The organism is Rathayibacter agropyri, assembly GCF_013249015.1.
Lineage (GTDB): Bacteria > Actinomycetota > Actinomycetes > Actinomycetales > Microbacteriaceae > Rathayibacter > Rathayibacter agropyri.
The window spans coordinates 111,320-167,171 of record NZ_JABRPL010000004.1 but is presented as its reverse complement, the minus strand read 5'-3'; the positions used below and the strand labels follow the sequence as shown (position 1 = coordinate 167,171).

The following is a 55,852-nucleotide window of genomic DNA, read 5'->3' as shown; positions in this document are numbered from 1 at the left end:
GCGCGCACCTCCTCGGGCGTGTCGGCGACAATGCCCGGGAGCACGGGGACGCCGTACTTCTCGAACAGATCACGGGCCTGGTATTCGAAGAGATCCACGCTGCATTCCCATTCCGCGCCGAGCGCGCTTGAATTTCGAGTCAAGGTGGCCCGGACGTCGCCGGAGTCTCGGCACTGTCCCTGGGCCGCGCCGAGTCTACTCCGCGAGCACTCCGCGCTGTCCTCCCACCACTCCGCGCCCGCCGCCGTCCCGCCGCGTAGCGTGGAGTGCATGCCGCCCGTCCGCCCCTCTTGCTCGCGGTCCCGACCCGATGTGTTCCGCGAGGGCGTCTTCCTCCTCGCGGGGGCGCGGGCTATCCTCCTGCAGATCGCATATCCGGCCGTGGGGTACGGAGTCGCCGACCACTCCGACTTTGTGCACCGCGCAGTGAACCGCCTGCACGGCACGCTCTCCTACCTCTACGTGCTGCACTACGGCACGCCGGACGACGTGCGCGCCGTGCGCCGCCGGGTAAACCGCGCCCACGTCCCCGTCCACGGGCCGGGCTATACGGCCTTCGACCCGGAGCTCCAGCGCTGGGTCGCCGCCACGCTCACACAGTCGATGCTGCAGCTTTACGAGGGCGCGTTCGGCGCTCTGGACCCGGAGCAGGCCGACGACATCGTGCGCCGCTCAGTCGTGGTCGGCACGGCGCTGCAAATGCCCGAGGAACTGTGGCCCGACTCCCGCGCCGCCTTCGATGCCTACTGGGAAGAACAACTCGCCCGCCTCAAGGTGACCCCACAGGCACGCCGGGTCGCCCGGGACCTCCTCGGTCAGAGCATCGCGGCCTGGTACCTGCGCCCGTTCGGCCCCTACCTCCGGTTGCTCACGGCTGGCCTGCTTCCCGCCCAGCTGCGCGCACCATTCGGCTTCCGCTGGGACGACCGGCAGGAGCGACGGTTCGACCGGACACTCCAGCGCACCTTCGCCGTCTACCGTCTCCTCCCTGCTGTGATCCGCACGGCGCCGTGCCGCTACTACCTGGCGCGGGTGCGCCGAGGCTGATCAGAATCCGGGAGTGACGACCCAGCCCGCATAGGCCGCCAGCTCAAGGCCGAGCGCCTGCGCGGCCGCCCGTGCCTCGTCGATGCCGCGCTCGTCGCGCACATCCACCGAGACCGGCACGCTGTCACCGAAGCCCGCGATCTCGACGCGGGCGCTCGTCGGACCGCTATACAGCGGCACGTACGCATCGGCGGTCCTTGCGCCGACCACTCGCGACCCCGTCGCCTCCGCGATCACCGCGAGCGCGAACGGAGCCGTCACCACCGCATCCGTGTACAGCACGGCCTCGCCGCTCATCCGCGCCTCATTCCTCCTGCAGGACACCGCATCCTCGGGAACACCCCGCAGCATCCCGACTGTAGAGAGGCGACGGACCGACCGCACCCCCTTCCCCGAGCCTTTCGGATGCGCACTCCCCCGCCGTGATGCGCTGGCAGTCGACTGCCCACCTCCGCGAGATGCCTCTTCGGTACGCCCCCGTCCCCGCCCGTCGCGTACTCAAGAAGCATCTCGCGGAGGTGGCGGGGGACGGAGCGGGGATGGGTGGCGCGCGTCAGGGCAGGAGGATCCAGATGGCGGACGCCAGCGCGGCGCCGGCCGCGGCTCCCGCGATCACCTGTGCGGGAGTGTGCGCGCCGAGGCGGACCCGCGACCAGAGCACGCAGAGCACGATCGGCACGGTGACCGCGAGCGACAGCGGTCCGTAGGCGATCAGCACGACGACCGCGCAGGTCGCGACGACCGCGGCGTGCCCCGAGAGCTTCCAGACGAGGTTCACGACCCCCACGGCGGCCACGACCGCGACGGTCACCACGCCGAAGGTCGTCACCGCGGCCGGGGCGCCGAGAGCGGCCAGCAGCACCAGCCCGACGACGATGGAGACGAGCGCGAGCCCGATCGGCAGCGCCCGCTCGCGGCGGTCCGGCACGTGATGATCGCCGTGGATTCGCCCGCTGCGCATCAGAATGCGGATGACCAGGTACGGCAGCACGCCGATGAAGAGCGCGGCGAGAGCACCCCATGCCATACCGAGCAGCGGCGGATCGGCCACCCGGGCACCGACGACGACCGGCACCACGACCGCGAGGACCGCCGGCGAGAACGCCTCGGTCGCGACGTGCGCCGCCGCGGAGCTACCCGCCATCCGGCTAGAGCTTCTCGATCGGCGCGACCTTGATGAGCAGCTTCTTCGCGCCGACCTGATCGAAGAGGACGTGCGCGACGCGCTTGCTGCCCTCGCCGGTGACCGCGTTCACGCGGCCCTCGCCAAAGTCGGTGTGCCGGATCCGATCCCCCGCGATCAACTCGAGGTCGCCGTTGTCGCGCACCATGCCCGTGATCCGGTTCGGGAACTCGCCCTTCGCCTTCGGGGCCGCGGCCAGAGCCTCGCGGAATTCGGTGTTGGAGCGCGAGCGCCCAAATCCGGGACGCTGTGCGTTCAGCGCACGCGGTTGGGTGCCGCCGCGCGACGTCGCCGCTCCGGGCGACTGCCGCCACTGGATCAGCTCACCGGGGATCTCCTGCAGGAACCGGCTCGGCATCGCGACTGACGTCTCGCCGTACTGCGCCCGCGTCATCGCCAGCGACAAGTAGAGACGCTTGCGTGCGCGTGTGATGCCCACGTAGAAAAGTCGCCGCTCCTCCGCCGGACCGCCGGGTTCATTGGCCGAAATACGGTGCGGGAGCAGGTCCTCCTCGATGCCGGTGAGGAACACCGCGTCGTACTCGAGGCCCTTCGCGGTGTGCAGGGTCATCAGCGAGACGGTGCCCGAGTCGTCTTCCAGGTCGTCCGCCGCGGCGACGAGCGAGACCTCGGTGAGGAAGTCGACCAGCCCGCCGTCGGGGTTGTTCCGCGCGAACTCCTTCGTGACGGCAATCAGCTCATCCACGTTCTCGGCGCGCGCCTCATCCTGTGGGTCGCGGCTGGAGCGGAGCATCTCGAGATACCCGCTACGGGTGAGCAGCGCGGTCAGCACCTCGTGCACCTTCGCCTCGCCGCCCTCTCGGCCCGGATCGAGCAGGAGCGCGCACTCATCGAGCAGGGTCGCGAGATCGACGATCGCCTTCGTCACCTTGGGACCCATGCCGAGCGACCCGGCGTTGCGCATCGACTCGCGGAGGGTAACCCCGTTGGTGTCAGCGAACGACTGCAGCTGCGCCTGGGTCGCCGGACCGATGCCGCGCTTGGGCGTGTTCATAATGCGGCGCAGTGCCAGCACGTCGGCCGGGTTGGCGACCGCGATCAGGTACGCCAGCGCGTCCTTGATCTCGGCGCGCTCGTAGAACTTCGTGCCACCGAGAATCCGGTAGGGCAGCGCCGAGCGGATGAAGATTTCCTCGAGTGCGCGCGTCTGCGCATTAGTTCGATAAAACACGGCGATCTGGTCGTAGCCGGTGCCCGCCGCGTGGAGCCGCGCGATCTCGTCCACGACGAACTGCGCCTCGTCATGCCCCGAGTACCCCGTGTAGCCGACGATCTTCTCGCCGTCACCGCTGGAGGACCAGAGGTTCTTCGCACGGCGGTCGAAATTGTTCGATATGACGGCGTTGGCCGCCGACAGGATGTTCTGCGTGGAGCGGTAGTTCTGCTCGAGCAGGATCACGCGACAGCCCGGGAAGTCGCGCTCGAACTCAACGATGTTACGGATATCGGCGCCGCGGAACGCGTAGATCGACTGGTCGGAGTCGCCGACGACGGTGAGCGAGGCCCCCGGGATCGAGCCGTCGGCAGTGACCGGTCCGCGGTAGGGCCGGTCGAAGTGGGCGGCCGTCACCGTCGCGGGGGGAACTGGCCGGGTCAGCTCGTGGATCAGCGAGTACTGCGCGTGATTCGTGTCCTGGTACTCATCGACGAGTACATGGCGGAACCGCCGCTGGTACTTCGCCGCGACGTGCGGGAACGCCCGGAAGAGGTAAACCGTTTGCGCAATGAGGTCGTCGAAGTCAAAGGCGTTCGCCCCCTCGAGCGCACGGGAGTAGGCACGGAAGACCTGGAGGAACATCTCCTCGTTGGGGTCGCTCAGGTTGGCGGTCCTGGCGTAGGAGTCGACGTCGGCGAGCTCGTTCTTGAGCTTCGAGATCTTCGCGGAGGCGCTCGCGACGGTGATGCCGAGGGAGTCGGCCTCGAGGTCCTTCACGATGCGCTTGAGCAGTGCGCGCTGGTCGCCGGAGTCGTAGATCGTGAACGACCCGGTCATCCCGAAGTTCTCGGCCTCGCGGCGCAGGATCCGCACGCACGCCGAGTGGAACGTCGAGATCCACATCCCCTCGGCGTTCTGCCCCACTAGCTTTTCGACGCGCTCGCGCATCTCGGCCGCGGCCTTGTTCGTGAAAGTGATGGCGAGGATCTGGCTCGGCCACGCCTCGCCGTTGCCCAGGAGGCTCGCGATGCGCCGGGTGAGCACGCTCGTCTTACCCGACCCCGCGCCCGCGACGATCAGGAGCGCGTCGCCCCGGTACTCGACCGCCTCGCGCTGCTGCGGGTTGAGGCCCGCGACCAGCTGCTCGTGCGCGGAGTCGTTGCGGGGCGCGTCGCCGGAGCCGCCGGGGGTACCGACGATGACCGGGGTGGCGCGGGAGTCGCTCGGATTGAAGAGAAAGCTCATGTCCCTCCGAGTGTAAGTCGACCCTCCGACACCGGGCGCTGACTCATGCCGCACGCTGCCGCGGGACGGCCGCCGCCAGCGATCCTCCGACATCGAGACCGCGCCACGCCAGCGAGAAGCCGAGCACGGCGAGAGTCGAAGTCGACATCGCCAACAGCTGGAGCAGCACGAAGGCGGCGAGGTCCTTCGTGTCATCGGGGTAGTACTGGATCCCCTGCACGGCGAGCGCAGCCAGCAGCACAACGACGACGATCGAGCACGTCAACAGGAGCCGCCTCGTACCACGGTGGGGGGTCCGCTTCGGTGCGCGTCCCACCTGGGCCCGAGCCGTCAGCCACGCGCAGGCAACGGAGGCGGACGCTAGCGCCACGAGGTCGGCGCCGAGGACGTCACTCGCGCGGTGCCAGGACGCCGCCATCGTCAGGTTGCCGACGAGCACCACGACCACCCCGCCGAGGGCGAGGACAACCGTCCGGCCGCGCCCGGGAACCACCATCGCCAGCGCGAAGACCACCGAGACCGCGGCGGCCGTATGTCCGCTCGGGAAGCTGCCGCCCGTGTACCAGGAGTCTGCAATGACCAGTTCGGGACGCTCGAGCACGACGTTCTTCAACACTTGCGTGAGCGCGGCCGTCATGACAATCGAGCCCACGGAGGCGATGGCGAGAGCCGGGCGCCTCCGGATCAGAGCGATCAGCGCGACGAGCAGGGCGCCGAGGAGCATCGAGATCGGGGTGAACTCGGCGAGCGTACCGGCCGCGGCACCGGTCGCGCGGCCGAACACCTGGTCGGCTCCACGGAGACCCGAGTTCTCGACACCCTGCCCCTGCGGCGTCAGCACGGCGAGCCCGTAGACAACGGCGACGCCGAGCGCCGCGAGGAGCGCGGTGATGAACCAGCGGCGGGTGATGCGGGTGCGGGTGCTCATCGTGCGCCTCCTCTCGTCGGCGATCTTGGGGCTCAGCGATGTGGGGCGTCAACGATGTCGGAGCTCAGCGGCTTGGGGGGCACAGCGGTGCAGGTGTGGCTAGTCGCGAGCAGAAGGCGGGGCGGGGCGGGAGCGCCGAGTGATCTGCCCATGATGGCATCGGAGGCTCCACTCCGGCTCCGCGCGCGCCGAGCGTCAGCCGATGCGCAGCCTCGCCGGCGCGCTCATCCCCGCACCCGGCGCTCGGAATCGACCGCACGCGCCTCGACGGCGAGATCCGGCTGATCCGCGAAGACGCCGTCGATTCCCGTCTGCAGAATGAGGGCGAACTCCTCCTGCCAGGCGCCGTACTCGGCAGGGTCCTTGCCGCGACGGTGGACTTTGTCCAAGAAGCGGTTCTCCGCGCGGAGGGTCCAGCAGTAGGCCTCCAGCCCGACGGCGTGCGCATCGGCGACGAGAGAGTTCGTCCCGACAACGCGGCCCGCAGCGTCCCGGCGGAACAGCATGCTCTTGTCGACGCTGATCCCATGGACCGTGCCGGCGAGGTTGCGCAGTCCCGAGGGAGTGGTGAAGGCGGAGTAGGGAGTCGCGTGGACGCCATGCGCCGCAACGAGGTCAGGGGGCGCGCCCCGGGACTCGAGGAGGTAGACCCGGCGGGTGCCGACCCCGCTCACGGCGAGGCGTTCGAGGACCGTCTTCTCGAAGCTCTCGATCGTTAGGCGCGGATCCCGTTCCCCCCAGCCCGCGGCGGTGAGCTCCTGGCGTAGCAGCACGTCGAGCGAGAGCCCGAGGCCGTCGAAGTAGGTCGCGTGCTTGAGTTCAACGACGAGTTCCGGCGGCGCGTCAGGAGCGTCCTCGGCCGCCCGGTCGAGCAGAGCGAGGAGCTCGCTGAAGCGCAGGAGCGGGAACTGGCCGTCAAAGGTGGCGCTCGCAGGCCGGACGGCAGGCAGCCGCTCCCGAGCGTGCAGGAGCGACAGCTCATCCCAGGTGAAGTCCTCAGTGAACCAACCGGTGATCTCGCGCCCATCGATCCGCTTGGTGCAGCGCCGCTCAGCAAATTCGGGGTGGCGCTCGATGTCCGTCGTCCCCGAGATCTCGTTCTCATGCCTCAGCACGAGCACGCCGTCCCGGGTGGCGACGAGGTCGGGCTCGAGCGCGTCTGCCCCCAGGGCGATCGCCAGCTCATAGGCGGATCGAGTGTGCTCGGGGCGGTAGCCGCTTGCTCCGCGGTGACCGATAACGAGCGGAGTGCGACGCGCTGGCATGCCGTGATCCTATGGGCGCCAGGCTACGGTTCCCGGCACGCCGGTTGTGCGTCGAGTCGAGATCAGCTCGGAGTGAACAGCCAGACTCTGAGAGGCGCTCTCAGATAGTGTGGGTGCATTGTCGATGGTCTTCCAGGACTCTTGACATCTCCCGCACCCACAGCGACTCAGATCCGCAGGCTCCCTCGGAGACCAGCGCACCTGAGAGAAGAGGAACCATGGCAAGCAATAATCCGGCGTTCGGACGCCCGGAGTTCAGCAACCGCGGTTACGCCGGCCGCGTGCAGGACCTCCCGGATGTCTCCCCCGACACGCTCGACCAGATGTACAACCGTCCGGCCGCCAGCTCGGTCGAGACCGATCGGATGACCATCGAGGACACCCTCGCGAAGACGGCTCTCGCCTTCGTGGTGCTCCTCGCGGGTGCCACCGTCGGCTGGTTCGTTCCGGCACTGATGCTGCCGGCCGTGCTCGTCGCCCTGGTGCTCGGCATCGTCAACGCTTTCAAGAAGGTGCCGTCTCCCGCCCTGATCCTCGGCTATGCGGCGACCCAGGGCATCGGCGTGGGCGCGATCTCGCGCTTCTTCGAGAGCGCCTACGAAGGTGCGGTCGTCCAGGCCCTCCTGGCCACGGTCGTCGTGATCGGCGTCACTCTGACGCTGTTCATGAACGGCAAGATCCGCACCTCCCCGAAGCTGAACAAGATCTTCTTCATCGGGATGATCAGCTATGCGGTCTTCTCGCTGGTGAACCTGGGCCTCGGCCTGTTCGGCGTCGGCGGCGGATTTGGTCTGCGGACCGGCTTCATCGGCATCGTGATCGGCCTCATCGCCATCGCTCTTGCGACCTACTCACTCGTGATGGACTTCGAGTTCATCCAGCAGGGCGTACGCAACCGCGCCCCGCGCATCTACGGCTGGACCGGCGCCTACGGCATCCTGGTCACCGTGGTCTGGATGTACCTCGAGCTCCTGCGCCTCATTGCGATCTTCCGCCAGTAGCAGGGCCTCTGTTCGCGGACGGGCGCTCGACCTCAGGGTCGGGCGCCCGTCCGCGTTCCTGGCGCAATCGAAGGAGCGCCTGGCACGATGAGCGGGTGGCTGCCGCTCGCGACTCCCGTCTTCCCGGCCTCGACGTCGCGCGAGGTCTTGCCGTACTCGGGATGCTCGCCGCCCACCTCGCTCCGATCGAACGCGAGATGCTCTGGGACGGCCGCAGTGCGGTACTTTTCGCCGTACTCGCTGGCGTCTCGATAGGACTCATGACCGGGGGTGCGGGCCGATCGGCGAGGCCGTGGCGCGACACCGCGTCCATCCTGCTGCGCGCACTCCTCCTCCTCGCTCTCGGCCTGGCCCTGAACCTGCTCGGGACGCCGATCGCGGTGATCCTGCCGCACTACAGCCTGATGTTCGCGGCGACGGCGCTGCTGCTGTTCCTGCCGAGAGCGGTCCTCGCCGTGCTGGTCGCGCTCATCGCGATCGCGGGTCCGATCCTCGTCGATGAGCTCACGATCTCGGGGAACAGGTGGCTCGCGACGCTCCCACCCGAGGAGTCCGTGCTGGCCGCCCTGCCGGTGACCTGGCTGACCCAGTACTACCCTGTCGCGTCGTGGCTGGCCTACGTGGTGCTGGGGCTGCTGATCGCGCGGTGCAGCATCCGCTCGGTGACCACTGCACGATGGCTCGTGATCGGCGGGGCTGCTGCGGTAGTGCTCGGGTACGGCGGCGGCCTGATCCTCGGTGGGCCCGAGTCGGTTGAAGCGCACGCCAGCACCACCCCCGAGCTGGTCGGGTCGGGCGGATTCGCGGCCGTCGTTCTCGGCGCGTCGATGGCGCTCACTGAGCAGCTGCCGCTCCTGCGCAGGGTTACCGCTCCGCTCGCCGCGGTGGGCGCCATGCCGCTGACGATCTACTCAGTGCAGCTCGTGGCCCTGGCCGTGTACTTGGTGCCCTACGAACCGTTCGATTTCGAGGCGTGGCGTAGCTGGCCCCTCGTCACGGCCTTCGTCGTCGGCTCTGTCGGGTTCGCTCTGGGGTGGCGGCGGCTGGTCGGGCAGGGACCGCTGGAGTGGCTGGTCGCGCGTGCCTCACTGCGGCCGCGTCGGCAGCTCGCCCGGCCGGCGCTGGGTTAGGGTGGCCGGGTGATTCCGCGTCGCGAGGCCGCTCAGCGCCTCGACATTCCCGTCGAGATGGCGGTGCGGCACGGTCTGCCCGAGAAGCTTTCGGAGGAGGAGTGTGTCGCTCTCGAGCAGGATCCGCCTCCGTGGCTGGTTCAGTCGCGCGAGAACCGCACGGGGCGACGACCGGTATGGGTGACCCTCGCATGCGCCGTCTGCGGCCGTTCTGAGGCCGCCCGCCCCAAGAAGTGGTGGCCGGACTTCACATTTCTGGCGTGCGAGGACCATTCCGCGGACGCATGGCCACCCCATCCCGAGGGCCACCGCCGCGACGAATACGACGGCATCGGCACCCGCTTCATCGGCGTCGTCGACGCCCCCGCCTAACCCGCCCTGCCGGACGGAAACCCCCGTGCGATCTGCAGGACATCCCTGCCTCCCCACGCGTCCCCCCCAAGCTGCCGAGCCCGCTTCCTCCCCTCATCCCTGCACACCGCACACCCCCGTCATGCAACGACGCCCCCTACACATGCCGCGGGCCTCCGCGCGGTCAGCTGCAAGGCGGAGAAGGGAGCGATACCGGAGGTATCGTGACCGACGACAACGCCGCAGATGACCGTGCGGAGGCCCGCGGCGTTACTCCCACTCGATGGTGGCGGGGGGTTTGGAGGTCACGTCGAGGACGACGCGGTTCACTCCGCTGACCTCGTTGGTGATGCGGTTGGAGATGCGGGCGAGGAGGTCGTAGGGCAGCCGGGTCCAGTCGGCGGTCATCGCGTCCTCAGAGGAGACGGGGCGCAACACGATCGGGTGGCCGTAGGTGCGTCCGTCGCCCTGGACGCCGACAGAGCGGACGTCGGCGAGCAGCACGACGGGGCACTGCCAGATCTCGCTGTCCAGACCGGCGGCGGTGAGTTCAGCGCGGACGATGGCGTCGGCGTCTTGGAGCAGGTCGAGCCGCTCCTGGGTGACCTCGCCGATGATGCGGATGCCGAGGCCCGGGCCGGGGAAGGGCTGGCGGCCGACGATGGTCTCGGGGAGGCCGAGTTCGCGGCCAATGGCGCGGACCTCATCCTTGAAGAGGGTGCGCAGCGGTTCGACAAGCGCAAACTGGAGGTCTTCGGGGAGGCCGCCGACGTTGTGGTGCGATTTGATGTTGGCGGTGCCAGTGCCTCCGCCGGATTCGACCACGTCGGGGTAAAGGGTGCCCTGCACGAGAAAGTCGATCGACTCCCCTTCGCCCTTCGCTTCGAGCACGAGGGCTTCGGCGGCCGCCTCGAAGGTGCGGATGAATTCGCGGCCGATGATCTTGCGCTTCAGCTCCGGGTCGCTCACGCCGGCCAGTGCGTCGAGGAATTGCTCGCGGGCGTCGACGGTCACGAGGCGGACGCCGGTGGCGGCCACGTAGTCCTCCTCGACCTGGCGGCGCTCGTCCTTGCGGAGCAGGCCGTGATCGACGAACACGCAGGTCAGCTGGTCGCCGATCGCCCGGTGCACGATGGCGGCGGCGACGGCGGAGTCGACTCCGCCGGAGAGGCCGCAGATGACGCGGCCGGAGCCGATCTGCTCGCGGATGACGGCGACCTGGTCGTCGATCACGTTCGACGAGTTCCAGTCGGCGGGAATGCCGGCGGCGCGGTGCAGAAAGTTCTCGATGACGGCCTGGCCGTGCGCGGAGTGCTTGACCTCGGGGTGCCACTGCACCCCGTAGAGGCGGCGCGCGTCGTTGCCGAACGCAGCGACCGGGGTGGAGGTGGTGGAGGCCAGCACCTCGAAACCGTCAGGGGCCTTCGCGACCGAGTCGCCGTGGCTCATCCACACCGTCTGATCGGTCGGCTGCTCGCCGAGGAGGACTCCGCCGTCGGTCGAGAGCGCGGCGTCCGTCGCTCCGTACTCGCGAAGGCCGGTGTTGGCGACCTCGCCGCCGAGGGTTTTCGCCATCACCTGGAAGCCGTAGCAGATGCCCAGGACGGGAACGCCGAGGTCGAAGATGGCGGGGTCGAGCTGGGGAGCGCCCTCCTCGTACACGCTGGAGGGCCCTCCGGAGAGGATGATGCCGACCGGAGATTTGGCCGCAATCTCGGCCGCCGTCGCGTTCGACGGCACGATCTCGGAGTAGACGTTCGCCTCGCGAACGCGGCGGGCGATGAGCTGGGCGTACTGGGCGCCGAAGTCGACGACGAGGACGGGCTGCGCGGCGAGATGCGGCTGGGGAGCGGTGGGCTGCTCGCTAATGGGGGGCCTCCACGGAGTCGGTCGGGGTCTTCGGGTTGGCGCCGGCGGTGCGGCGCTCGAGGTACTGCTCGACCTCGCGGGCGATGCGAGTCTCGACGAAGAAGGAGAGGGTAGGAACGACTCCGCCGAGCGCGATGAGTACGAAGCGCGCGAACGGCCAGCGCATCAGGCTCCACAGGCGGAAGTCGGCGAAGAGGTAGACGACGTAGAACCAGCCGTGCGCGATCAGGATGCCGGTGGACACGTTCGCACCGGTGCCGCTCGAGCGGTACTCGCCTCCCGGCGCTTCGTACATCGGTGCGAAGTGCAGCACGCCCTGCTGGCCGAACGCGAACAGCTCCAGGTGGAACACATACTTCAGCAGCATTTCGGCGCAGAGCAAAAGCAGCATCACGCCGGTGATGATCGAGGTCACCCGGTAGAAGCGCAGGGCGCTCCTGATCGCAGGGAACTGCGCAGGCTTGGGCTCGAGGGGCATGGCGACCAGTTTACGGTGCGGGGGCGGGGGCCTCGGCCCGGTTGTTCCGCGCCCGCTCCTCGGCGTCAAGTGCCTCCTCGGCCTCGCGCTCCCACGCATCGCGGACGAGCCGGAACCACAGGTAGAGCGCGAATCCGGCGAACACGACCCATTCGATCGCATAGAACACATTCAGCCAGTTGAGCGATACGTCGCTCACCCGGGCCGGGGAGTCAATGGCCTCGAGGCCGTCGATCGGCTGGTCGACGACGACATAGCCCTGGTAGACGTCCTGCGGAGGATCCGGCCAGCGGTTAATGAGGGCCGGGATGGACAGCGCGGTGAGGGTCATCGGATCGAGTCCCGCCGCGGGCACTTCGGCTGCCTCATTCGCGACAAGACGACCGGTGAAGGCGATGGGGGTCCGCTCCTCGCCGCTGTTCACGCGATCGGCAACCGTCTGCGCCTGCTCCCGGTCGGCCGTCCAGCCGTAGGCGAGAACCAGGTCGGCGTCGATGGTGCGGGTGCGAGCGATGACCCACCAGCCCGGCCGCTCCCCGTTGAGGCGTCCGCCGAGGATCTCAGCGCCCCCGGCGACGACGCTTGAGCTGCCCTCGACGCGCTGACCGTCGGCGGTCGCGGTGATCGAGCGCGAGGGAGCCGCAACGTCCTCGAGCGCCAGCGTCGTCTCCGATACTCCGGAATTGGGCACCGCTGCGTCGACGGCACGGCCGATCTGCCACTGGCCGAGCGCCGCGAACAGTCCGGCGATCACGAGGGCGAGCAGGAGCGCCGCGATCCAGCGCGGGCGCCTGGCCACCTGCCACACCGTGCTCTGCGTCATTCGTCCCTCGTCCACGCTCATCCCGTGGGGTATCTCCCGGGCCCCAGGAAGCCTAACCCGCGAGTGTCGGAACCCCGCTGGGTCAGTAGTCCGGCTCCCGTGGGCGCCTCGGGCGGCCGTCACGCGCCCCGTCCGACTGCTGCATCGCCTGGTCGATCAGGGCCTGTCGCATCGGATCGGGGAATTCATCGTCGAGCTCGTCGTGCTCGGGCGACCTCCGGGGCAGCTCCGTCGGCTCCTCGGCCGCCGAGGCCCCGGGAGCCACCATCGCTGCCTCGACCAGAGCGAAGTTCTCCTCGGTCATCGCCGGGCGGACCGGAGCGGGGCGGTGCCGGCGACGCGAGAGGAATGCCCCGATGGTCTCGGAGCGCGAGGCCAGGATCGGGCCAACGATCGCCATGATGAGAACGTACAGACCGGCGAAAGGCTGGATCCGCTCGTCAAGACCCGCCGAGAGCGAGAGCGTCGCCAGGATCAGCGCGAACTCGCCGCGGTTATGCAGGATAAACGCCGCGTTCAGGCCGGCTCTCGGCCCGAGCTTGTTCAGCCAGGCGACGAACTGGCCTGCGCCGAGGTTGAGCACGATCGTCATCATGGAGGCGATCAGCACCGGGACGACGACGCTCGGGAACGCTCCAGGATCGAGCCCCAGCCCAAAGTTGACGAAGAAGAATGCGCCGAACACATCCCGCAGCGGAATAGCGATGTGCTCCACCCGCGAGCGGAAGCGGGTCGCTCCGATGACCAGTCCGATGAGGAAGGCCCCGATCGCGTCCGTCACTCCGAGGACTTCGCCGATCCCGCCGAAGAGGATCGCGAGTCCGAAGAACAGGATCGTGAACAATTCGTCGTCACGCGTGCGGAAGAACCTCGAGACCACGCGGCCACCCCAGCGGGCGATCGCGAACATGACCACGAGGAACGCGAAGGCGATGAGCAGCTTGAGGATGACCGGCCACGGCTCCGTCTCCCCCGAGAGGACGACGGACACGATCGCCAAGTAGACCGCGATAAAGATGTCCTCGACCACGGTCACGCCGAGGATCATCGGCGTCTCGGGGTTCGCCAGCCGCTTCAGCTCGATCAACAGCTTGGTGACGATCGCGCTCGAACTCGTGGCCGTGATGCCGGCGATGATGAGCGCTTCCCGGCTACCCCAGCCGAGCAGGAAGCCGAACCCCAACCCGACGACCATGTTGACCGCGATGTAAGAGCCGCCAGAGAGAATCAGTCTCCCGGCGTTGCCGAAGAACTCGTCCTGGTCGAACTCGAGCCCGAGGTTGAACAGGAGCAGGATCAAACCGAAAACGGCCGTCAACTCGATGTAGCTCGACTCGAAGTTGAGGGGGAACAGTGGGAAGTTCGGGCTCGCTAAGAGCCCGACGACCATGTAGATGGGGACGGCCGGGAGCCCGATCGTCCTCCCCAGCCGACCGAGGACGTAGGCGACGACGAACAGGATCCCGAGGACGATGAGGTCTTCGCCGTGGTGCATCCTCAGACTCCGGGCGGGGCGTCGACCGCCTTGGCGAAGCTGCCGGTGCGGAAGAAGGCGAACGCCTTGGCGACCTTCTCGGGGCTGCCCGCGACTACCAGGGTGTCGCCCGGGAAGACGCGGAAGTCGGGGGCCGGAGCGGGGTTTGCCGCGTCCCCGCGGACGACGGCGACGACCGTGAGGCCGACGATCCCGCGGTCGGCAGGCTTGCCGAGCTGCTGGCCGGCGATGTGGTCGTCGTAATCGACAGTGAACCAGTCGATCGAGAGGCCGGGGATCTGGTCGAGAGCGGTAAGCGACTCGGTGATCTGCGTGCCGCCGAGCAGCTCCGCGAGCGTGTGCGCCTCGTCGTCGCTGAGCCGGAGCGAGACCTTCGCACCGTCCTGGTCGCCCTCGGCGAACGTGATCAGGTCGCTGTGACCAGAGCGGTGCGCGATGACGCCGACCTTGCCGCCATCGGCGGTCAGGAACGTGTGCAGAACGCCGACTCCGGGCAGCTTGACCCTGCGAACCTCGACCATGCGTGCTCCATCCACGCCCTGCGGCGCTCCTGACTCGGGACCTCTAGCTTAGGCGCGCCCCCGCAGACCCCGTGCGTCGTTCGCCCGCCGCCCTCCGCCGGCTGGGGAACCCCGACCCGTCGAGGGAGCCCGCTGTCCGCGGCTGCCTCAACTCCGGGGGTTCCCTCGCGCGGTGAATCGTCAACTGGGCTGGTACGGCGCGACGACGACCTCGACGCGCTGGAACTCCTTGAGGTCGGAGTAGCCGGTGGTCGCCATCGAGCGGCGGAGAGCGCCGATCAGGTTGGCGGTGCCGTCGGCTCCGGTGGCGGGGCCGTAGAGGACCTGCTCGAGCGTGCCGACGGTGCCGACCTGGACGCGGCGGCCGCGCGGGAGCTGCGGGTGGTGCGCCTCCGCTCCCCAGTGCCAGCCGCCGCCGGGCGCATCGGTCGCTCGGGCGAGCGCCGAACCCAGCATCACGGCGTCCGCTCCGACGGCGACGGCCTTGACGATGTCGCCCGAGGTGCCGAGGCCACCGTCGGCGATCACGTGCACGTAGCGTCCGCCGGACTCGTCGAGGTAGTCGCGACGAGCACCTGCCACATCGGCGACGGCGGTCGCCATCGGGGCCTGGATGCCGAGGGTCGCGCGGGTAGTGGAGGCGGCGCCGCCCCCGAAGCCGACGAGGACGCCGGCCGCGCCGGTGCGCATCAGGTGCAGGGCCGCCGTATAGGTGGAGGCGCCTCCGACGATGACCGGCACGTCGAGCTCATAGATAAACTTCTTGAGGTTCAGCGGCTCCGTGTCGCGAGAGACATGCTCGGCCGACACCGTGGTGCCGCGGATGACGAAGACGTCAACTCCCGCATCCACGACGGTCTGGTGGAGTTCGGCCGTGCGCTGGGGAGAGAGCGCACCCGCGACGGTGACCCCCGCCGCGCGGATCTCAGCCAGGCGAGCGGTCACCAACTCGGTGCGGATCGGTGCGGAGTAAATCTCCTGCATCCTCTGCGTGGCCCTCTCGGCGGGCAATTCGCGAATTTCCGCCAGCAACGGCTCCGGATCCTCGTAGCGGGTCCAGAGGCCCTCGAGATCAAGCACGCCCAGCGCGCCCAGACGCCCCAGTGTGATCGCGGTCGCCGGCGAAACCACCGAGTCCATGGGAGCGGCGAGGATCGGCGTCGCGAACTGGTACGCGTCGATCGACCACTTCACCGACACGACCTCGGGGTCGCGCGTCCGCCGACTCGGGACGACGGCAATGTCGTCGAAGGCGTACGCACGGCGAGCGCGCTTGGCACGCCCGATCTCGATCTCCATGGCGCTGAGTTTACTGTGGCTCGCTCCTCGCTCCGCTCGTCGCTCGCCCGCGGTCGGCTTCACGACGTGGTGACGTTCCGCAGAGCGTCCTGCGTCCGCGCCACAGCGATCCGCTGGCACGCGGATCGCCGCTTAGCGCTCCTTCCCTACGGTCCGCCGGTACCACTTCGCCCGACGGGATAGCAGAAGCCGTCCGAAAGGATGCAGAAGCGCCGGCGCCCCGCGCCGCTCGCGCTGCGCCCCCAAGGCTCTCCCCCTGAGCGCCGACGCTCGACTCCCGGAGGGAGGCGGCGAGTCGGGATTGCGGCCCCTCCGGCGTGGTGGGCGTATGGGCCGAAGGCCCATCGGGCAGAGGGGCCGCAATCCCGACTCGCCGCCGGCCCCGTCACCACCCCTCAGCGTCGGTAGTTCGGCGCCTCCACCACCATGTGCACGTCATGCGGATGCGACTCCTTCAGCCCCGCCGCCGTGATCCGCACGAACTTCCCGCGCGCCTTCAACTCAGGAATCGTGCGCGCCCCGACGTAGAACATTGACTGCCGGAGGCCGCCGGCCAGCTGGTAAGCGACGTTGGCGAGCGGTCCCCGGTAGGGGACCTGGCCCTCAATGCCTTCGGCGATGAGCTTGTCGTCGCTGGGGACATCGGACTGGAAGTAGCGGTCCTTCGAATAGGAGGTGCGCTCCCCGCGAGTCTGTAGCGCGCCGAGCGAGCCCATGCCGCGGTAGGTCTTGAACTGCTTGCCGTTCTGGAAGACAAGGTCGCCGGGACTCTCCGCGCAGCCGGCGAGCAGCGAGCCGAGCATCACGGTGTCGGCTCCGGCGACGAGGGCCTTGGCGATGTCACCGGAATACTGGAGCCCGCCGTCAGCGATCACGGGGACGCCGGACTCGCGGGCGGCGAGGGAGGCCTCGTAGACGGCGGTGACCTGCGGCACGCCGACGCCGGCGACGACTCGGGTGGTGCAGATCGAGCCCGGTCCGACTCCGACCTTGATCGCGTCGGCGCCCGCGTCGACGAGCGCCTGGGCGCCGGAGCGGGTGGCGACGTTGCCGCCGATGACGTCGACGCCGGAGAACGCGGAGTCGCCCTTGAGTCGGCGGATGATGTCGAGGACGCCCGCGGAGTCGCCGTTGGCCGTGTCAACGACGATCACGTCGACTCCGGCGTCGAGTAGGGCGGTGGCGCGCTGCCAGGCATCCCCGAAAAAGCCGATGGCGGCGCCGACCCGCAGGCGGCCCTCGTCATCCTTCGTCGCGTTCGGGTACTGCTCGGACTTGTCGAAGTCCTTGACCGTGATGAGTCCGGAGAGCTTGCCCTGCGCATCGACAAGCGGCAGCTTTTCGATCTTGTGCTGCGCGAAGAGGGCGATCACCTCGCTGTCGGGGATGCCGACGCGACCGGTGATCAGGCCGGAACTGGTCATTACGTCGCGGACGAGCGTCGTCGCCTTCTCGAACGGGGAAACGAAGCGCATGTCGCGGTTCGTGATGATGCCGACCAGCACGCCGGCGGAGTCCACGACCGGGAGGCCGCTGATGCGGTACTGCCCGCAGAGTTCATCGACCTGAGCGACGGTGGCGTCGGGAGTCGTGGTCACCGGATTAGAGACCATGCCCGATTCGCTTCGCTTGACGCGGTCGACCTGGTCGGCCTGGTCGGCGATCGAAAGGTTGCGGTGCAGCACTCCGATCCCGCCCTGGCGGGCCATCGCGATGGCCATCCGTGACTCGGTGACAGTGTCCATAGCCGCCGAGAGCAGCGGAGTAGCCACGGTGATGCGCGTGGTCAACCGGGAGGTCGTGTCAGCCTCACTCGGGATGACGTCGGTGTGCCCGGGGAGGAGCATGACGTCGTCGTAGGTGAGTCCGAGGAATCCGAAGGGATCCGGCTGGTCCATCAATGCCCCTTAGCAGGTCGAGAGCGGGGGCTCCGGAGGGACAGCGAGTCCGCTCCTGAGCACCGCGGATGTTCGATCTTAAGCGTTCGGCGGGCCGGTCTCTTCCTTGTCGCACGGCCGTCCTCCGGCTCTGACGCACGCTGGAGCGCTCTCTTCTCCCCCATAATGTCGTCACGCGTAAGTGCCGACGGTGAAACACCGCCGACACATGCAGAACGTATGGTCAACCAACGTTGTTTGACGACGGCGATTCGGGCCTGCCCGGAGACGCCACCCGTCTGTGCACCCTGACGAGAGGTTAACGTCTTGCTCACAGCCAGCCGTTCGATGCGCCGCCAGCGCTCGACGACCCTGCATCCGACGGACCGGGAGGTACCCCGTGGATAGGAGACGTTCGAGACTCCGCGACCGCCTGCTTGCGCTCGGTCTTCTCGCCGCATCTCTGACCGGTATCGCGGCCGCCGCCCCCGCAGCCCTCGCGGCCACCGCCACCGATCAGTCGATCATCGCCTGGGTCCGCGTGCAGACGACGAACGAGAACCTGACGGGAGTGACCGTCGAACTCGGCGGCGACGCCTCCGCGACCGTGACCACCGGTGAGGACGGCCGGGCCACGTTCCCCCTGGAGGCCGCGGGCACCTACACGGTGACCATCGATGAGGAGACCCTTCCCGCCGATAAGGGCTACCCGGCCGCCGGTCAAAACCCCAAGCAGGTGAAGATCGTCGCGTCGCAGAACCAGATCGTGAACTTCATCGTCTCGACGGCGAACCCGAAGGGCACCGGGGCGACCATCCCCGTCCCCACCGACTCCGCCGCGCCGACGAGCCCCGCAACCGAGGGCACGACGGGCAATGACGCGACGAACCCCGATGGGACGTCGAACGCCGTCAATCAGCCAGTGTCGGCCGACACCTTCTGGATCATCTTCTGGCCCAAGGTCGTCACCGGTCTGATCTTCGGACTCCTGATCGCCCTCGCGGCGATTGGCGCCTCGTTGATCTACGGCGTGACCGGGTTGAACAACTTCGCCCACGGCGAGCTGGTCACGTTCGGCGCGCTGATGGCCTACCTCTTCTCGGGCGTCTTCGGACTCCCCGCGCTGCTGGCCATCCCGATCGCAGTAATCCTCGGCGGAGCATTCGGCTACGCCCAGGACGGGCTGCTCTGGAAACCGCTGCGGAAGAAGGGCATCCAGCTCATCCCGCTGATGATCGTGACCATCGGGCTCTCACTGGCGCTGCGCTACGTGTTCGTGTTCTTCTTCGGTGCCGACCGGCTCTCGCTCCCCAATAGCACCGCGCCGTTCTTCACCGTGCCGGCGCTCGGGATCAGCCTCAAGTTCACCGACCTCGTCGGCGCCGCCATTGGAGTGATCTGCATCGTCGGAGTCGCCTACGTGCTCACGAAGACGAAGATCGGTAAGGCGATGCGCGCGGTCTCGGACAACCGTGCCCTCGCCTCCGCCTCGGGCATCAACGTCGAGCGCGTCATCCGCGTCGTCTGGGTAATGTCGGGCGCTCTCGCGGCGCTGGCGGGCGTCTACATCGGCTATTACCAATCGCTGCGCTGGGACACCGGAGCGTCGATCCTGCTGCTGATCTTCGCGGCGATCACGCTCGGCGGCCTCGGCTCCGCCTACGGAGCGCTGGTCGGCTCGCTCATCATCGGCCTGATGATGAACATCTCGACGATCTGGATCCCGGAGAACCTCAAGTACGTGGCTCCGCTCATCCTCATGATCATCATCCTTCTGGTCAGGCCGCAGGGAATCCTGGGCCGCAAGGAACGGATCGGCTAGGACACCATGAACCTCAACTTCATCTGGCTGGCGATCGGGCAGATCGTCGATCCCACCGTCGCGGCCTATGCGCTCGCGACCATCGGCCTGGTCATCCACTTCGGATTCACGGGCCTGCTGAACTTCGGACAGGCCGGCTTCATGGCGGTGGGCGGATACGCCTTTGCTATCACCTCGGTCAAGTTCGAGTGGCCGGTCTGGGGCTCCTTCCTCGCGACCATCGTCGCTGCCACGGTCTTCGCCCTCATCCTCGGCATCCCGACGTTGCGCCTGAGGGCGGACTACCTCTCGATCGTGACGATCGCGGCAGCGGAGATCATCCGCCTCTCGGTCAAGACGCCGGAGTTCTCGGCGATCACCGGGGGCTCCGAGGGCATCAACGGCGCGGCGAAGGCATTCAACGACCTCAACCCGCTGCCTAAGGGCCGCTGGGGCATCGGCGTCCTCACCTACAGCCAGGACCAGTGGTGGGTGCGCATTGTCGGCTGGAGCCTCGTGCTCCTCGCCTGCCTGCTGGTGTTCCTCCTGATGCGCAGCCCGTGGGGACGCGTCATCAAGGGTATCCGCGAGGATGAGGACGCCGTGCGCTCGCTCGGCAAGAACGTCTTCTCGTACAAGATCCAGGCGCTGATTCTCGGAGGCGTGCTGGGCGGTCTCGCGGGAGCGCTGTTCATCCTCCCTCGCTCGCTCCAGCCGGACAACTACGGCACCCAGCTCACGTTCTTCCTCTACACGATCATGCTGCTGGGCGGCGCCGCGACGGTCTTCGGACCCGTCGTCGGCTCGATCATCTTCTGGGTCGTCCTCGGTCTGACCGATGGGCTCCTCACGCTCGGGATCGACTCCGGGGTCCTCAACAACGACCTCATCCGCCTCACCACCGTGCAGACCGGACCGATCCGGTTCATCGTGGTGGGGGTGGCTCTCATGCTCCTGGTGATTTTCAGACCTCAGGGCATCTTCGGCAAGAAGAAGGACCTCCACTTTGCCTAACACGACAACGCCGAAAACGCGCGTCTCGGACATTACCGAGGAGAACATCGTCCCCGGGGTCAGAAAGAAGGACCCTATCGTCGTCGCGGACAATGTCAGCCGCCGCTTCGGTGGTCTCACCGCGGTCGACGTCGCGCACGTCGAGATTCCGCGCGGCTCCATCACCGCCCTCATCGGCCCGAACGGAGCCGGCAAGACCACGTTCTTCAACCTGCTGACGGGCTTCGACAAGCCCAACACGGGCACCTGGACCTTCAAGGGCAAGAACCTCGCCAACGTCCCGGCCTTCAAGGTGTCGCGGATGGGCATGGTGCGCACTTTCCAGCTCACCAAGGCACTCGGCGGGATGACGGTACTCGAGAACATGCTCCTCGGCGCCAAGGGGCAAAAGGGCGAGAACATCTTCACCTCGCTCATTCGCCCGCTGTGGTCGAAGGAGGAGGAGTCGATCGAGAAGCGTGCTCTCCGCCTGCTCGAGAAGTTCAAGCTCGATACGAAGAAGGATGACTACGCGTCAAGCCTCTCCGGCGGCCAGAAGAAACTGCTCGAAATGGCCCGCGCGCTGATGTCCGAGCCAGAGCTGGTCATGCTCGACGAGCCGATGGCGGGCGTGAACCCGGCGCTGACGCAGTCGCTCCTGGGCCACATTGTCAACCTCAAAGACGAAGGCATGACCGTGCTGTTCGTCGAGCACGACATGCACATGGTCAACACGATCGCCGACTGGGTGATCGTGATGGCCGAGGGCAGGGTCGTCGCGGAGGGACCCCCCTCGACAGTGATGAACGACCAGGCGGTCATCGACGCCTACCTCGGCGCCCACCACGACACCGACCTCGGCACGATCGAGGGCCAGCTCGAGATCGCCGAGGAGATGGAGTCGGACCTCGTGCGCGAGGACGTCGAGAAGCAGGCCGAGCAGGCCGGCCTGCATCCGCACGAGCACAGCCGCACGACGGCCCACGCGGTGGAGCCGGGGAGGGACGAGAAGTGACCCAGGAAACGCAGACCACGCAGCAGACGCCGAACACGCTCGAAACGCACGATCTGCACGCAGGCTACGTGCCGGGGGTCAACATCCTCAACGGCTCGAACGTGTACGTGAAGCGCGGCGAACTCGTCGGGATCATCGGCCCTAACGGCGCCGGGAAGTCGACGCTCTTGAAGGCGATGTTTGGACTCGTGAACATTCGCCAGGGCACAGTGCTGCTCAACGGCGAGGACATCACCGGGCAGAAGGCCGACAAGCTCGTATCAAAGGGCGTCGGCTTCGTGCCGCAGAACAACAACGTCTTCCCGTCGCTCACTATTGAGGAGAACCTCGAGATGGGCATGTATCAGAAGCCGAAGATGTACCGCCAGCGGCTCGAGTTCGTCACCGAACTCTTTCCCGAGCTGAGCAAACGGCTCAAGCAGCGCTCGGGATCGCTCTCGGGCGGTGAGCGCCAGATGGTGGCAATGTCACGAGCCCTGATGATGGATCCGTCAATGCTCCTGCTCGACGAACCCAGCGCGGGGCTGTCACCGATGCGTCAGGACGAGACCTTCGTCAATGTGCAGCGGATCAACCGCGCGGGCGTTTCCATCATGATCGTCGAGCAGAACGCTCGGCGTGCGCTGCAGATCTGCGACCGCGGCTACGTCCTCGACCAGGGCCGCGATGCCTACGAGGGCGCCGGCCGCGATCTCATGAACGACCCCAAAGTGATCGAGCTTTACCTGGGCACGCTCGCGACGACCAACGAGGTCACCACGAGCACCCCCACCGTCGGCGGCTGAGCACTGCCTCGAAGGGCCCGTCGTCTTCGGACGGCGGGCCCTTCGTCGTTTCCGGTCGACAGCGTCGAAGTCGTGCCTGGAAGCGCGGGGCTGGGGACCGAGCAACTCACGCGCGCCGGTCCTGCTCCTGTGCAGGGAAGGAACAACGAGTCATTCTCCGAAGCAGCACCCCCCTCGCGGGTGACACCCCACATCCTTCGCTGCCGTAGTTTTGGGGACGTAGGTCCTCCCCCTGATGAGGGGAGCAGCCCCCTCGCCTCTTCCCCGGAAGGGTCGCGATCCGTCGCAGATCCACCCCTGTCCGCGGTGCCACGAGCGCCGTGTCGTCCACGTCGAAGGAGCCGTCCATGAAGAGCTACACCCCCGCCCCCGTCGCACTCGGTGCGAGCTTCGGCACCGGAGCAATCGGCGACTACGAGCGTTGGAGCGTCATCGGCGTCTATGCCCAGGTCGTCATCGCCGAGACGTCCAACGGTAAGCGCCGTAACTACAGCCGCTCCTTCGTCACCTATCGCCTGGCCCAGGAGGCTGACCTTATCCGCGCCTCGTAGCGCCCCTGACGCGAAATGTCGCGAGATGCACATTAACGGACGAGATCCTCTGCTGTGGCAGGGGATCTCGTGCATGAGCGGGCTTACGGCACTTTAGAGGGTCGCCTGTGAGGGCTCGCGAGTCACTACTGATCGACGCGATGAGCGTGCGTATCTCGGTCTTTGCCGAGCGACCGGACTTGCGGTAAACGGCGATCACTCATGCTCCAGATTGCCTCCACCGCGACATCCTCTTCGCCCGCGGCGGTACTAGTCTCGCCTTGCCCTGCTGCCTCGATTGTGCGTACGCAGACAGGGTCGTCGACGTTGGTGGAGTTTCGTGGCCGGTTTTCGGAGTTGTTTCGCCAGAACGCGCACACCGGGACGGGGGACGCGGTCTGAACTGTACCGACGACACGCCGGACGCGACCAGCCCGCCGATGGGGGCCTCCTCTCCGAGCCCCGCCGCGGCTTGCGCCCCGGGGTGCCCGCACCGGTCGTAGGATCTCTTCCGCTCACCCAGAAGACAATTCAGTGCCCGCCTCCCGCACACGACACAGGGGCCCGGTCCTACGACCGAGCCCCTCCTGGATCACGGCCGAAGCCGCGTCCCCGCGTGTCAGTTCAGCGAACCCTCGACGGTCTCCTCGAACGAGGTGGTGTTACCCGCTCCGTACTTGTAGATCGAGACGGACGCCTCGCTCGTGTCGCCGTTGTCGTCGAACGAGATCGGACCCGACAGGCCGTCGTAGTCGATGTCCTCTCCGTCGGCGATCAGCTTCGCGCAGTCGGCGAAGGTCGTGCACTTCGTGCCGCCCTCCGAGACCGTCTTGAGGTTGTCACGGATGGTCGCACCGTCGGTCGCCTTGCCCTGGAGCGAGGCGAGAGCGGTCAGGACCGTGGCATCGTACGACTCCGGCGCATAGCTGAACACGGTCAGCGCGTCGTTACCCTGCGACGTCACCAACGCCTGCAGCTTCGACTGGAAGTCGTCGGACGCCTGGACACCGGGGTTGGTGAACTGCGCGCCGGCGATGTTGACGTTGCTGTCGGCCTCGGTAATGACTCCGTAGTTGCCGTCGGTGCCATAGAGCTTCGAGAAGTCAAAGCCCTTCGCCGAAAGCTGCTCCGCGATGGTCTTGATCTCGTCGAACGAGATGACGACCAGCGCGTCAGGGTTCGGAGCGAGGACCGAGGTCAGCGCCGAGTTGAAGTCGGTCGACGCCGGCTCGAAGATCTCCTCGGCCACGACCGCTGCCCCGCCCGCCTCGAGGGTCTCCTTGATGTTCTTCTCGAGGCCGGTGCCGTACGCGTCATTCATGTACAGGATCGACACGTTGGTCTTGCCATCGCCGAGGATCTTGTTGCCGAGGATGCGGCCCTGGAGCACGTCCGAGGGCGCGGTACGCCAGTAGTAGCCGTCGTCCTCATAGGTGGTGAAGTCCGGCGAGGTGTTGGCCGGCGAGATCTGCACGACGCCCGCCTGGGTCACCTGGTCGATGAAGGTCTTCGACACGCCAGAGGACGCCGCGCCAATGATGGCGGACACGTTGTCGGCGATGAGGGACGTCGCTGACTGCGTCGCGATGTCGGTCGTCGTGTCGCCCGAGTCCTTCTGCTCCGCCTCGATCGTGATGCCGGCCTTGGCGTCGTTGATGTCAACGACTGCCGCGTCCACGCCCGCGATCTCGGGCGGACCGAGGACGGCGAGGGTGCCGGTCTGGGGGAGGATCGTGCCGATCTTCAGGGACAGGTCGCCCGAGCCGCTGTCACCGCCCGCTCCGCTGCCGCCCCCACCGGCGCAGCCGGCGAGAACGAGAGCGCTGGCGCCCAGGATGGCGACGCCGCCGAGGGTTGCCCGGAGGGACCGCGCGGGGGCCGAACCGGCCTTCGCGTAAACGCCCATGTTGCTCCTTGAAAGGTATGTGTCAGTGGGAGCGGCGCCGGTGGCAACCGCTCGGCCAACCTAACCTCCGAAGCACCCGTGAACAATACGGGGGTGTTTCCAATACGTTTCGCGACCGGATCGTTACCTTTCCGCCGTCCGGTGGCGGCTGCGCAACGTGTTCCGCGGGTCACACGGACATCCGGCGCCGTCTGCGCTCGGCGGAGATGAGGTCGGCTGAGAAAATAGCCAGGGAGCACCACACCAGCGCGAAGCCGATCCAGCGTTCCAGAGGCATCTCCTCGTGCAGCACGAACGCACCCACCAGGAACTGCAGGAACGGCGTCAGGTACTGCACGAAGCCGACGATCGATAGCGGCAGGCGCCGTGCCGCTCCGGCGAAAAGCAGCAGCGGAACTGCGGTAACGATGCCGGCTGAGGCAAGGATGACCGCGTGCCCCGACCCGTGTGTGGTGAGGGTCAGTCCGACCGTCGAGCCGACCACCGCGAGCTGCACGACGGCGAGCGGGGTCAGCCACAGCGTCTCGAGCGTGAGCCCGCCCACCGCGTCCACTCTGCCCCCGACCCGGCTCTTCACCAGGCCGTAGAAGCCGAACGAGAAGGCGAGGGCGAGCGAGACCCAGGGAAACGCTCCGTACCCCACCGCAATGACCAGCACAGCGATGGCGCTGACACCCATTGCGACCCACTGCGCCGGGCGAAGTCGCTCGCGCAGGACGAGGACGCCCAGCAGCACCGTGACCAGCGGATTCATGAAGTAGCCCAGCGCTGCCTCGATCACGTGCCCCGTCGTGGTGGCGATGACGTAGACCTGCCAGTTGACATAGATCAGCACACCCGCGATCGCCATGACTCCCAGCAACCGCGGCTGGCGCAGCAGCGCGGCGAACGAGTGCCAACCGCGCGTGACGGTGAGCAGGATGACGCAGAACACGAGCGAGAACAGAACGCGGAAGGCGACGATCTCGAATGGCGAGGCCGGCGCCATCGCGATGAAGTAGAGGGGCATCGCGCCCCACAGCAGGTACGCGCCGAAAGCGAACAGCAGGCCCGTCGATGACATCCCGCCCGCGGAGGGAGTCGCCGGCGCCGAGAGCGCCTCCACTCCTTCGCCAACGGGGATGCCCTCGGTCGAGGGCCTGAGGGAATCGGAGGGGGTTCGGGGCGCGGACACCCCTCAGATGCTACGCAGGAGACCGGCGCCCGAACCGGCTCGAGCGGGCGGAATCAGGCCAGTGGCTGCCAGGAGGACCGGCCATGGACGACGAAGGGCCCGGCGACCTGAGTCGCCGGGCCCTTCGAGGAATCCGGACTAGCGGACGACGACCGCGAGGACGTCGCGAGCAGAGAGGACCAGGAGATCCTCACCGCCGAACTTGACTTCGGTTCCGCCGTACTTGGAGTAGATGACCTTGTCGCCGACCGCGACGTCGAGCGGGACGCGGTTGCCGTTGTCATCGATGCGGCCGGGGCCCACGGCGACGACTTCGCCCTCCTGCGGCTTCTCCTTGGCGGTATCGGGGATGACGAGACCGGAAGCGGTCACCTGCTCCGCCTCGACCTGCTTGATGACGATGCGATCTTCGAGCGGCTTGATGGACACCGACACGGTTGACCTCTTTCTTGACGACGAAATGGGCGGAGCGCGGTCATTGGCACACACGCTCCGAGAGTGCTAGATCCATCGTAGGGGCATCGCTGGCACTCGTGCAATCAGAGTGCCAAGTACCGTGGCAAGCGCGTCTCAGACCGTGGCCTAGCATGGCCGGATGCAACGCGCCGAGCTGGTCGAGCTCCTCTCCCCCGAGGGCCTGCGGCTCCTTGACTCCCTCGACGGCTACCGGTCGGATGACCTCGTGCGCGCCGTCGCCCGCCTGCGCTCGGCCGGCCACTCCCCGGAGCTGGTCGCGGCTGTGCTCACTCAGGCACGCCTGCGCCAGAGAGCGGAGGCGAAGTTCGGCGAGTTCGCGCGATCGATGCTGTTCACGGATTCGGGCCTCGAGCAGGCCACCCGTCTGCGGGTCGCCGCCCTGCACGCTGGCCGCTTTGCCTCCGCTGGAGCAACGCGCATCGCCGATCTGGGCAGCGGCATCGGCGGCGATGCTCTCGCGATGGCCGCGATCGACCTGGAGGTCACCGCCGTCGAGGCCGACGAGGTCACAGCCGCGCTCGCCAGCTTCAACCTCGCACCCTTCCCCACCGCGCGAGCTGTCCACGCGGGAGCAGAGTCCTTCGACCTGACCGGCTTCGACGCCGTCTACCTCGACCCGGCCCGGCGGACGGCCGGCCATCGCGAGACCCGGCGACTCGACGATCCTGACGACTACTCCCCCTCGCTCGAGTTCGCGTTCGGCCTCGCCGAGCACCGACCGGTGGGTGTTAAGGTCGGCCCCGGCTTCGACCGCGAGCGCCTGCCAAAGGAGGCGGAGGCGCAGTGGGTCTCGGTCGACGGCGAACTGGTCGAAACAGGTCTCTGGTTCGGCGCGCTAGCACGACCGGGCGTGCGCCGCTCCGCTCTGCTACTCGGTGCCGGAGGGGCGGCCGAACTCACGGCGGCGGCGGACAGCGAGGACGAGGAGGTGGGCGTCCTCGGCGCCTTCGTGCACGAACCAGACGGCTCCGCGATCCGTGCACGCCTGCTGGGAGAGCTGGCGCGCGCGAGCGGCTCCCGGATGCTCTCCCCCGGAATCGCCTACCTCACCGGCGACGAAGCGGCCTCCTCGCCGTTCCTTCGCAGCTTCCGCGTGCTCGCCGAACTCCCGCTCGATGAGCGAACCTTGGCGAAGGAACTGCGCGCGCGGGGCATCGGCGTGCTCGAGATCAAGAAGCGCGGGGTCGATATCGATCCTGCGCGCTTCCGCAGACGACTGGGGCTCGCGGGTAGCCGAGGTGCCGTGCTGATCCTCACCAGGATTCAGGGCAGGCACCGCGCGCTGCTCGCCGAGCGGGTGGAGCGACCCGCCGCGTCGTCAGCCTGACGACGATCGTGATCGCCAGGTAGATCAGCGAAACGACGATCCCCGCGAAGCCGGTGATGATCGCGGTCAGGGCGAAGCCGCGGGCACCCGGCTCGCGGCGGCGACCCAAGAAGCCGAGGACGACCGCGGGAGCCGAGAGGAGGAAGCCGAAGCCCCAGGCGAAGACGGAGATGACCAGGCCGACGATGCCGAGGATCATCCCGACGATGCTCAGGGTGCGCGGCGCGATCGGGGCCGGGGAGTATGCCGAGGCCGGCGCGGTCAGTGGCGGCTGTGGAGTGCCGTAGCTCGGCGGAGTGACACCGGCACTCGGCGTCGCCGCCCGGTATCCGGGTGTGCCGCCTGACGGCCCCGCGGGCGGCGCCGGCGGGACGGGTGGAGCGGGCGGAACGGGTGGAACGGGGACGGACCCCTGCTGCTCGTCGGGGCCGGGCTGAGTGCTGTCGCTCATGGGCCGAGTCTAGCCAGCGCACCGAGGGCGGCGGCCCTCCACCTCACGCCGGTAGGTAGCCACCGTCGCGCAGGTCGGCCACGAAAGCGGTCCAGACAAAGAAGGTGATGACCACGAGGACGATCGCGACGTAGCCGAGGACCAGGCCGGCGACGGCGAACCCTCGGCCGCGCTCCCCCGAGCGAGCGACCTGAGCGACGCCGACATGACCCAGCACGATCGCGGCCGGAGCGAGGCCGAGCAGGCCGCAGACCAGCGCCGCTACTGCGAGTGAGTTCAGCGGCGCTCGGCGCGGTAGCGGGACAGCAGAGAGGTCGGCTGGAGCCGTCGGCGGCGGGTAGGCCGCCGACGGCTCGCCGAGCGGAGGGGCGAACGGCACGGACGTCGGTCCGGTCTGTGGTGCACTGTGCAGTCCGTGCGCAGTCTCGTCGGTCACGGTGTCCCTCCTGATGGGGTGTGGAAGCCCCCGGTCATCGAGGCGATCAGGAGCCCTGCGGAGGCGCCGTGGCCGCGACGACGACGAAGCCAATGATGACGATGATGTAGGCGATAATCGCGACAAAGCCGATGATGACCGCGGCGAGAGCGAGGCCGCGCCCCTTCTCTCCCGTGCGCTTGATCTGCGACAGGGCGATGAAGCCGAGCACGATGCCCACGATGGCGACAAAGAACGAACCGACGAAGCCGACGATCGCCAGGACGTTGTAGCGGTCAGAAGTGGAGGTGTACGGAGTGGGCGTGTACGAAGTGGTCATGGAATCCCCCTGATCAAAAATAAATGGTCGGGGTTAAGAGTGGCAGCGGGACGATCCGCCTGTCAAAATGCGGGGTGCCGCATGCTCCACCCGCCAGTCTCGATCAGCGCATCTGAATCTGCGTCACCGGCAGCGTGGAGTCGGCGCCAAAGCCGAGCCCCGACGGCGGCTGTCCTGCCTCGATGAGCTGAGCCGCCAGAGCAGCGATCATGGCGCCATTGTCGGTGCAGAGCGAGAGTGCAGGGATTCGCAGCGCGACTCCGGCCGCCGCGCAGCGCTCCTCCGCGAGCGCACGCACCCGCGCGTTCGCGACCACTCCGCCACCCAGCAGGAGGCTCGGGACGGTGCGGTCCCGGCAGGCGGCGAGCGCCTTAGTGAGGAGAACGTCGGCGACCGCCTCACGGAAGCTGGCGGCGACATCGGCGACCGGCACCTCCTCGCCCGCGTCCTGCTTCTTCTCGACCCAGCGCGCGACGGCCGTCTTCAGTCCCGAGAACGAGAAGTCGTAACGGTGCCTCTCCAGATCTTTTGGGAGGGTCAGCCCACGCGGGAAGCGGATTGCGCGCGGATCGCCGTCGGCCGCGACCCGATCGATCTGCGGGCCGCCGGGGTAAGGCAGGCCGAGCACGCGCGCCACCTTGTCGAAAGCCTCCCCCGCGGCGTCGTCGATCGTCTCGCCGAGGAGCTCGACATCCGAGACCAGGTCGCGCACGTGCAGGAGCGAGGTGTGTCCGCCCGAGACCAGCAGCGCGATCGTGGGCACCTCGACCGGGCTGCCCTCGCTCCCATCGGCGCGAAGCACGTCGGCGCCGACGTGGCCGACGAGGTGGTTCACCGCATAGAGCGGCAGTCCGAGCGAGACGGCGAGCGCCTTCGCGGCGCCGACGCCGACCATCAGAGCGCCCGAGAGACCGGGTCCGCAGGTCACGGCGATGGCGTCCAGGTCGCCGAGCGCGACTCCGGCCTCGGCGAGCGCAGCGTGCAGGGTGGGCTCGAGCGCCTCCAGATGCGCGCGGGCGGCGACCTCGGGGACGACACCGCCGTAGCGCGCGTGCTCCTCCATCGAGGAGGCAATGGTGTTCGCCAGCAGCGTCGTGCCGCGGACGATCCCGATGCCGGTCTCGTCGCAGCTGGTCTCGATGCCGAGGACGAGGGGGCCGGCGTTCACGGTGTCTCCTGGGTCGGGACGAGGGGCAGGCGCATCACGATCGCGTCCACTCCATCGGGCTGGTAGTAGGCGGGGCGGACCCCGATCTCCTCGAAGCCCTCCGAACGGTAGAGGGTCTGCGCGGCGAGGTTGTCGGCGCGCACCTCGAGAAAGACCTCGCGGGCGCCGCACTCGGCGGCGGCCTCAAGCAGCGCACACAGCAGGCGACGGCCGAGGCCGGTGCGGCGCACGGAGGCGACGACCGCGATCGTCTGCACGTCACCCTCGTGTGCCCCCACCGGGCAGAGCAGGCCAGCGTAGCCGACGAGCGCCCCCTCCTGTTCGGCGACCAGATAGCGGGTGTGTCGGCTCCGGATCTCCTCCGCCATCGTCCCTCGCGACCAAGCATCGCCCGCAAACTCCGACTCCTCGATCGCCATAATCGCATCGAGGTCGCCGGCTGCCGCCTCGCGCAGCCTCGCGTCACTCACGCGGTGACTCGCTTGGGGCCGGCCGACAGCGTGACGTCGGGCGAGCGGAGGTAGAGCGGCTCGTCGTCCGCTCCGATGCGGCCAGCGGCGCGCAGCCGGGACGCGACGACTCCGAGCTCGGCCGCGGACACCGAGGCTGCCTCCAGACGCGGGAGTTCGGGGTGCGGAAGGGAGGCGGGCTTGTCGAGGCCAGGGCCGGAGGCGCGCACCGGGACGCCCTGCTCGTCGAGGCCGTCGTAAGCGCTCCAGTACAACTCGCGGCGGCGGGCATCGGTGACGACGAGGAAGCCCTTCGGCTGACCGTGACGCAGCGCCCCGAGGGCGATCGCGTCGTGCGAAACGACGGGGAAGGTCGTGATGCCGCGGCCGAGCGCGAAGGCCCGGGCGGCAGCGATGCCGACCCGCAGCCCGGTGAACGGCCCGGGACCCATGCCGACCGCGACCGCCTCAATGTCGGCCGGCGCCGAGCCGGCCGCGTCGAGCGCCTCCTGGATCAGCCGACCGACGACCTCGGCGTGACGCATGGTGTCGGTCTCGGTGCGCTCGGAGCGCACCTTGCCCGCGGCGTCGACGACGGCGACGGAGGTTCCGGAGGAGGTGTCTATCGCGAGGAGCACCCGTCCAGGGTACCGGCGGGGTCAGCTCCAGCCGGTGCCGTGGAAGCGGACGGTGCGCGGCTCCACCGGCTCCGCGCCCTCCTCGACCTCTCCAGCGTCGATGCCCGCCATCGGCCGCTCGATGATGATGTCGAGCCATGACTCCGCGACCCCGTCCAGCATCCCGGCACCCCACTCGACCACGACGACCGAGTGCTCAAGGTCGAGGTCGAGGTCGTCGAGTTCGACGGGCGAGCCAACCCGGTAGGCGTCCACATGCACGAGCGGGGGCCCGTCGTGCAGGGGTGGATGCGTGCGCGCGATCACGAACGTGGGACTCGTGACCGGGCCCCGCACGCCCAGGCCCTCGCCCAGGCCACGGGTGAACGTGGTCTTTCCGGCGCCGAGCGGACCGGTCAGCACCAGCAGATCGCCGGCGCGCAGCACACGGCCCAGTGACCGGCCGAGCGCGGCCATCGCCTCCGGATCGGCGACCTCGACAGTGCGCTCGGCGAACCAGGATCGATCAGGCACGGCTAACCGCCGCGGGGAGCAGCCGTCGCGGCACGCGCGGCCCGAGACGTGTGACCAACTCGTAGTTGATGGTTCCGCACCAGCGCGCCCACTCGTCCACCGAGGGGACGCCGGTGGTGGGGTCGCCCCAGAGGACCACCGGATCGCCCACAGCGACCGGGACGTCGCCGACATCGACGACGAATTGATCCATTGCGACGCGTCCCGCGATGCGGTGGCGCCGCCCGCCGATCGAGACCTCGGCGACTCCGGACGCGCTGCGCGGGATGCCGTCCGCATAACCGAACGGGACGAGCGCGAGCATCGTGTCCCCTTCGGTCCGGTAGGTGTAGTCGTAGCTGACCCCGGTCCCCCGCGCGACGAGGCGGACGCCGGCGACCCGGCCCTGCAGCGTCATCGCCGGCACGAGGCCGAGTCCGAGCGACGTGTCGTCCTCGACGGGCGACAGGCCGTAGACGCCGATGCCGGTCCGCACCATGTCCAGCCGAGTCTCCGGCAGGCGGAGCGCGGCCGCCGTCGCCGCCAGGTGCAGGACCGGCGATTGCATGCCGAATCGGCGGAGGACCGCGTCTGCGGCGCGCAGCTGCGCGAGCTGGGCGAGGTCGTCCTCGCGGGACGTGTTCGAGAGGTGCGAGAACAGACCGGTCAGGTGCACCGAGCCGCGCGCGGCGTGCCTGGCGAGCGCCTGGGCGACCGGCACCCACTCCCCCTCGGGAGCACCGTTGCGGCTCAGTCCGGTGTCGACCTTGAGCTGGACGGCAGCGCGCACGCCGTGGTCCTCGGCCGCCTGTGCCAGGGCGTCGAGTTGCGCGACGGAGGACACTGCTACGTCAATCGAGTGCTCCAGCGCCGCGTCGAAGTCTTCGCCCGGGTCGTGCAACCAGCAGAGCAGCGGAGCGACGACGCCAGCCGCGCGCAGGGCGACAGCCTCGCGCAACTCGGCCGTGCCGAGGGCATCGGCTCCCCCCGCGAGCGCCGCCTGCGCGGTGGCGAGCGCGCCGTGCCCATAACCGTCGGCCTTCACGACGGCCATCAGACGCCGGGCCCCCGTCAGCTCGCGGAGGCGGCCGACGTTGGCCGTGATCGCATCGACGTTGATCACCGCCTCGCGGTACGAGAGCGGCGCGCTCACGACTCGGCCACGACGAAGGCGCACGCGACGCCGGCGTCATGCGTCATCGAGAGGTGCACGCGGGCGATCCCGCGCGCCTCCACAGCAGCGCGCGCCGGTCCCTGCAGGGCGAACGAGGGATTACCGTGCTCGTCGCTCTCAACGACCATGTCGTGCCAGCCCGCGCCGACCGAATCGCCGAGCGCCTTGATCAGCGCCTCCTTGGCCGCGAATCGCCCCGCCAGCGAGGGGACGGAGAGCGTACGTTCGCTCTCAGCGAACAATCGATCGCGGAGGCGAGGCGTGCGCAGCAGCGCGCGCTCGAAGCGCGCGAGATCAACCACGTCCACCCCGATCCCGACGATCACGGTGCGATCACTCGACCGTGACCGATTTGGCGAGGTTGCGCGGCTGATCGACGTCCAGACCCTTGGCACTCGCCAGCTCCATCGCGAACATCTGCAGCGGAGTCACGGCCAGCAGCGGCTCGAACAGCGGATCGGCCAGCGGGATCGGCACGACCTCGTCGGCGATCTGGATCGCGGCGGTGTCGCCCTGCTCCGCGATCGCGATGACGCGAGCGCCGCGGGCCTTGATCTCCTGAATGTTCGAGATCACCTTGCGCTGCAACTCATACGACTCGCTCGGGCTGGGAACGATCACGAAGACGACCTGGCCCGGCTCGATCAGGGCGATCGGTCCGTGCTTCAGCTCGCCCGCGGCGAAGCCCTCGGCGTGGATGTAGGCCAACTCCTTGAGCTTCAGCGCGCCCTCCAGCGCGACCGGGTAGCCGACGTGGCGCCCGAGGAACAGGACCGCGCGGGTGTCGGCCATCCACCCTGCGAGTTGGGCGATGTCGTCGGAGGCGTCGAGCACCTGCGACAGCTTCTCCGGAATCGCGGCGAGTTGGGCGGCCTGCGAGGCGACGACCTCGGCGGAGGCTGCACCGCGCACCGTGGCGAGGTGCAGCCCGAAGAGGTAGAGCGCCGCGATTTGGGCAACGAACGCCTTGGTCGAGGCGACCGCGACCTCCGGGCCCGCGTGCGTGTACAGCACAGCGTCCGACTCCCGCGGGATCGTCGCACCCTGCGTGTTGCAGACCGAGAGGGTCCTGGCGCCGTGCTCCCTGGCGTACTTGACCGCCATCAGCGTGTCCATCGTCTCGCCCGACTGGCTGATCGAGATCACCAGCGTCCGCGGCGAGAGGACCGGATCGCGGTAGCGGAACTCGTGACTCAACTCGACCTCCACGGGAACGCGCGCCCACTTCTCGATCGCGTACTTCGCGACCATTCCCGAGTAGGCGGCGGTGCCGCAGGCGATGACGGTGATGCGGTCGATCTGGGTGAGGACCGGATCGAGCGCCTCGAGTTCGGGCAGCGTGATCGCGCCCTCGTGGATCCGGCCGCGGAGGGTATTGGCGACCGCCTCCGGCCCCTCCGTGATCTCTTTCGCCATAAAGCTCGACCAGCCGCCCTTCTCGGAAGCGGAGGCGTCCCAGGCGATTTCGAAGGGCTCGGTCTCGACGGCGTTGCCGAAGAAGTCGGTGACGGTGACGAGTGCAGGAGTGATCGTGACGATCTGGTCCTGGCCGATCGCGACCGCGCGGCGCGTGAATTCGACGAAGGCCGCGACGTCCGAGCCAAGGAAGTTCTCGCCGTCGCCCAGGCCGATCACGAGCGGGGAGTTGCGGCGGGCACCGACGACGACACCCGGATGATCCTGGTGCAGCGCGAGCAGCGTGAACGCGCCCTCGAGGTGCGCGACCACGGCCTGAAACGCGAGCACGAGGTCGCCGGTGCGGAGGTACTCGCGGGCGATGAGGTGGGCGGCGACCTCGGTGTCGGTCTCGCTCTCAAAGACAGCACCCTCAGCGAGCAACTGCTCCTTGAGGGGCTGAAAGTTCTCGATGATGCCGTTGTGGATGACCGCGAGCTTCCCGTCATCGGCCAGATGGGGGTGTGCGTTGTGGTCGGTCGGGCCGCCGTGCGTCGCCCAGCGGGTGTGCCCGATCCCGGTCGTACCCTCGGCGAGCGGAGTCGCCTCGAGGTCATCGACCAGAATGCTGAGCTTGCCCGAGCGCTTGCGGCTGTCGAGCTGTCCGTCGGCGTCGATCACGGCCACGCCGGCCGAGTCGTACCCTCGGTACTCCAGACGCTTCAAGCCTCCGAGCAGGACGGCCAAGCTGTCGCGCTCACCGACGTATCCAACGATTCCACACATGGGCTTGATTCTAAGCGGCGCAGAGACCACTCCCGCGGCGTGAAGCGCACGGCGAGGCGGACGCTAGGATCGGTCCTCATGCCGTCGTCACTCCGCGATCCCGCGCGCGACGCCCACCCCTCCCCTTTCGTCGAGATCGTTCGCTCCGACTGGGCCGAGCTGGCCCGGAGCACCGAACTGCCCCTCACAGAGACCGAGGTCGTGCAACTGCGCGGACTCGGTGACCGGTTGAGCCTGACCGAGGTCGCCGAGGTCTACCTACCGCTCTCGCGCCTGCTCACCCTGTACGCGGGGGGCGCGAAGCACCTGCACCGGGCAACAAGCACCTTCCTCGGCGAGCGCGCGCAGCCCACGCCGTTCGTGATCGGCGTCGCCGGCTCCGTCGCAGTGGGCAAGTCGACCATCGCCCGCCTGCTGAGGGAGCTGCTCGCGCGCTGGGAGGACACTCCGCGGGTGGAACTGGTGACGACCGATGGCTTCCTCCTGCCGAACAGTGAACTTGAACGCCGCGGGCTGATGAGCCGTAAGGGGTTCCCGGAGTCGTATGACCGCCGCGCCCTGTTGCGTTTCGTCTCAGAGGTGAAGGGCGGCGCCGCGGAGGTGCGCGCACCGTTCTACTCCCACCTCGTCTATGACATCGTCCCCGATGCCGAGATCGTCGTGCGCCGGCCGGACGTGCTGATCATCGAGGGCCTGAACGTGCTCCAGCCGCCCGCTTTCGGGCGCGGCCTGGCGGTGAGCGATTTGTTCGACTTCACCGTCTACGTGGATGCACGCACCAGTGACATCGCGCGCTGGTACGAGGAGCGCTTCCTCACGCTGCAGCAGGGCGCCTTCGCTAACCCGAATTCCTACTTCCATCGCTTCGCGGCGCTGACCCCCGATCAGGCCCGCGAGCGCGCCCGGAGCATCTGGACAGCCATCAACGAGCCGAACCTCGTGCAGAACGTGCGTCCCACCCGCTCCCGCGCAAGCCTCGTCCTGCGCAAGCAGGCCGACCACACGGTCTCCTCCATCCTCCTCCGCAAGATCTGACCCCTGCCCACCGCGAAATGTCGCGAGATCCCGGCAAACGGACGAGATCGGGCGCCGCGGCAAGCCATCTCGTCCGACTCGCCCCATCTCGTGGACGAAACCGCGCGGCGAGTGGCGGTTAGGAGCGCAACCGCTCCAGCACGACTGCGGCCAGGGAGTCCGCGAGCCGGTCGGCGGTCTCCTGCGTCTTCGCCTCCACCATCACTCGCACCATCGGCTCAGTGCCTGAGGGGCGCAGGAGCACGCGCCCATCGCTGCCCAGCTCGGCCTCGGCCTCGGCAATCGCGAAGGCGATCACGTCGTCGTCGTGAACGCCCTCGCGGTTGACGCCGCGGACGTTGACGAGCGTCTGTGGGAACACGTCCATCACGGCGGCCAAGTCGGCGATGCTCCGCCCCGTGCGTGCCATCTCGGCCGCGAGCTGGAGCCCGGTGAGCACACCGTCGCCGGTCGTGGCGTAACGGCTCATGATCACGTGGCCAGACTGTTCCCCGCCGAGAGAGAAGTCGCCATCGTTCATCGCCTCGAGGACGTAACGGTCGCCGACCGCCGTCTCGATGACGCGGATGCCAGCGTCGGCCATCGCGAGCTTGAGGCCGAGGTTGCTCATCACGGTGGCCACGAGCACCCCGTCCCGGAGGGATCCACGGCGCGCCATCGCGGTCGCGAGAATCGCCATGATCTGGTCGCCGTCCACGATGCGGCCTTCGGCGTCGACGGCGAGGCAGCGGTCGGCGTCGCCGTCGTGGGCGATGCCGAGGTCGGCGCCCGCAGCGAGCACGGCTGCCGCGACGGTGGCGAGGTGGGTCGATCCCACCCCGTCGTTGATGTTCAGGCCGTTGGGATCATTGCCGATGACGGTGACGGTCGCTCCGGCGTCGGTAAACACCTCGGGCGAGATACCGGCTGCGGCGCCGTGCGCGCAGTCGATGACGACATGCAGTCCGTCCAGCCGGGTGCCCTCGAGGGAACCGAGCAGGTGGAGGACGTAGCGGTCCTCGGCGTCGGAAAAGCGGCGGATGCGCCCGACGTCCGCTCCGGTAGGCGTGAGCGGAGGGACTCCGAGAGCCGCTTCAATGCGGTTCTCGAGTTCGTCGGGGAGCTTGCGGCCACCGGCGGCGAAGAACTTGATGCCGTTGTCGGCGGCGGGATTATGCGACGCGGAGATCATGACGCCGAAGTCTGCGCCCTCATCAGCAATGAGATACGCAGTGGCCGGCGTGGGGATGACACCGGCGTCGAGCACATCGACGCCAGCGCTCGCAAGGCCGGCCGCGACGGCCGCACCGATGAATTGACCGGAGATGCGGGGGTCGCGAGCGAGCACAGCAACAGGCCGACGGCCCTCTGCCCTGGCGACCGCACCGAGTACACGGGCGGCCGCCTGGGCAAGGCCGAGGGCCAGGTCGGCCGTGACCTCGCGATTGGCGAGGCCACGGACTCCGTCTGTTCCGAACAGGCGCGGCATGGTGCGCAGTCCCTTCTCGAGCCTTCTGGTCGAACGGCCGAACGGCCGCGTCGATCAGCGCTTCGAGAACTGGGACGCCTTGCGGGCCTTCTTGAGGCCGGCCTTCTTGCGCTCGATGACGCGGGCGTCGCGGGTCAGGAAGCCCGCCTTCTTGAGGACGGCGCGGTTGTTCTCACGGTCGATCTCGTTGAGCGCACGGGCGATGGCGAGGCGCAGGGCGCCTGCCTGACCGGAGGGGCCGCCGCCGGTGATCTTCGCGACGACGTCGTAGGAGCCGATGAGGTCGAGCACCTTGAACGGGTCGGTGATCAGCTGCTGGTGCAGCTTGTTGGGGAAGTACTCCGCGAACTCGCGAGCATTCACGGTCATGCCGCCGTTGCCGGGGACGAGGCGCACGCGGGCGATGGCCTGCTTGCGGCGGCCCACGGCTGCGCCGGAGACGTTGAGCACGGCGCGCGGCGTCGGGGACGCCTCGGTGGCCGGGCTTTCGGTGGAGTAGCTCTCGGGAGCCACGTCAATCTGGTCTGCGATCTGCGCCACGGTTCAGGTGATCCTTTGTCTTCGAAGTCTGAGATGTCGGGGAGGGGCCGGAGCCTACTGGGCGACCTGGTTGAAGGCGTACGCCTGGGGCTGCTGCGCCGCGTGGGGGTGCTCGGAGCCCGCGTAGACCTTCAGCTTGCGCAGCTGCGCACGGCCGAGGGAGTTCTTGGGGAGCATGCCGCGGATGGCCTTCTCGACGGCGCGGACCGGGTTCTTCTCGAGGAGTTCGGCGTACGTGGTGGCCGAGAGGCCGCCAGGGTAGCCGGAGTGGCGGTAGGCCTTTTTCTGGAGGAGCTTCTGGCCGGTGAGCGCGACCTTCTCTGCATTGACGATGATGACGAAGTCACCCATGTCCATGTGCGGCGCGAAAGTCGCCTTGTGCTTGCCGCGCAGGAGAGCCGCGGCGTGTGTGGCGAGACGACCAAGCACGACGTCGGCCGCGTCGATGACGATCCAGTCGTGCTGGACATCAGCCGGCTTCGGAGAAAAAGTGCGAGTCACGTGAGTGCTGCTTTCTGATCGGAGTGAGGTGTTCGTGGATCCCGCTCCGTGGCTGTTCGACCCGCGAGGGGCCGAACCGATCCGGTGGAGGGCTCAACTTCGGGCGCTCAGCACACGGCCGAAAACACCAAGGGTCGACATTACAGCAAAGCCCCCGTGATCCCAAGCACGGCTCTCGGTGGCGCCGACAGCCTCAGTCCCCGGGCTCCTGCTCCGGCCCCTCCGACCGCGCCGTGCGCTGAGCGCGCGTCAGGACGGCGCGCGCTGCGAGCGCCGCGTCCTCGGGATAATCGACCTCGCGCAGGATGAGGCCGCGAGCCGGCATCACCGCGAACGCGTTCGTCCGCCGAGCCGCGTCGCGCAGCACGGGTACAACCGCCGCGTCGAGCTTGCCCGCGCCGACTGCCACGCAGGCCCCCACGAGGGCACGGACCATGCTGTGGCAGAACGCGTCGGCGCGCACGTGCGCGTGCAGCACGCCGTCGCGGTCCCGCTCCCAGGTGAAGTCGAGCAGGCTGCGGATGGTCGTCGCGCCCTCCCGCGCCCGACAGAACGAGGCGTAGTCGTGCAGGCCGAGGAGCGAGCGAGCAGCGCCGTTCATCGCGTCGAGGTCGAGGGAGTCGGTGATCCAGGTCGTGAACACGCGCTCGAGCGGGTGCCGCATCGAGGAGGCGTCAGCGAGGCGGTACTCGTAACGACGCCAGCGCGCCGAGAAGCGGGCGTCGAATCCCGCCGGTGCCTGCGTCACGCGGTGCACGGAGACGTCGGAGTACTGGCCCAGGATGCCGCGTAGTCGCCGCTCGAGGATCGCGGCAGGGGGCAGCGGCACCTCCGCCGCGCGACGACCTCCGCCGCTCAGCCGGGCCCACTGCTCGGGAGTCAGGTCGACATGGGCGACCTGCGCGCTCGCGTGCACCCCGACGTCGGTACGCCCGGCAACGGTCACGGTCGGGTGCTGCTCGGAGCGCAGCACGAGGGCCAGCGACTCCTCGAGCACCCCCTGCACGGTGCGAAGACCCGGCTGCTTGGCCCAGCCGGAGAACTGCGTGCCGTCGTAGGCCAGATCGAGGCGGACGCGGTACGGCATCCCTCGATCCTAGAGCGGAGTCGCCCTCACGCCACTGTGAGCGGCACGCCGACCGAGGAGCGCCTTTCCCGGCGCAACCACACTCGTCGAGTCCGGCCGTGCCACCGTCCGCACTTCGCGCCAGCGCCACCGCTCGCGGAGACGGCGAGAGCCCCCCGTCCCGTTAAGGACGGAGGGCTCTCGGCCTTTCGGGCGCGACTACTTGGTCTCGCCGGTCTCCTCGACCGGAGCGTCCTGCACCGCGGCGTCGTCGGCGGCAGCGTCCTGCACGGGCGCCTCCTCGACGGCGGTCTCCTCGACGGGGGCGTCGTCCACCGGAGTGGACACGGGCGCCGTGGTGGTGCGCGACTTCTTTACCTTCGGAGTCACGGGCTCGAGGACGAGCTCGATGACGGCCATCGGCGCGTTATCCCCCTTGCGGGGACCGATCTTGGTGATGCGGGTGTAGCCGCCCTCGCGCTCGGCGACGAGGGGAGCGATCTCGGTAAAGAGCTCATGAACGACCGACTTGTCGCCGATCGTCGCGAGGACGCGACGGCGGGCGTGCAGGTCGCCGCGCTTGGCGAACGTCACCAGACGCTCGGCGAGTGGGCGCAGGCGCTTGGCCTTGGTCTCGGTCGTCTTGATGCTCTTGTGCGTGAACAGGGCCGCGGCCAGGTTCGCGAGGAGCAGACGTTCGTGTGCGGGACCGCCTCCGAGGCGGGGGCCCTTGGTGGGCTTGGGCATGGGTTTACTCCAGTACTAAAAGGGGTGTCAGCAGGTCGAACGCGAGGAACCACAGGCTCCGGGGCGAGAGACCTAGATGCTCTCGTCGTCGTAGCTGTAGAAGTGGGCACCGTCGAACCCGGGAACCGAGTCCTTGAGCGACAGGCCCAGCTCCGTCAGCTTCTCCTTGACCTCATCCACCGACTTCTGACCGAAGTTGCGGATGTTCATGAGCTGCGTCTCCGAGAGGGCGACGAGCTCGTTCACATTGTTGATGCCCTCGCGCTTGAGACAGTTGTAGCTGCGCACCGAGAGGTCGAGGTCCTCGATGGGCATAGACAGCTCAGTCGACAGGACAGCATCGACCGGCGCGGGGCCGATCTCGATGCCCTCGGCCGCATTGTTCAGCTCACGGGCGAGCCCGAAGAGCTCGGTCAGCGTGCGTCCTGCAGAGGCGATCGCGTCGCGGGGCGTGATCGCGGCCTTGGTCTCCACGTCAACGACCAGGCGGTCGAAGTCGGTGCGCTCCCCGGCACGGGTGGCCTCGACGCGGTAGGTGACCTTCAGGACGGGCGAGTAGATCGAGTCGACCGGAATCTGGCCGGCCTCGGAGAACTCGCTGCGATTCTGGGTCGCCGAGACGTAACCGCGGCCGCGCTCGATGGTGAGCTCGAGTTCGAACTTCGCCTTGTCATTGAGCGTGGCGATGACGAGTTCCGGGTTGTGGATCTCGACACCGGCCGGAGCCGAGATGTCGGCGGCGGTGACCTGACCGGCACCCTGCTTGCGCAGGTAAGCGGTGATCGGCTCGTCGTGCTCGGACGAGACGACGAGTCCCTTGATATTCAGGATGATCTCGGTGACGTCCTCGCGGACCCCGGGAACGGTCGTGAACTCGTGCAGGACTCCGTCGATGCGGATGCTGGTGACAGCGGCGCCGGGGATGGAGGACAGCAGGGTGCGACGCAGCGAGTTGCCGAGCGTGTAGCCGAAGCCGGGCTCGAGGGGCTCGATGACGAAGCGGGAACGGAACTCCGAGATGTTCTCCTCGGTGAGCGTCGGACGCTGTGCGATAAGCACTGATGATTCCTTTCGATCACGTGTCCGCTATATGACACGTGCGTTTACGAGGTGTGGAGTTGTGAAAGAAATGCGCGATCCGCCGGACGGCCCCACTCCCCGCTGTACCAGCGGATCGTGCGGCCGACCGACGGCTGCGAGTGCTGCTTAGACGCGGCGACGCTTCGGCGGGCGGCAGCCGTTGTGCGCCTGCGGAGTGACGTCGTTGATCGAGCCGACCTCGAGGCCGGCGGCCTGGAGCGAGCGGATCGCGGTCTCACGACCCGAGCCCGGGCCCTTGACGAAGACGTCGACCTTCTTCATGCCGTGCTCCTGCGCCTGACGCGCAGCCGACTCGGCGGCGAGCTGCGCCGCGAACGGCGTTGACTTGCGCGAGCCTTTGAAGCCGACTCCGCCGGACGAGGCCCAGCTGATGACGGCCCCGGCGGGGTCGGTGATCGAGACGATCGTGTTGTTGAACGTCGACTTGATGTGGGCCTGACCCACTGCGATGTTCTTCTTCTCCTTGCGGCGCGGCTTGCGCGCAGCCGACTTGGGGGTAGCCAATTCTGTATCTCCTCTAGGTCCGTGTCGCCCGCGTTACTTGCGGCCGGCCTTCTTCTTGCCGGCGACGGTGCGCTTGGGTCCCTTGCGGGTGCGCGCGTTCGTCTTGGTGCGCTGTCCACGGACCGGGAGGCCGCGACGGTGACGGAGGCCCTGGTACGAGCCGATCTCGACCTTGCGGCGGATATCGGCGGCGACCTCACGGCGGAGGTCACCCTCCACCTTGTAGTTGCCCTCGATATGGTCGCGGAGGGCGATGAGCTGGTCGTCGCTCAGATCCTTGACGCGGGTGTTGCCGTCGATCCCGGTGTCGCTGAGGGTCGCGAGCGCGCGAGTGCGGCCGACACCGTAGATGTAGGTCAGTGCGACCTCCACGCGCTTCTCGCGCGGGATGTCTACTCCTGCCAGACGTGCCATTGTGGCTTCTCCTGTGAGTGAGTGGAGGTATGAAGCAGCACCGGTGCCTCGGCCTCCGACCGAAGGTGTCCTCGCCGTCCACCCCGGCCGAAGCCGGAGTGCTGCGCGATTTCTGGTGCTGCGGGGGTATTCACTTGCTCGTCGTGCTCAGTCGGGGCGGCGTGCCACCCTGGCGCTTCCTTGCCGAAGCGGCGGGACTAGCCCTGTCGCTGCTTGTGGCGCGGGTTGCTACTGCAGATGACCATCACGTTGCCGTGGCGGCGGATGATCTTGCAGTGATCGCAGATGCGCTTGACGCTGGGGTTGACCTTCATTGTTCTTGTCCTTGATTTCGCTGGCGTCGTGCTCCCGGCGGATGCCGGGGCCGTTCCTTACAGGACACACACGTCGCGAACGTCAGCGGAGCGAACGCCTACTTGTAGCGGTAGACGATCCGGCCGCGGGTCAGGTCGTAGGGGCTCAGCTCCACGATCACCCGGTCCTCGGGGAGGATCCTGATGTAGTGCTGACGCATCTTGCCCGAGATATGGGCGAGAACTTTGTGTCCGTTGGTCAGCTCCACGCGGAACATCGCGTTGGGGAGCGCCTCGACAACCGCACCTTCGATTTCGATGACACCGTCTTTTTTGGCCATAGCCTCACTGTCGTTCGGAAGTAGTGTGTGTACTGGTCGTGCGAATGTTTCCGCGACGATCCACCACCGGGCGAGAGCCCGGATCGGGGTTCGCGGGCATGCCAGAGCACGCGCAAAACACCAAGGGTCGATAATACGCGAATCGTCGACGATTCGCCAGCTCGGGCGTGTCGCTGCTCGTGGCGGCGCGGAGTGCACTCCGGCACGGCGCCTCGTCGCCGGATCCGGTGCCTTGCGCCGGGCTCCCTGGTCGCTCCGCCTAGGCTTGCCCCGTCGAGCGGAGGGACAGCAGATGGCGCGCAGGACGAGGACGACAACCGGGGGACGACGCTGGTACGCGCATCCGGTGGTCACTGTGGTGGTGGCGATCGTGGTCATCGCGCTGGTGCAGACCTTCTTCGTGAAGGTGTACACGGTCCCCTCGGGATCGATGGAGAACACGCTCCAGGGCGGAGGCTTCTTCGGCGATCGGATCCTGGTCGACCGGACCCTGGAACTCCAGGGCGGTCCCGAGCAGGGGCAGATCGTCGTCTTCTCGCGCGATGCGCGGTGGGGAGCGAGCGACTCCCCCGGCAGCGCCCTGTCCGAGGTGGTCAAGACCTTCGGCGACGTCACCAGCATCGGCCCCTCGCACGAGGAGTTCCTCGTCAAGCGGCTGATTGCCGAGGGCGGGCATACCGTCTCGTGCTGCGACGCGGAGGGCCACGTCCTCGTGGACGGTCAGCCGCTCGACGAGTCCTACGTCTTCGAGAACTTCCCGTTCACGCCGGGAACCCTTGACTGCACCACCAGTCCCGCTTCCTTGCGGTGCTTCCAGGAGTACACGGTGCCCGAGAACTCCCTCTTCGTCCTCGGCGACCACCGCTCCAACTCGAACGACTCCCTCGGCGAGTGCCGCGGAGCCTCCGGCCCAGTCGACTCCTGCGTCAAGACCGTCCCTCTCGACCGCGTCACCGGCCGTGTCTTCGCTGTCGCCTGGCCACTCACCCGCTGGCACCTCTTCTAGCGCCCCTCCCCCTCCCCTCCCGCCCGCGAAATGTCGCGAGATGCCCCCGAACGGACGAGATCCCCCGCCTCGGCAGAGGATCTCGTCCGTTCACCACGATCTCGCGGACCGCGGAGGGGTTGAGGGGTCAGGGGCGGAGGATTGCCACGAGGTGGGGGAACAGCGGATGCTCGGCGGACAGGCCCGTGACGTCGGCGACGAACTCCTCCGGCGAGAGCGCCGCCAGCTTCTGCTTCAACTCAACGCTTTGCGGATCCTCCGGCACGTCAAAGCGCAGCGCAGCGCCAATGGCCGCAATCAGCCCTTCGGGAACCCGCCCGCGCTCCGCGAGCTCGGCCGCCGGCCCGATGAACCGCTCATGCCGCGAGAGCTTCCGCAGCGGCTGGCGGCCCACCCGATCAACCGTATCCGTCAAGTACGGATTAGCGAAGCGCTTCAGCGTCTTCTCGAGGTACGCCTGCTGCTCCGCATCGCTGAAGCCGTGCTTCGCAACGATGAGCGCCTTCGTGTCCTCGAGCGCCGCCCTCACCGCGTCGCGCACCTCGGGCAGCGCGAGCGCATCCGAGAGCTTGTGCGCTCCCGCTGCGAAGCCGACGTAGGCCGCCGTCGCGTGGCCCGTGTTCACCGTGAAGAGCTTGCGCTCAATAAACGGCTCCAGGTCGTCCACGTAGGTCGCGCCCGGGAGCTCCGGCTCGCTGCCCTCGAAGGGCGTGCGATCAATGACCCACTCGAAGAATGTCTCGACGGTAACGTCCAAGCCCTGACCCGGCTCCTGGTTCGGCACAATGCGGTCGACCGCCGTGTCGGCAAAGACGGCCCGCGAGCGCACGAGCTCCCACTCGTCCGCGCCCAGGTTCGCCGCGACTTCGGCCTGGAGCAAGCGGGTCGCGCTGATCGCGTTCTCGCAGGCCATGACCGCCAGCCGCGGTGCCGACTCCGCGCGGGCGGCGAGGCCCTTCGCAATGACCGGCGCGACGAAGCGGAGGATGTTCGGTCCGACGGCCGTCGTCACAATGTCGGCGGCGGCGATCTCACGCACGAGCGCCTCCTCGTCGGCGGAGGAGTCGATCGCGCGGAAGCGGTCAACGAAGTGGGTCGTCGGCTCCTCCCCCACCTCGTGCACCTCGTAACCGTCGGCGGCGGCAAGCTGACCAATAAGGTCCGCATTGACATCGGCGAAGACGATTTCATATCCGGCGCCGTGCAGGATCAGGCCAACGAAGCCGCGGCCGATGTTGCCGGCGCCAAAATGGACGGCGGTGGCCATCAGGAGTTGACCTCGCCCAGCAGGCTGTAGAGCGCTTGCGCATCGGGGGCATCGAGAAGCTTCTGCACCTCGTCCTCCTCCGAAAAGATGATGGCGATCTTGGAGAGGATCTCGAGGTGCTCATTGTTGACCCCGGCGATGCCGACGACGAAGCGCACCTCGTTGCCGTCCCAGTCAATCGGCTGCGCGTAGCGGACGAACGAGAGGGCAGACGAGCGGATCTCGTCCTTCGCGTCATTGGTGCCGTGCGGAATGGCGAGGAGGTTACCCATATAGGTCGAGACGGTCGCCTCGCGGGCGAGCATGGCCTCGTAGTAGGCGGGGGTGACCGCGCCGACTCCCACGAGCATGTCGGCGGCCTCCTTGATGGCGGCCTCCTTCGTCGTGGCGGTGCCGGAGGCGTTGATCTGTCCGATGGTGAGCACTTCGCTCATGGCGTGCGTCCTTCCGTAAAGGTGCTGACAGCGAGGGAACCCGCGGGGGCGAGCGGAGCGGGTCCGCTCTGTCGCACCCTACGGGTTCCCTTCGAGGAGGTGGCGTACTACTTGCCGTGCTGCTCCGCGACCAGCGAGACGACCTCGTCGTACTTCGGGCTGTTCATGAAGTTATCGACGGAGACGTGGATGGCGCCCGGAGTGCGCTGGCGGGCGCGCTCCGTGAGTTCGGCCTGGGTGATGACCAGGTCCACGTCGTCCTCGAGCGCCGCGATCGCCTTGTTGGTGACCGTGACGTCCTCATAGCCCGCCTTCTTCATTTTGTTGCGCAGCACCGAGGCGCCCATGGCGGAGGATCCCATGCCGGCGTCGCAGGCGAACACGATGGAGCGGACCTGGGTCGCGGTCACCGTGGCCCCCGCGGTCGAGGCGCCGGTGGAGTCCTGCGGGGCATTAGCTCCGCGGGCGTTGATGAGCGAGCCGACGGCGCTGTCCTTGCCCTTGTTGGCCTCGTTCGCGGCGACGGCGGCGGCGAGCTTGTCGTCGTTCTCCTCCGCAGCGGCGAGGTCGCGCGTGCGGCTCGCTCGCAGGATCACCGAGGCGACGAGGAACGACACGGCGGTGGCGAGAATCACCGAGAGGATCACGCCGAGGAAGCTGTCGTTCGCGGTCTGCAGGAGCACCGCGATGATCGAACCGGGCGAGGCGGGGGCGCGGAGGCCGGAGTTGAAAGCGACGTTCGTCGCGACTCCGGTCATGCCGCCGAGGATAACGGCGGCGAGCAGGGCCGGCTTCATCAGCACGTACGGGAAGTAGATCTCGTGGATACCGCCGATGAAGTGGATGATCGCTGCACCGGGAGCGGAGGCGCGGGCGGCGCCGACGCCGAAGATCGAGAACGCGAGCAGGACGCCCATTCCGGGGCCGGGGTTGGCCTCGAGGAGGAAGAGGAAGGACTTGCCCGTCTCCTCCGCCTGCTGCACGCCCAGCGGGGTAAGCACGCCGTGGTTGATCGCGTTATTGAGGAACAGGATCTTCGCCGGCTCGATGAAGATCGACGTCAGCGGGAGCAGACCGGCGTTGACCAGCCACTCCACGCCGACTCCGAGTGCACCGGAGAAGGCAGCGATGACCGGCGCGACGCCGAGGAAGGCGAGGACCGCAAGAAGCAGGCCGAGAATTCCGGCCGAGAAGTTGTTGACCAGCATCTCGAAGCCGGGCTTGATCTTGCCGTCCCAGAGCGCGTCGACCTTCTTCATCAGCCATGCCGAGAGCGGGCCCATGATCATGGCCCCGATAAACATTGGAATGCCAGCGCCGACGATGACGCCCATGGTCGCGATGGTGCCAACCACTCCTCCGCGCGCGCCGTAGACCATGCGGCCACCGGTGTTCGCAATGAGGAGCGGGAGGAGGTAGGTGATCATCGGGCCGACGAGTCCGACGTTCACCACGTCGGGGTCGGTGCTCCAGCCGCCAAGCTGCTGAACCCAGGTGGCGTCGACACCGAGAAGCGGGAGCCATCCGGTCTGGATGAAGAGGGCCGTGATGAAGCCCCAGGCGATGAAGGCCGCGATGTTCGGCATGACCATTCCCGAGAGGAAGGTGCCGAAGCGCTGGACGTGGACGCGCGCTCCACCGCGCGTCGACGTCGCTGACGTCGTTGTCATGTGGTGTGTTCTCCGATTTCTAGGGCCGGGTGACCGAGACCTTCCTGAGGCGTCCCGACTCCCGAATGGCGGGGTGGTGCAGTAGTGGTGGTGCTGGGGGTGGGTCGAGCGGGTCCACGGATCAGGAGGCGGCGATCGCCTCCGTCACCGCGGAACGGGCGTCGGCGGCGCTATCGGCCGCGAGCGCGAGCTCCGCGTACCGTTTCGCATCGGCGAGGGTGTGCTCGGCCAACTCGGCGCGCACGTCTGCGAGAGCTGACGGCGACATCGAGAGGGTCGTCGCACCGAGGCCGACGAGGACCACGGCGAGCAGCGGATCTGCTGCGGCCTCGCCGCAGATACCGACGGGTTTGCCCAGCGCCGCTCCCGCGCGGCCGACCTCGCCGACGAGGCGGAGCACGGCCGGGTGCCACGGGTCCTGGAACGCCGAGACGGTGCCGAGCATCCGGTCCGCAGCAAGCGTGTACTGGGTGAGATCGTTGGTGCCGATCGAGGCGAAGTCAGCGACTCCGAGGATCCGGTCGGCGAGCAGCGCGGAGGAGGGGACTTCCACCATCACACCAGCGGTGCGGATGCCGAGCTCCCGCGCCATCGACGTGAAATAGCGGGTCTCGTCGACGGTCGCGACCATCGGCGCCATGACCCACAGGTCGGCATCGGTGGCGGCGTCGGCCTGCGCAAGGGCGGTGAGCTGGTCGCGCAGGATCTGCTCGCTGGCACGGAGGGCGCGCAACCCGCGCAGCCCCAGCGCCGGGTTCTCCTCGTGGTTGTCGTTGAGGAAGCTCAGCGGCTTGTCGGCACCCGCGTCGAGTGCGCGGACGACGACCTTGCGGCCGGGGAAGGCGGCGAGCAGGCGGGTGTACTGCTCGGCCTGCTCGGCGACGGTCGGCGCTTGCTTCGCGTCAAGGAAGAGGAACTCGGTCCGGAACAGGCCAACGCCTTCGGCTCCGAGCTCCACTGCATTCGCGGCTCCGTCGGCCGAGCCGAGGTTCGCGAGCAGCGGCACGGCGTGGCCGTCGGCGAGGGCGCCAGGGATGACCGGAGCGGCGAGCATCGCCGCGCGCTCGGCAATCGAGGTCTTGGCGGCGCTGATCTCGGTATCGGATGGGTTCACCGTCACGACGCCGGAGGAGGCGTCGAGGATCACGAGCTGCGCGTCTCGCAAGTCGAGGGCGCCGGATGTGCCGACGATCGCGGTGATCGACTTCTCCCGGGCAAGGATCGCGGTGTGCGAGGTCGGACCGCCGTCGCTGGTGATCAGGCCGAGCACCTTATCGAGATCGAGCAGGGCGGTGTCAGCCGGAGCGAGATCGCGGGCGACGAGCACGAACGGCTCGTCCGACTCAGGAACACCGGGAGCGGCGACGCCGCGCAGATGGGCGACGACGCGCTGGGAGACATCGTCGAGGTCGGTCGCGCGCTCGGCCATGTAGCCGCCCATCGCCACGAGAAGGTCACGAAAGCCGGCGAAGGCCTCGTGCACGGCGCGCTCGGCGGTCTTGCCCCCGGCGATCCGCGCCTTCACGTCCTCGGCGAGCGATGGGTCCTCGGCCATGAGGGCCTGTGCGTCGAGAACGTCCTTCGCCGACCCACCGGCCCGCTCACCACGGTGGCGAATCGTCGCGGCGGTGGCAGAAAGCGACGAGACCGCGCGCTCCTCCTCCTGGACGACGGTGCGGGTGCTGGCGACGTCCTCCGGCTCGGGGAGAGGCTCGGGCATGCGCAGAACCGGCCCGAGGGCCAGTCCTCGTCCGACTCCGGTGCCCTGGAGCTTGGCGGAGGCGTAGGCGGTCTGAGGAGTGGACAGCGTCATGGGTGCTCGTTCCTGTCGTGCTCTCCTGGGTGAGGAGCTGGGTAATCGAGTGGAGGGAGTCGGAATCGAGACCGCGGCCGGGTCGTCCTACTCAGAAGGGGTGGGATGCGACCTCGTGAGGATCGCCCTCGCGGACCGCGATCGTCCCCGACGGATTATGACGCCGTCAGGAGTCGTGATCCGTCGAAAGGAACGTGGCGAGCTCCTCGAGCACGGCCTCCTCGTTGTCGCCCTCGACGCTGACAGTGAGCGCGTCGCCGTGCTCGATGCCGAGAGAGATAATCCCGAGGATCGACGCGGCGTTGACCGGGGTGGCGTCGCCCTTCGCGATCAGGACCTTCTGACCCGACTTCGCCGCGGCCTGGCTGAAGAGCGAGGCGGGGCGGGCGTGAAGGCCCTTTGATGATGCAACCTGCACGGTGCGTTCAACCATGAACGTTTCTCCTTGAATTTGCAGCGATGACTGCATCAGTGGTGCCCGGAGTCGGGCTCGGCGTCCGGGCGGGTGGAGGAGTCCCTGTCCGTTCCCGCGACGACCGCGCGAGCGGCGAAGAGGATGGGCAGGTTCTCGAGCACGGCATCGGCACCGTGCGCTCCGAAGACGTCGTGCGGGAGGAGGGCAGCCGCGGCTCCCACATTCTCCGCGCGGAGGCGGAGTACGTCGAACTGCGACTCGAGGTGCGGACCCACCAGCAGGACGTCCGCATCGGGGAGAGACTCCTCGAGACCCGTGAGGGTCTCGGATCGGAACACAGCATCCATGCCGTGTTCCTTCGCGCCCGCTCTGAGCCGGTGGGCCAGAAACGTGCTCGATGCGCCCGCACCGCAGACGATAAGGATCTTCCGCACCGCGTTCGCCTCCTCGCGTCCGGGTCGTGGTCCATCCAAGCATCCGCGACGAGGAGTGCGGGAGTGACGGAGACAATCTTCCGCGGGGGCGGAAGCCACGGCGGCGCGGGGGCTCCCCCGTGTCCTACCGAGGTGATTGACTGCCAGGACGTACGACCCGCTGCCCGCTCCGAGCGGGCCCGCGGCGGGGTCATGGCGCTCCTCGCGTCCGCTCCGGTCCGCACGCCTGGAGCCTGATGCCTGACAACCGCGAACGACTGCTGGAGTACCTCTCCCGTGCCGACGGCTGGGTGACCGCGCACGAGCTGGCCGACCGGCTCGGGGTGACGACCCGCAGCGTCCGCAGCTACGTCACCGCGGTCAAGGCGCAGGCCGCTCCGCTGGAGCCCGTCGAGTCCTCCGCCAACGGCTACCGTCTCGCGCGCGATGCCTACGCCGCGTTCCTCGACGCGCAGCGCAGCCGGGACGTGGAGCCGGATACCCCACGCGACCGGCTGTACAGCATCGTGCGCCGGCTGGTCGAGAATGACGAGGGACTTGACGTGGTCCCCCTCGCCGAGGTGCTGTCCGTGAGCGAGTCGACCATCGATGCGGATCTGCGGCGGGTGAAGGCACTCGCCGACGAAGCAGGACTCAGCCTGCTCCGCCGCGGCCCCGCCGTGCGGCTGGAGGGCAGCGAGGAGGCGCGTCGCCGCTTGATCTCACGGATGTTCCGCGACGAGAGCGCGCAGGGTGTGTTCACGCTTGACGATGTGCAGCGCGAGTTCGCCTCCCCCGGCCTTGGCGCGTTCAAGACCGAGCTGTTGGCCGCGCTCGAGAGCCGCGGCTACTACATCAATGACTACGGAGTGAACAGCGTCCTGTTGCACATCGCGATCGCGGTCGACCGGGTCGCGCGAGGCATCGGGGACCCCTCCGGCTCCCGCCCCTCCCCCGCGGTCCACGGCGAGCTGGCCGCGCTGCTGGCGGAACTGGTCGAGCGGCACTTCGTGACGCGTTTGACCGACGCCGAGCTCGCGCAGCTCGCGATCCTGATGACGACCCGCGTGGCGACCCCCGGGCAGAACGAGCCGGTCGCCTCGGTAGCCGAGAACTATCTCGACCCGGAGGACCTGGCCGTGGTCCGCGCCCTCGTCGCTGACGTCCACCGCGAGTACCTCGTCGACCTGGACGATGAGGGTTTCATCGTGCGGCTCGCCCTGCACGTCCGCAATCTCGTCGCCCGCGCCTCCGAGGGCGGCTACTCGCGAAACCCGCTGACGCGCTCCATCAAGACCAGCTACCCGATGACATACGAGATCGCGGTGTTCCTCGCCAGTGGATTGCAGCGCCGGCGCGGTATCGCGGTGAATGAGGACGAGATCGCCTACATCGCCCTGCACGTCGGATCCTTCCTGGAGCGCGTCTCGCGGCGGGAGGAGCGGCTCTCGTGCGTCATCGTGTGCCCGAACTACTACGACCTCGCGCACATGCTGCGGCTCCGGGTCGAACGGTCGCTGGGAACCGAGGTCGAGGTCCGCTCCCTGATAACGCGCAGCGATGTCGATTGGGATCGGCTGACCGCCGACCTCGTGCTCACAACGATCGCCGAGCGGCCCTACGCCGATGACGTGGTCGTCGTGCAGCCCTTTCTCACCGATCACGACGTGGAGACGGTGCGCCGGGCGATCGCGCGCGTCCGCAGACACCGGCGCCGGGCGCAGATTAAGGACGAGCTGCTGCAGTTCTTCGACGAGTCACTGTTCTATCGCAACGTGCACGCCCGCGACGAAGCGGCGATGATCCGGATGCTCGGTCGACGCATGATCGCCGGCGGCATCATCGACGAGGACTACGTCGCCGGGGCGATCGAGCGGGAACGGATGAGTTCGACGGCATTCACGGATAACCTCGCCGTGCCGCACGCGATGGCAATGAGCGCGCGCCGCACGTCCATCGCAATCGTTGTCAACGACGCTCCGATGGAGTGGGGCGAGCAGCGGGTCAACGTCATCGCGATGATCGCGTTCGCGTCGGCAGGGCGCAGCACCTTCCAGTCGGTCTTCGACCAGTTCGTCGAGGTCTTCGCGGAGCGAGCGGAGGTGCAGCGCCTGGTCCGTCGCTCCACCGACTTCGCAGCGTTCATCGAGGAGCTGGTCCGGGTGATCGACAGCTGACCGGCTGACCCCGCCAGCCCGGTCGGAGGGCCTGTCGAGTGCGTCGCCCACATCGCCATCGCGTCGAGGAGCCCTCCCGTGGCACAGTGCGTGTCGCGATCGCCCCGCGCCCCTGGCGGCTCGGCACACTCGGTCGTGATTCCGACGACAGGACAGGCAACGACAGCAACGACAGGACAGGCGATGACCACCACCGAGCGCAGCCCCAAACCGGATGCCCAGCACAACCAGCGCGCTCAGATTCCGGTAGCCCGCATCGTCCTCTCCTTCGTCGGATTGGGTGTCGGCTGGATCACCGGCTTCGTCGGTGTGTTCAGACGAGTGTTCAGCAGCTCGTCCGATGCCTCGACCCGCGCCTTCTTCTGGACGATGCTCGTGGCCGTGGCCGTCGCTGCCGTTCCTGCGCTCGTCCTGCTCGTGGAAGCCATCCTGCGCCTTCACCCCGCCCGCCGGCAGAGCGTCGGCGCCAGCGTGACCAGCATGAGCTGCCTCCTCCTCCTCGCCGTCACCCTCGGCCCGCCCCTCGCCTGGGCGATCCCCGATTTCCACCGGTTGCAGGAGAGGCTGAGCCGCCCGCTGACCGCCACGGAGTCCTCGATCAGCCTTGACGAGCTGACCACAACCGTTCAGGAGCTTGTCGACCGGACCACCGGCGTGACCGGTGTGGACTCCACGCACGACGCTGTCTCCCTCACGACCGAGTCCTGCGTGCTCAGTAACACGTCATCTGGTCGTCGGATCACCACGGTCACGTCGGAGCACTCGGAACTGCCCACCGATCCTCAGGCCGCGCTCGACGCCGTTGCAGCCCTGTGGCGCGACCGGGGCTACGAGCCGCTGCGCGCCCCCGAGAGTGTCGCCCTGGTTGACGAAGACGGACCGGTCGAGTTCGTGCGCCTCGGCTACGGCATCCCTCGGTTCGGCACATCGTCCGAGTTCTCGTTCGAACTCCTGTCGATCTGCGTTCCGGAGTAGGGACGGCCGATCCTCAAGCGATCGGCGTCGGTACGATCCCGTACTGCGCGAGCCCCGCAGCGCCGCCGTCGGCAAGCGTCGTGACCCAGATACCGTCGCGGTGCACGGCAACGGAGTGCTCCCAGTGCGCGGCCGCGCTGCCATCCTCGGTCGCCACCGTCCACTCGTCCTCGCGCACCACAGTCTCGGCGCCGCCCGCGGTGACCATCGGCTCGATCGCGACGACGAGACCGGGCTTCACCTCCGGACCGCGCTGACGAACCCGGTAGTTGAAAACCGGCGGCGCCTCATGCATCGACCGACCGATGCCGTGGCCTATGTAGTCGGTGAGGATCCCGTACACGCGACCGGTCCGCTCCGCCTCGTCCTCGACGTACCCCTCGATCGCAGCGCCGACCTCATTGAGGTGCCGGGCGGAGGCGAGCGCCGCGATCCCACGCCAGAGCGAGCCCTCGGTCACCCGCGACAGTTCGGCGCGCGCCGCAACCTCCTGCTGTCGGGACGGATCGGGCAGAACCAGGGTCATCGCGGAGTCGCCGTTCCAGCCGTCGACCTCGGCGCCACTGTCGATCGAAACGATGTCGCCCGGCTCGAGCACACGGTCGCCCGGGATGCCGTGCACGACCTCGTCATTGACCGACGCGCAGATCGTGTGCCGGTAGCCCGGGACGAGCTGAAAGTTCGAGCGCCCTCCGCGCTCTACGATCGCCGCTTCGGCGATGGCGTCGAGTTCGAGGGTCGTGACGCCAGGACGAAGTGCGGCGCGCACCGCGTCCAGCGACGCGGCCGTCGCCAGTCCGGGAGAGATCATTGCCCGCAGTTGGGCGGGCGTCTTATAGAGGGAAGAGCGCAGCGCCACGATCAGGCGGCCGGATTGTCGAGACGGCCCACACGGTGACCCTCAAGCGCGACGACAATCCGTTCGGTGACCTCCTCGACCGGGCCGAGCCCGTCGACGACGACGACGATACCGCGGGCGGCGTAGACGTCGATCAGCGGAGCAGTCTGCTCCTCGTAGAGCGCGAGACGGCGGCGGATGACCTCCTCGGTGTCGTCACTACGACCCTGCTCGTGCGAGCGCTTGAGCAGGCGGGTGACGACCTCGTCGGGGTCTGCGGTGAGCTGGACGACCGCGTCGAGGCGGTTGTGATCGGCGGCGAGGATCCTGTCGAGCTCGTCGACCTGTTCCGTCGTCCGCGGGTAGCCGTCGAGCAGGAACCCGGTGGACACGTCGGCCTCCTGCAGCCGGTCGTGCACGATCGCGTTGGTCAGCTCGTCGGGCACGTAGCGGCCCGCGTCGAGGTAAGTCTTCGCCTGGAGACCGAGCTCGGTCTCGTTCGCGACATTCGCGCGGAAGATGTCGCCGGTCGAGATGGCCGGCACCTCGAGAATGTCGCTGAGCCGGGCGGCCTGGGTCCCCTTGCCTGCGCCCGGAGGGCCGATCAGCAGGAGACGGAAGCCGACCGGATCTGAGCTCATCGGAGGAGTCCTTCGTAGTGGCGTTGCTGCAGCTGGGAGTCGATCTGCTTGACCGTCTCCAGTCCGACTCCGACGATGATGAGGATCGAGGTGCCACCGAACGGGAAGTTCTGGTTCGCACCGACCAGCGCGAGAGCGACGAGCGGGACCAGCGCAATGAGGCCCAGGTAGACCGACCCGGGCAGGGTCACGCGCGTGAGCACGTAGTTGAGGTACTCGGCGGTCGGGCGGCCGGCGCGGATGCCGGGGATGAAGCCGCCGTAACGCTTCATGTTGTCGGCTACCTCGTCGGGGTTGAAGGTGATCGCGACGTAGAAGTAGGTGAATCCAACGATCAGGAGGAAATACAACGCCATGTAGAGCGGGTGGTCGCCCTTGGTGAGGTAACTCGTGATCCACGACACCCAACCCGGGGCCGCCTGGCCTGCGCCCGGCTGGTTGAACTGCGCGATGAGCGCGGGCAGGTACAGAAGGGACGAGGCGAAGATGACGGGGACGACGCCGGCCATGTTGACCTTGATCGGGATGTAGGTGTTGTTGCCGCCGTACGTGCGCCTGCCGACCATCCGCTTGGCGTACTGCACCGGGATCCGCCGTTGCGACTGCTCCACGAACACGACGGCGACGACGAGCACGAGCCCCACACCGAGAACGAGGAGGAAGGTCTCGAAGCCGCGCGACTGCGCGATCGACCAGAGGGAGGTCGGGAACTGGGCGGCGATCGAGGTGAAGATCAGCAACGACATGCCGTTGCCGATTCCGCGCTCGGTGATGAGCTCGCCCATCCACATGATGATTCCGGTGCCGGCGGTCATGGTGATGACCATGAGCAGGATGGAGTACCACTCATCGGTGATGATGAGCGCCGAGCACTCCGGCACTCCGGAGTTGCCGAACAGCGCACCCGAGCGGGCGACGGTGATGAGAGTGGTCGACTGGAGGACGCCGAGCGCGATCGTGAGGTAACGCGTGTACTGCGTGAGCTTGCCCTGACCAGACTGACCTTCCTTGTACAGGGTCTCGAAGTGCGGGATGACCACGCGCAGCAGCTGGACGATGATCGACGCCGTGATGTACGGCATGATCCCGAGCGCGAAGATCGACAACTGGAGCAGGGCCCCGCCGCTGAAGAGGTTCACCAGCTCGTAGAGCCCCGAGGTGCCCTGGTTACCCGCGAGACACGCCTGC

General features: G+C 68.1%; 59 protein-coding genes (2 of these 59 cut by a window edge). 14 read left to right on the top strand and 45 right to left on the bottom strand.

Annotated elements, in window-relative coordinates:
* Window positions 1-98 carry the 5' portion of an ADP-forming succinate--CoA ligase subunit beta gene (sucC, locus tag HRF29_RS11825; RefSeq protein ID WP_173249012.1) on the bottom strand. It extends 1,066 nt beyond the left edge of the window, so 98 of the gene's 1,164 nt are visible here — the first part of the coding sequence; the start codon lies at window positions 96-98; its stop codon lies off the left edge, out of view.
* A gap of 172 nt (window positions 99-270) precedes the next feature.
* Between sucC and HRF29_RS11820 the strand changes: the two genes are divergently transcribed.
* Window positions 271-1,047, top strand: a complete 777-nt coding sequence (locus HRF29_RS11820) for an oxygenase MpaB family protein (RefSeq protein ID WP_173249010.1) — start codon at window positions 271-273, stop codon at window positions 1,045-1,047.
* Here the strand turns inward: HRF29_RS11820 and HRF29_RS11815 are convergent, their stop codons facing one another.
* The 5 genes from HRF29_RS11815 to HRF29_RS11795 all read right to left on the bottom strand — a co-directional run bounded on the left by HRF29_RS11815 (window position 1,048) and on the right by HRF29_RS11795 (window position 6,845).
* On the bottom strand, window positions 1,048-1,344 hold the full coding sequence (locus HRF29_RS11815) for a Rossmann-fold NAD(P)-binding domain-containing protein (RefSeq protein WP_173249008.1): 297 nt from the start codon (window positions 1,342-1,344) through the stop codon (window positions 1,048-1,050).
* 256 nt (window positions 1,345-1,600) lie between these two features.
* A complete protein-coding gene (locus HRF29_RS11810) occupies window positions 1,601-2,191 on the bottom strand; it encodes a phosphatase PAP2 family protein (protein ID WP_173249006.1) in 591 nt (196 codons plus the stop codon).
* A gap of 4 nt (window positions 2,192-2,195) precedes the next feature.
* Window positions 2,196-4,652, bottom strand: a complete 2,457-nt coding sequence (locus HRF29_RS11805) for an ATP-dependent helicase (protein ID WP_173249004.1) — start codon at window positions 4,650-4,652, stop codon at window positions 2,196-2,198.
* Between the two features lie 43 nt (window positions 4,653-4,695).
* On the bottom strand, window positions 4,696-5,580 hold the full coding sequence (locus HRF29_RS11800; RefSeq protein ID WP_173249002.1) for a phosphatase PAP2 family protein: 885 nt from the start codon (window positions 5,578-5,580) through the stop codon (window positions 4,696-4,698).
* Between the two features lie 224 nt (window positions 5,581-5,804).
* Window positions 5,805-6,845, bottom strand: coding sequence for a glycerophosphodiester phosphodiesterase family protein (locus HRF29_RS11795; RefSeq protein ID WP_173249000.1), 1,041 nt, complete (start codon window positions 6,843-6,845; stop codon window positions 5,805-5,807).
* Window positions 6,846-7,063: 218 nt separating this feature from the next.
* Here HRF29_RS11795 and HRF29_RS11790 point away from each other — a divergent pair, with 218 nt between their 5' ends.
* From HRF29_RS11790 to HRF29_RS11780, 3 genes are all read left to right on the top strand, one after another.
* On the top strand, window positions 7,064-7,846 hold the full coding sequence (locus HRF29_RS11790; RefSeq protein ID WP_173248998.1) for a Bax inhibitor-1/YccA family protein: 783 nt from the start codon (window positions 7,064-7,066) through the stop codon (window positions 7,844-7,846).
* Window positions 7,847-7,941: 95 nt separating this feature from the next.
* On the top strand, window positions 7,942-8,976 hold the full coding sequence (locus tag HRF29_RS11785) for a DUF418 domain-containing protein (RefSeq protein WP_173248996.1): 1,035 nt from the start codon (window positions 7,942-7,944) through the stop codon (window positions 8,974-8,976).
* Between the two features lie 9 nt (window positions 8,977-8,985).
* Window positions 8,986-9,348 (top strand): hypothetical protein, encoded by a 363-nt coding sequence (locus HRF29_RS11780; RefSeq protein WP_173248994.1) that lies wholly within the window; start codon window positions 8,986-8,988, stop codon window positions 9,346-9,348.
* Between the two features lie 249 nt (window positions 9,349-9,597).
* Here the strand turns inward: HRF29_RS11780 and guaA are convergent, their stop codons facing one another.
* From guaA to guaB, 7 genes are all read right to left on the bottom strand, one after another.
* Window positions 9,598-11,196: a glutamine-hydrolyzing GMP synthase gene (gene guaA / locus HRF29_RS11775; protein WP_173249061.1), complete on the bottom strand. Its 1,599-nt coding sequence runs from the start codon at window positions 11,194-11,196 to the stop codon at window positions 9,598-9,600.
* Window positions 11,192-11,674 carry a DUF3817 domain-containing protein gene (locus HRF29_RS11770; protein ID WP_173248992.1) on the bottom strand — a complete coding sequence of 161 codons (483 nt, stop codon included), beginning with the start codon at window positions 11,672-11,674 and terminating at the stop codon, window positions 11,192-11,194. The genes guaA and HRF29_RS11770 overlap by 5 nt, the downstream gene beginning before the upstream one ends.
* 10 nt (window positions 11,675-11,684) lie before the next feature.
* On the bottom strand, window positions 11,685-12,497 hold the full coding sequence (locus tag HRF29_RS11765) for an SURF1 family cytochrome oxidase biogenesis protein (RefSeq protein ID WP_173248990.1): 813 nt from the start codon (window positions 12,495-12,497) through the stop codon (window positions 11,685-11,687).
* Window positions 12,498-12,579: 82 nt separating this feature from the next.
* Complete coding sequence (locus HRF29_RS11760) at window positions 12,580-13,992, bottom strand: cation:proton antiporter (protein ID WP_173248988.1); 1,413 nt, start codon at window positions 13,990-13,992, stop codon at window positions 12,580-12,582.
* A gap of 2 nt (window positions 13,993-13,994) precedes the next feature.
* Window positions 13,995-14,528 carry a cation:proton antiporter regulatory subunit gene (locus HRF29_RS11755; RefSeq protein WP_343043732.1) on the bottom strand — a complete coding sequence of 178 codons (534 nt, stop codon included), beginning with the start codon at window positions 14,526-14,528 and terminating at the stop codon, window positions 13,995-13,997.
* A 165-nt stretch (window positions 14,529-14,693) separates the two neighbouring features.
* Window positions 14,694-15,812, bottom strand: coding sequence for a GuaB3 family IMP dehydrogenase-related protein (locus HRF29_RS11750; protein ID WP_173248984.1), 1,119 nt, complete (start codon window positions 15,810-15,812; stop codon window positions 14,694-14,696).
* 395 nt (window positions 15,813-16,207) lie between these two features.
* Window positions 16,208-17,710 (bottom strand): IMP dehydrogenase, encoded by a 1,503-nt coding sequence (gene guaB / locus HRF29_RS11745; protein WP_173248982.1) that lies wholly within the window; start codon window positions 17,708-17,710, stop codon window positions 16,208-16,210.
* Between the two features lie 379 nt (window positions 17,711-18,089).
* Here guaB and HRF29_RS11740 point away from each other — a divergent pair, with 379 nt between their 5' ends.
* The 5 genes from HRF29_RS11740 to HRF29_RS11720 all read left to right on the top strand — a co-directional run bounded on the left by HRF29_RS11740 (window position 18,090) and on the right by HRF29_RS11720 (window position 22,834).
* The gene (locus tag HRF29_RS11740) at window positions 18,090-19,511 is read left to right on the top strand and encodes a branched-chain amino acid ABC transporter permease (RefSeq protein WP_343043731.1); all 1,422 of its coding nucleotides are present in this window, start codon (window positions 18,090-18,092) and stop codon (window positions 19,509-19,511) included.
* A gap of 6 nt (window positions 19,512-19,517) precedes the next feature.
* A complete protein-coding gene (locus tag HRF29_RS11735; RefSeq protein ID WP_173248980.1) occupies window positions 19,518-20,504 on the top strand; it encodes a branched-chain amino acid ABC transporter permease in 987 nt (328 codons plus the stop codon).
* Complete coding sequence (locus HRF29_RS11730; protein WP_187698408.1) at window positions 20,497-21,498, top strand: ABC transporter ATP-binding protein; 1,002 nt, start codon at window positions 20,497-20,499, stop codon at window positions 21,496-21,498. Before HRF29_RS11735 ends, HRF29_RS11730 begins: the two co-directional genes overlap by 8 nt.
* Window positions 21,495-22,283 carry an ATP-binding cassette domain-containing protein gene (locus HRF29_RS11725; RefSeq protein ID WP_173248978.1) on the top strand — a complete coding sequence of 263 codons (789 nt, stop codon included), beginning with the start codon at window positions 21,495-21,497 and terminating at the stop codon, window positions 22,281-22,283. The genes HRF29_RS11730 and HRF29_RS11725 overlap by 4 nt, the downstream gene beginning before the upstream one ends.
* Before the next feature lie 347 nt (window positions 22,284-22,630).
* Window positions 22,631-22,834, top strand: a complete 204-nt coding sequence (locus HRF29_RS11720; RefSeq protein ID WP_173248976.1) for a hypothetical protein — start codon at window positions 22,631-22,633, stop codon at window positions 22,832-22,834.
* A gap of 598 nt (window positions 22,835-23,432) precedes the next feature.
* Here HRF29_RS11720 and HRF29_RS11715 read toward each other — a convergent pair.
* From HRF29_RS11715 to groES, 3 genes are all read right to left on the bottom strand, one after another.
* Window positions 23,433-24,719: an ABC transporter substrate-binding protein gene (locus tag HRF29_RS11715; protein WP_173248974.1), complete on the bottom strand. Its 1,287-nt coding sequence runs from the start codon at window positions 24,717-24,719 to the stop codon at window positions 23,433-23,435.
* 169 nt (window positions 24,720-24,888) lie between these two features.
* The gene (gene rarD, locus HRF29_RS11710; RefSeq protein ID WP_173249058.1) at window positions 24,889-25,782 is read right to left on the bottom strand and encodes an EamA family transporter RarD; all 894 of its coding nucleotides are present in this window, start codon (window positions 25,780-25,782) and stop codon (window positions 24,889-24,891) included.
* Window positions 25,783-26,031: 249 nt separating this feature from the next.
* Window positions 26,032-26,328, bottom strand: a complete 297-nt coding sequence (gene groES / locus HRF29_RS11705; RefSeq protein WP_097167691.1) for a co-chaperone GroES — start codon at window positions 26,326-26,328, stop codon at window positions 26,032-26,034.
* A 160-nt stretch (window positions 26,329-26,488) separates the two neighbouring features.
* Here groES and HRF29_RS11700 point away from each other — a divergent pair, with 160 nt between their 5' ends.
* Entirely contained in the window at window positions 26,489-27,697 is a 1,209-nt protein-coding gene (locus tag HRF29_RS11700) for a THUMP-like domain-containing protein (RefSeq protein WP_173248972.1), read from the top strand.
* On the opposite strand, the gene HRF29_RS11695 is transcribed toward HRF29_RS11700, so the two are convergent.
* The 10 genes from HRF29_RS11695 to glmS all read right to left on the bottom strand — a co-directional run bounded on the left by HRF29_RS11695 (window position 27,624) and on the right by glmS (window position 35,005).
* Window positions 27,624-28,148, bottom strand: coding sequence for a DUF4190 domain-containing protein (locus tag HRF29_RS11695; RefSeq protein ID WP_187698407.1), 525 nt, complete (start codon window positions 28,146-28,148; stop codon window positions 27,624-27,626). The genes HRF29_RS11700 and HRF29_RS11695 overlap by 74 nt on opposite strands.
* Window positions 28,149-28,191: 43 nt before the next feature.
* On the bottom strand, window positions 28,192-28,584 hold the full coding sequence (locus HRF29_RS14710; protein ID WP_222929645.1) for a DUF4190 domain-containing protein: 393 nt from the start codon (window positions 28,582-28,584) through the stop codon (window positions 28,192-28,194).
* 46 nt (window positions 28,585-28,630) lie between these two features.
* Entirely contained in the window at window positions 28,631-28,903 is a 273-nt protein-coding gene (locus HRF29_RS11685) for a DUF4190 domain-containing protein (protein ID WP_173248970.1), read from the bottom strand.
* Between the two features lie 103 nt (window positions 28,904-29,006).
* Complete coding sequence (tsaD, locus tag HRF29_RS11680; protein WP_173248968.1) at window positions 29,007-30,071, bottom strand: tRNA (adenosine(37)-N6)-threonylcarbamoyltransferase complex transferase subunit TsaD; 1,065 nt, start codon at window positions 30,069-30,071, stop codon at window positions 29,007-29,009.
* Window positions 30,068-30,541, bottom strand: a complete 474-nt coding sequence (rimI, locus tag HRF29_RS11675; protein ID WP_343043730.1) for a ribosomal protein S18-alanine N-acetyltransferase — start codon at window positions 30,539-30,541, stop codon at window positions 30,068-30,070. Before rimI ends, tsaD begins: the two co-directional genes overlap by 4 nt.
* Window positions 30,538-31,158, bottom strand: coding sequence for a tRNA (adenosine(37)-N6)-threonylcarbamoyltransferase complex dimerization subunit type 1 TsaB (gene tsaB / locus HRF29_RS11670; protein WP_173248966.1), 621 nt, complete (start codon window positions 31,156-31,158; stop codon window positions 30,538-30,540). The genes rimI and tsaB overlap by 4 nt, the downstream gene beginning before the upstream one ends.
* Window positions 31,159-31,179: 21 nt before the next feature.
* Window positions 31,180-31,614, bottom strand: a complete 435-nt coding sequence (gene tsaE, locus HRF29_RS11665; protein ID WP_173249054.1) for a tRNA (adenosine(37)-N6)-threonylcarbamoyltransferase complex ATPase subunit type 1 TsaE — start codon at window positions 31,612-31,614, stop codon at window positions 31,180-31,182.
* 49 nt (window positions 31,615-31,663) lie between these two features.
* Window positions 31,664-32,803, bottom strand: coding sequence for an alanine racemase (alr, locus tag HRF29_RS11660; RefSeq protein WP_173248963.1), 1,140 nt, complete (start codon window positions 32,801-32,803; stop codon window positions 31,664-31,666).
* Complete coding sequence (locus tag HRF29_RS11655; protein WP_173248961.1) at window positions 32,800-33,150, bottom strand: holo-ACP synthase; 351 nt, start codon at window positions 33,148-33,150, stop codon at window positions 32,800-32,802. The genes alr and HRF29_RS11655 overlap by 4 nt, the downstream gene beginning before the upstream one ends.
* 7 nt (window positions 33,151-33,157) lie before the next feature.
* Window positions 33,158-35,005, bottom strand: coding sequence for a glutamine--fructose-6-phosphate transaminase (isomerizing) (glmS, locus tag HRF29_RS11650; RefSeq protein WP_173248959.1), 1,848 nt, complete (start codon window positions 35,003-35,005; stop codon window positions 33,158-33,160).
* A gap of 78 nt (window positions 35,006-35,083) precedes the next feature.
* Here glmS and coaA point away from each other — a divergent pair, with 78 nt between their 5' ends.
* Window positions 35,084-36,040 carry a type I pantothenate kinase gene (coaA, locus tag HRF29_RS11645; protein WP_173248957.1) on the top strand — a complete coding sequence of 319 codons (957 nt, stop codon included), beginning with the start codon at window positions 35,084-35,086 and terminating at the stop codon, window positions 36,038-36,040.
* 118 nt (window positions 36,041-36,158) lie between these two features.
* Here the strand turns inward: coaA and glmM are convergent, their stop codons facing one another.
* The 10 genes from glmM to infA all read right to left on the bottom strand — a co-directional run bounded on the left by glmM (window position 36,159) and on the right by infA (window position 43,015).
* The gene (glmM, locus tag HRF29_RS11640; protein ID WP_173248955.1) at window positions 36,159-37,508 is read right to left on the bottom strand and encodes a phosphoglucosamine mutase; all 1,350 of its coding nucleotides are present in this window, start codon (window positions 37,506-37,508) and stop codon (window positions 36,159-36,161) included.
* A 54-nt stretch (window positions 37,509-37,562) separates the two neighbouring features.
* Entirely contained in the window at window positions 37,563-38,048 is a 486-nt protein-coding gene (gene rpsI, locus HRF29_RS11635; RefSeq protein WP_104265184.1) for a 30S ribosomal protein S9, read from the bottom strand.
* A gap of 54 nt (window positions 38,049-38,102) precedes the next feature.
* Window positions 38,103-38,549 (bottom strand): 50S ribosomal protein L13, encoded by a 447-nt coding sequence (rplM, locus tag HRF29_RS11630; RefSeq protein ID WP_173248953.1) that lies wholly within the window; start codon window positions 38,547-38,549, stop codon window positions 38,103-38,105.
* A gap of 193 nt (window positions 38,550-38,742) precedes the next feature.
* On the bottom strand, window positions 38,743-39,636 hold the full coding sequence (locus HRF29_RS11625; protein ID WP_173248951.1) for a tRNA pseudouridine synthase A: 894 nt from the start codon (window positions 39,634-39,636) through the stop codon (window positions 38,743-38,745).
* Between the two features lie 198 nt (window positions 39,637-39,834).
* Window positions 39,835-40,362: a 50S ribosomal protein L17 gene (gene rplQ / locus HRF29_RS11620; protein ID WP_173248949.1), complete on the bottom strand. Its 528-nt coding sequence runs from the start codon at window positions 40,360-40,362 to the stop codon at window positions 39,835-39,837.
* 72 nt (window positions 40,363-40,434) lie between these two features.
* A complete protein-coding gene (locus tag HRF29_RS11615; RefSeq protein WP_173248947.1) occupies window positions 40,435-41,421 on the bottom strand; it encodes a DNA-directed RNA polymerase subunit alpha in 987 nt (328 codons plus the stop codon).
* A 147-nt stretch (window positions 41,422-41,568) separates the two neighbouring features.
* On the bottom strand, window positions 41,569-41,967 hold the full coding sequence (gene rpsK / locus HRF29_RS11610) for a 30S ribosomal protein S11 (RefSeq protein ID WP_056037257.1): 399 nt from the start codon (window positions 41,965-41,967) through the stop codon (window positions 41,569-41,571).
* Window positions 41,968-42,000: 33 nt separating this feature from the next.
* Window positions 42,001-42,381: a 30S ribosomal protein S13 gene (rpsM, locus tag HRF29_RS11605; RefSeq protein ID WP_173248945.1), complete on the bottom strand. Its 381-nt coding sequence runs from the start codon at window positions 42,379-42,381 to the stop codon at window positions 42,001-42,003.
* A 197-nt stretch (window positions 42,382-42,578) separates the two neighbouring features.
* Window positions 42,579-42,695 (bottom strand): 50S ribosomal protein L36, encoded by a 117-nt coding sequence (rpmJ, locus tag HRF29_RS11600; protein ID WP_055787164.1) that lies wholly within the window; start codon window positions 42,693-42,695, stop codon window positions 42,579-42,581.
* Between the two features lie 98 nt (window positions 42,696-42,793).
* Window positions 42,794-43,015 (bottom strand): translation initiation factor IF-1, encoded by a 222-nt coding sequence (gene infA, locus HRF29_RS11595; RefSeq protein WP_022883252.1) that lies wholly within the window; start codon window positions 43,013-43,015, stop codon window positions 42,794-42,796.
* 292 nt (window positions 43,016-43,307) lie between these two features.
* On the opposite strand from infA, the gene lepB reads away from it, so the two are divergent.
* Entirely contained in the window at window positions 43,308-44,021 is a 714-nt protein-coding gene (lepB, locus tag HRF29_RS11590) for a signal peptidase I (RefSeq protein WP_173248943.1), read from the top strand.
* Between the two features lie 127 nt (window positions 44,022-44,148).
* Here lepB and HRF29_RS11585 read toward each other — a convergent pair whose 3' ends face one another.
* The 6 genes from HRF29_RS11585 to HRF29_RS11560 form a co-directional block, all read right to left on the bottom strand.
* Window positions 44,149-45,288 carry a mannitol-1-phosphate 5-dehydrogenase gene (locus HRF29_RS11585; RefSeq protein ID WP_173248941.1) on the bottom strand — a complete coding sequence of 380 codons (1,140 nt, stop codon included), beginning with the start codon at window positions 45,286-45,288 and terminating at the stop codon, window positions 44,149-44,151.
* Complete coding sequence (locus HRF29_RS11580) at window positions 45,288-45,722, bottom strand: PTS mannitol transporter subunit IIA (protein WP_173248939.1); 435 nt, start codon at window positions 45,720-45,722, stop codon at window positions 45,288-45,290. The genes HRF29_RS11585 and HRF29_RS11580 overlap by 1 nt, the downstream gene beginning before the upstream one ends.
* A 107-nt stretch (window positions 45,723-45,829) precedes the next feature.
* Window positions 45,830-47,392 (bottom strand): PTS mannitol transporter subunit IIBC, encoded by a 1,563-nt coding sequence (locus HRF29_RS11575; protein WP_173248937.1) that lies wholly within the window; start codon window positions 47,390-47,392, stop codon window positions 45,830-45,832.
* 121 nt (window positions 47,393-47,513) lie between these two features.
* Window positions 47,514-49,205: a phosphoenolpyruvate--protein phosphotransferase gene (gene ptsP, locus HRF29_RS11570; RefSeq protein ID WP_173248935.1), complete on the bottom strand. Its 1,692-nt coding sequence runs from the start codon at window positions 49,203-49,205 to the stop codon at window positions 47,514-47,516.
* Window positions 49,206-49,371: 166 nt separating this feature from the next.
* Window positions 49,372-49,638: an HPr family phosphocarrier protein gene (locus tag HRF29_RS11565; protein WP_173248933.1), complete on the bottom strand. Its 267-nt coding sequence runs from the start codon at window positions 49,636-49,638 to the stop codon at window positions 49,372-49,374.
* Between the two features lie 35 nt (window positions 49,639-49,673).
* A complete protein-coding gene (locus HRF29_RS11560; protein ID WP_173248931.1) occupies window positions 49,674-50,054 on the bottom strand; it encodes a PTS sugar transporter subunit IIC in 381 nt (126 codons plus the stop codon).
* A 236-nt stretch (window positions 50,055-50,290) separates the two neighbouring features.
* Between HRF29_RS11560 and HRF29_RS11555 the strand changes: the two genes are divergently transcribed.
* Together HRF29_RS11555 and HRF29_RS11550 are read left to right on the top strand one after the other, a co-directional pair.
* Window positions 50,291-52,210 (top strand): BglG family transcription antiterminator, encoded by a 1,920-nt coding sequence (locus HRF29_RS11555; RefSeq protein ID WP_173248929.1) that lies wholly within the window; start codon window positions 50,291-50,293, stop codon window positions 52,208-52,210.
* Between the two features lie 183 nt (window positions 52,211-52,393).
* Window positions 52,394-53,185: a hypothetical protein gene (locus HRF29_RS11550; protein ID WP_173248927.1), complete on the top strand. Its 792-nt coding sequence runs from the start codon at window positions 52,394-52,396 to the stop codon at window positions 53,183-53,185.
* A gap of 13 nt (window positions 53,186-53,198) precedes the next feature.
* Here HRF29_RS11550 and map read toward each other — a convergent pair whose 3' ends face one another.
* The 3 genes in view from map to secY are tightly spaced (at most 2 nt apart) and all read right to left on the bottom strand, a layout consistent with a single transcriptional unit that may run on beyond the window.
* On the bottom strand, window positions 53,199-54,044 hold the full coding sequence (map, locus tag HRF29_RS11545) for a type I methionyl aminopeptidase (protein ID WP_173248925.1): 846 nt from the start codon (window positions 54,042-54,044) through the stop codon (window positions 53,199-53,201).
* 2 nt (window positions 54,045-54,046) lie between these two features.
* On the bottom strand, window positions 54,047-54,664 hold the full coding sequence (locus HRF29_RS11540; protein WP_173248923.1) for an adenylate kinase: 618 nt from the start codon (window positions 54,662-54,664) through the stop codon (window positions 54,047-54,049).
* Window positions 54,661-55,852, bottom strand: the 3' portion of a protein-coding gene (gene secY, locus HRF29_RS11535) for a preprotein translocase subunit SecY (protein WP_104265214.1). 131 nt of this gene lie beyond the right edge of the window; only the last 1,192 of its 1,323 coding nucleotides appear in the window; its start codon lies off the right edge, out of view; its stop codon occupies window positions 54,661-54,663. Before secY ends, HRF29_RS11540 begins: the two co-directional genes overlap by 4 nt.

Coding starts and splice junctions, on each gene's coding strand:
- HRF29_RS11625 (WP_173248951.1), bottom strand. CDS start 39,636: ATGCCGTACCGCGTCCGCCTCGATCTGGCCTACGACGGCACGCAGTTC.
- HRF29_RS11540 (WP_173248923.1), bottom strand. CDS start 54,664: ATGAGCTCAGATCCGGTCGGCTTCCGTCTCCTGCTGATCGGCCCTCCG.
- HRF29_RS11770 (WP_173248992.1), bottom strand. CDS start 11,674: ATGCCCCTCGAGCCCAAGCCTGCGCAGTTCCCTGCGATCAGGAGCGCC.
- lepB (WP_173248943.1), top strand. CDS start 43,308: ATGGCGCGCAGGACGAGGACGACAACCGGGGGACGACGCTGGTACGCG.
- HRF29_RS11760 (WP_173248988.1), bottom strand. CDS start 13,992: ATGCACCACGGCGAAGACCTCATCGTCCTCGGGATCCTGTTCGTCGTC.
- glmS (WP_173248959.1), bottom strand. CDS start 35,005: ATGTGTGGAATCGTTGGATACGTCGGTGAGCGCGACAGCTTGGCCGTC.
- guaB (WP_173248982.1), bottom strand. CDS start 17,710: ATGGACCAGCCGGATCCCTTCGGATTCCTCGGACTCACCTACGACGAC.
- HRF29_RS11750 (WP_173248984.1), bottom strand. CDS start 15,812: ATGGAGATCGAGATCGGGCGTGCCAAGCGCGCTCGCCGTGCGTACGCC.
- HRF29_RS11580 (WP_173248939.1), bottom strand. CDS start 45,722: ATGAGCGAAGTGCTCACCATCGGACAGATCAACGCCTCCGGCACCGCC.
- HRF29_RS11805 (WP_173249004.1), bottom strand. CDS start 4,652: ATGAGCTTTCTCTTCAATCCGAGCGACTCCCGCGCCACCCCGGTCATC.
- HRF29_RS11790 (WP_173248998.1), top strand. CDS start 7,064: ATGGCAAGCAATAATCCGGCGTTCGGACGCCCGGAGTTCAGCAACCGC.
- ptsP (WP_173248935.1), bottom strand. CDS start 49,205: ATGACGCTGTCCACTCCTCAGACCGCCTACGCCTCCGCCAAGCTCCAG.
- HRF29_RS11815 (WP_173249008.1), bottom strand. CDS start 1,344: ATGAGCGGCGAGGCCGTGCTGTACACGGATGCGGTGGTGACGGCTCCG.
- HRF29_RS11720 (WP_173248976.1), top strand. CDS start 22,631: ATGAAGAGCTACACCCCCGCCCCCGTCGCACTCGGTGCGAGCTTCGGC.
- rplQ (WP_173248949.1), bottom strand. CDS start 40,362: ATGCCCAAGCCCACCAAGGGCCCCCGCCTCGGAGGCGGTCCCGCACAC.
- HRF29_RS11715 (WP_173248974.1), bottom strand. CDS start 24,719: ATGGGCGTTTACGCGAAGGCCGGTTCGGCCCCCGCGCGGTCCCTCCGG.
- HRF29_RS11575 (WP_173248937.1), bottom strand. CDS start 47,392: ATGACAACGACGTCAGCGACGTCGACGCGCGGTGGAGCGCGCGTCCAC.
- coaA (WP_173248957.1), top strand. CDS start 35,084: ATGCCGTCGTCACTCCGCGATCCCGCGCGCGACGCCCACCCCTCCCCT.
- rpsM (WP_173248945.1), bottom strand. CDS start 42,381: ATGGCACGTCTGGCAGGAGTAGACATCCCGCGCGAGAAGCGCGTGGAG.
- HRF29_RS11695 (WP_187698407.1), bottom strand. CDS start 28,148: ATGAGCGACAGCACTCAGCCCGGCCCCGACGAGCAGCAGGGGTCCGTC.
- HRF29_RS11795 (WP_173249000.1), bottom strand. CDS start 6,845: ATGCCAGCGCGTCGCACTCCGCTCGTTATCGGTCACCGCGGAGCAAGC.
- infA (WP_022883252.1), bottom strand. CDS start 43,015: ATGGCCAAAAAAGACGGTGTCATCGAAATCGAAGGTGCGGTTGTCGAG.
- HRF29_RS11555 (WP_173248929.1), top strand. CDS start 50,291: ATGCCTGACAACCGCGAACGACTGCTGGAGTACCTCTCCCGTGCCGAC.
- HRF29_RS11550 (WP_173248927.1), top strand. CDS start 52,394: ATGACCACCACCGAGCGCAGCCCCAAACCGGATGCCCAGCACAACCAG.
- HRF29_RS11585 (WP_173248941.1), bottom strand. CDS start 45,288: ATGGCCACCGCCGTCCATTTTGGCGCCGGCAACATCGGCCGCGGCTTC.
- HRF29_RS11735 (WP_173248980.1), top strand. CDS start 19,518: ATGAACCTCAACTTCATCTGGCTGGCGATCGGGCAGATCGTCGATCCC.
- glmM (WP_173248955.1), bottom strand. CDS start 37,508: ATGCCGCGCCTGTTCGGAACAGACGGAGTCCGTGGCCTCGCCAATCGC.
- HRF29_RS11810 (WP_173249006.1), bottom strand. CDS start 2,191: ATGGCGGGTAGCTCCGCGGCGGCGCACGTCGCGACCGAGGCGTTCTCG.
- HRF29_RS11765 (WP_173248990.1), bottom strand. CDS start 12,497: ATGACGCAGAGCACGGTGTGGCAGGTGGCCAGGCGCCCGCGCTGGATC.
- rarD (WP_173249058.1), bottom strand. CDS start 25,782: ATGTCATCGACGGGCCTGCTGTTCGCTTTCGGCGCGTACCTGCTGTGG.
- HRF29_RS11685 (WP_173248970.1), bottom strand. CDS start 28,903: ATGACCACTTCGTACACGCCCACTCCGTACACCTCCACTTCTGACCGC.
- HRF29_RS11800 (WP_173249002.1), bottom strand. CDS start 5,580: ATGAGCACCCGCACCCGCATCACCCGCCGCTGGTTCATCACCGCGCTC.
- rpmJ (WP_055787164.1), bottom strand. CDS start 42,695: ATGAAGGTCAACCCCAGCGTCAAGCGCATCTGCGATCACTGCAAGATC.
- HRF29_RS11820 (WP_173249010.1), top strand. CDS start 271: ATGCCGCCCGTCCGCCCCTCTTGCTCGCGGTCCCGACCCGATGTGTTC.
- tsaE (WP_173249054.1), bottom strand. CDS start 31,614: ATGGCCGCGCTCGGCCGGTCACTGGGCCGTGTGCTGCGCGCCGGCGAT.
- HRF29_RS11565 (WP_173248933.1), bottom strand. CDS start 49,638: ATGGTTGAACGCACCGTGCAGGTTGCATCATCAAAGGGCCTTCACGCC.
- HRF29_RS11700 (WP_173248972.1), top strand. CDS start 26,489: ATGCAACGCGCCGAGCTGGTCGAGCTCCTCTCCCCCGAGGGCCTGCGG.